The sequence below is a fragment of the Jonesia quinghaiensis DSM 15701 genome (assembly GCF_000423205.1).
Taxonomy (GTDB): Bacteria; Actinomycetota; Actinomycetes; order Actinomycetales; family Cellulomonadaceae; genus Jonesia; species Jonesia quinghaiensis.
Genome location: NZ_AUHN01000006.1, coordinates 1 through 57,671 on the forward strand (window position 1 = coordinate 1; position 57,671 = coordinate 57,671).

A 57,671-nucleotide genomic window follows, 5' to 3' on the forward strand; every position below is an offset into this window, starting at 1 on the left:
TGAAGGCACCCACCAGACCAGTGGGTTGATAGGCCGGATGTGGAAGCGAGGACTAACGACTCGTGGAGCTGACCGGTACTAATACGCCAACCACTAACACACACACAAAACACGCAAGAACCCTGCTCATAAACACGTCCACTACCCGGTCCACAAACCACAACCCCAAACCACACCACACTCTTCCAGACACACGTGCTTAAGGTTTCGACGATTTTGCGGCTGTCACAGCGGCAGGGAAACGCCCGGTCCCATCCCGAACCCGGAAGCTAAGCCTGCCAGCGCCGATGGTACTGCACCCGACAGGGTGTGGGAGAGTAGGACACAGCCGCAACCACACATCATGCAGGGCCCCGAACACCACACGTGTTCGGGGCCCTCACCATTACCCCCACGGTAGACAGGCACACAGTCATGTGCGCGACACCCAAGCCACGGCCACAGACCACTCCCGGGGAACCAAGAACCACAGGCAAGAACGTTGGTAACTGCCAGACGAGACACCGCTACGCGAGGCAACCACGCAATGGCGTAGTGATTCCCTAGAATGACAGCATGACCTCTTCACGCCGGTACTCCAGCAGGCCACAATCTCGTGACGCTGATCGGCAAGGATCAACCACGACTCAAACTAAAACCAGTGGTGACGCGAATCTATTCTGGGGTCGAGGAGTCCTGGCAGGAGTGCAGGCCTTCCTCTTTACAACTCTGTTAGTGATTATCCCTGTAGTTGCTACCGCAACAATATCGACCACCTTGATCGATCAAGACTCTGACCTTGGTTCAGCAAGCCTTGCAGGCCTACGAGTCTGGTTACTTGCCCATGGATATGCGATCACATTGTCAGGTGTTGAGATCACCTTGATTCCACTAGGCATAACCTTAGCGGCGCTCCTCGCAGCGCGCGCCTCAGCGCGTCGCACAGCGAATAGACACTGGCGTACGGGCCTGGCCTTCACCATGACGTACTTAGTTCTCACGCTTATCCCCGCCGTGACACTAGGCGCTAGCGTGCCCACTTTCCTGCGTGGAACCGTGATGACGCTCCTATTTGCCGCCGGAGCATGGATGTTAGGAACACACCGGTCTCACACGCCGTTGATCTTGCCACAGCGACTCACCGAAATGATCCGATCAATCCCCTGGTGGATAAGGCACGCATGCCGCAGCGGAGCAATCATGATGGCAGGCGTAACGGTGGTGAGCTCGCTGATCGTTGCAGTATGGCTATTCGTCGGGCGCGACCCCATGGCACAAGTGCTCACACAGTGGTCGCTCGATGCACCTAGTGGCGCTGCCCTGGGATTAGCGCAGGCAGTATTCGTCCCCACACTTATTGCCTGGGCTGGAGCGTGGGTAACAGGTGGGGCATTCACTATCGGAGACTACGTCCACTACTCTCAACACGATGTCACACTAGGACCACTCCCAGCTTTCCCGATGCTGGCATCAATTCCCAGTGACGTCATGACACCAACGACGACGTGGGGGTTGGCAAGCATCGTGGCGCTCTTTGCTGCGTGGACAGGGTGGCGTGCAGTCTCACGACTGAAATCTGCACGTCTCAGTACTATCGTGAGTATGCCGCTGGTAGCAGGGGCAGTTTCGCTCTTCCTCGCAGCAGCGGGGATTGTTCTCACGTCAGGTGCAGTTGGCCCAGGCGCTTTGCACCATGTTGGTATCGTTTTATGGCCTTCACTGGGTGCTTTAGCTCTTGTCTTGATCCCGGCTCACCTTGTGGGAGGTGTAGCTGGCGCACGACTTATTCGTCGTCACCTCAATGTACTGAGCGGGAGAAAAACCCGGCAGGAAAGTACAACATCGACTGAGGAAGCTACACCGGTCTCACCGAGAACGCCCCAAAGTTCAGAATGAACTAGGGGGCACTAAAGCGACCGTAAAGCTCTGTGAGAGCGTCTCGGTACTCAGTTTCGCAAGAATTTTCAGCTTGGACAGTGAGCGCCTGTCGGTGGCACTCCTGATAGTCCATTTCGATGTCCCATCGTGTAACTGTCAACGCGACGGAAATCCCGAGAAACATTGTTAAACCAACCCCCAGCAACAAGGCGAAGCGCTGAAATGTTGACACCTTCCACCGGGTAGCCAGTCTGACCGTTCTAACACCCGCAAATACTCCCCACACGGCAAATCCCACGGCAGCCATCCTCAAGGGAAGCGGCAGCATGGTGGAAATGAGTGTCGCGAACATGAGGGTCGCGGTGAGGTACATCGATGAACTCAATGTTCGGTGCTGCTCAGGAGTGAGTTGTGGAACCTCAGGTGCTGGCTTCTGCGATGGAGGTGGTTGGTTGTCCTCCCCCTTTGTGCTGTTTTTCTCATGGTTTTCGTTGCCGGTCGGTGCACTGAACGGGTTCTTCATGCCACTATTGTTCCTCACCTGGTGGACCTCACGGGACACTAGCCCTCAGCGAAGGTCCGATATCCTCAAGATGCCTCTTCAACAACGACCTGCCAGGAGTGACTATGGTCCACCGTGCCCAGCCGCCCGCGCCTCACACACCGCACACTGACAACCAAAGGGCGAGCATCGTTGTCCTTGCGTCCGGGGGAGGAACCAACTTTCAGGCGCTTCTGAAAGCCCACAATGCACCCGGGTATGGGGCGCGTGTTACTGCCTTGGTGACAGACAATCCCACAGCTGGGGCGATCGCTATTGCCCGAGAACATGGCATCGCCACTGCGGTTGTTAGCCCACGAGACTTCACCGATCGCGCTGAGTGGAATGATGCCCTCACACAAACGGTCGCGGCTTTTTCTCCGGACTACGTTTTGTCGGCTGGTTTTATGCGCATCCTTGGCCCAACTTTCCTCGCGGCGTTCCCTCACAGAGTGTTAAATACCCACCCAGCGCTCCTTCCCGCCTTCCCTGGAGCCCATGGTGTAGCAGACGCACTGGCCTACGGCGTGAAAATTACTGGTTGCACGCTACACGTTGTTGATGAAGGTACCGACACCGGCCCCATCATTGCGCAGGCAAGTGTCCCCGTGTTGCCCCGTGACACTGAAAATGAACTCCATGAACGGATCAAACACGAAGAACGATTCTTAGTGGTGGAGTGGATGTCGCGGATCGGTCGTCATGGATTGCGCGTGGATGGGCGATCAGTGACCTTGGGTGACGGTTACTGACCGGGTACACTGAACATGGCTGCGACTGGCGAGGGTGGATGACCACCGGGGAGTAGCCGCACTAACCTCACGTAGCGCCGTCCGCCTGGGTGCGAGGATCGAAATACCACCGCCATTGTGTCGTCTCACCGACACTGCCCGTGAATTCGACAAGCTACGTTCGGAGATGCTGTGTCTGCTACATCCACCCCATCGACCCCTTTGCCCTCAGAGTCTCAACACCCCATCCGTCGGGCACTGATTTCCGTGTACGACAAAACAGGACTCGCACAGTTTGCAGCGCAACTCCACGAACGCGGCGTTGAGATTGTGTCAACTGGTTCAACCGCTTCAACTATTGCTGGTGCAGGCATCCCAGTTACCGCCGTTGAGCAACTCACAGGTTTCCCCGAGTGCCTTGAAGGGCGTGTAAAGACGCTCCATCCACGAGTCCACGCGGGCATTCTTGCTGATTCGCGGAAAAAGGACCACCGTGACCAACTTGCAGAACTGGGCATTGAGCCATTTGATCTCGTGGTGGTTAACTTGTACCCCTTCAGTGCGACAGTGGCATTGGGGGCGACCCCTGATGAATGCGTTGAACAAATCGACATTGGCGGTCCGTCAATGGTTCGGGCTGCAGCAAAAAACCACCCCACAGTGTCGGTGGTTGTGGATCCGAACAGTTACGATGACGTGGTTTCAGCGGTAGACGCTGGAGGGTTCACGTTTGGACAACGTAAGCGTCTTGCAGCGGGGGCGTTTGCGCACACTGCTGCATATGATGTCGCTGTGTCTTCCTGGTTTGCTGCCCAGTATGCACCAGACGAACAGGCCGCAGAGGCGGGTGGCTTCCCAGATGTTGCTGGAGCGACATGGCAACGTGCTCAGACTTTGCGTTACGGGGAGAACCCGCACCAACCAGCTGCCCTTTTCCACAGTGTTGACGGCGGTGGGGTCGCTGGTGCTGAACAACTGCACGGTAAAGAAATGAGTTACAACAACTACGTTGATGCCGATGCTGCTTGGCGTGCCGCATTTGACCACGATGAACCAGCAGTGGCAATTATCAAACACGCTAACCCATGCGGTATCGCTGTCGGGGCAGACATTGCCACCGCACACTTGCGTGCCCATGAGTGCGACCCAGTGTCGGCATTTGGTGGCGTCATTGCGGCGAACCGTGCGATCAGTGCCGAGGCAGCCGAGCGTATCTCAACGATCTTTACTGAGGTCGTCATTGCTCCGGCTTATGAAGATGGTGCAGTGGAGATTCTCACGAAGAAGAAGAACATTCGCGTGTTGACGGCTCAGCCGCCTGTTGCCGGAACTCTGGAGGTCCGGCCTGTTTCTGGTGGAGTGCTTATGCAACATCGTGATGACATTGATGCTGTTGGTGACGCCGCTGAACAGTGGACGTTAGCTGCTGGCTCTGGTGTTGATAGCGCAGTTCTCGCTGACCTTGAGTTTGCGTGGCGTGCTGTGCGGGCGGTGAAGTCGAACGCGATTCTCCTGGCCCGCGATGGGGCGTCAGTTGGGATCGGGATGGGGCAGGTTAATCGTGTTGATTCATGCCGCCTTGCGGTGGAGCGGGCGGGAGAGGAGCGGGCGCGCGGGGCAGTCGCAGCGTCTGATGCATTTTTCCCGTTTGCCGATGGCTTGCAGGTGCTTCTCGATGCGGGGGTGACTGCCGTTGTTCAGCCGGGTGGTTCTGTGCGTGATGAAGAAGTGATCGCTGCCGCTGAGGCCGCAGGAATCAGCATGTATTTCACGGAGACTCGCCATTTCGCCCACTGAGCAGGGGAAATGGTGAACGCTTTGGGCTACCCCGGATTGACAATAGGGTAGTCTAGGACAGTGGTGTCTCTGCCCGGTGCGCGAGGGCAGAGACACCTTTGTCATTGGTGAGTGCAACATTCTTTAGTGGAATTGTTGGATCGGCGAAGGCTCGCGGGTCAATTGATATGGGCCCATTCCGGAATATTCGGCGGGCAGCTGAGGTGTCACGTGGTGAGTTAACAATCATGAGCGCTGTTGCAGCTCCGTTCGGTGAGAGCCAAGCTGCGAGCCACGACGTTGGGCTAATCTCCCGGAAAATAACCTCATTGGCTAGATGTGGGACCCCAAACACATCGACGTGGTGCGCTCCTTGAGTGGAGAACACATGCGGCGTGGTAGATGCAGGCTGGGCGATGCCTAAGACATCGTGGGCGATACGCTCTGGGTCAGTGAGCGCAATGTTCCAGTGGCCTGGCATGATGTCTCCCCACGTGTTGTCATACCGGATGGCGCAGTCGCCAACAGCGTAGAGCCCAGCGAGGGTGTGCCCATGTTGATGGACGGCGCCGGTTGGGGTTGTGGTCAGTAATCCGTCTTCACGGGTGATGACAGGGCTGGAACCTTCTGGTGGTGTGGCGAGCCAGTGTGTTGCCGGGCGAACACCCACGGCGGTGATGACGACGTCGGCGGTTACCGTGTTGGTGGTGCCAGCCTGGGTGTAGGTGACACATGTGCGGGTTGTGGCTGGCTGTTTGTTGACGCTGGTCACGATGGTGTTGCACTGGAGTGTTACGTCGGGGTGTAGTGCACCTATTCGTTGCCCCACCGTTGGACCGAGTTGCCGCCACAGGGGGGAGGGGCCAGATTCCAGGACCGTTACCTGGTGTCCGTGGTGAGTAAGGTGACCAGCTAGTTCAAGTCCAATCCATCCTGCACCAATGATGACGATCGATGCCCCCTGTGAGGGTGCGTTGGTAGCAATGTGGTGAGAGTTGCTGACTTGCAGGTCGGCACTGGCATTCGTAATAGCGCTACGCAGACGTTCGGCGTCGTCCAGCGTGCGCATTGTGTGGACGTTTTCCCAACCGTTCGGCACGGTGGGCGTAGACCCAGTAGCGATGACGCAATGTGTTGCCGTAATAACGTGTCCGGTGTTGGTGGTGACTGCCCAACGGTCTGTGGCGTCAGTGTGTTGCGTGGGAGAGGTTGCCGGTGAGGTATCACGAGTGGTGATGGGCACTATTGTCTGAGCTGTTGTCCCTCGAAAAACATGATCAGCCACAGTTTCCACCGTGATGCCTAGTTCTTCTGAGAGCCATGCCGGTTGCTCCCGTGTGAGGAGTTCTTTGGACAACGGAGGCCTGTCATACGGCGGACTAGATTCTTGCGAAACGACGGTGATGACGCCTTGATGCCCAGCATGACGTAGTGCGGCTGCGGTGCGGATGGCAGCTAGGCCACCACCAATGATGACAACGGATTCACGCTCCATGGTTCGACTATATGACCCACCGTGGTGCCCTGGGGGACAGCATGACCCTCAGGTGATGAATGCCACCAATCGCGGAGGGGTGTGCATGCCATAATGAAGGAGAAACGTTATTCCGGGGTCGGTGTAAGTCCGAACCGGCGGTTATAGCCCGCGACCCTGACACAGGTCACCGTGTCAGGTTGAATCAGTGAAATTCTGATGCCGACAGTTAAAGTCTGGATGGGAGGAATAGCGTCGCTGCAGCGTACGCTGCAGCGACTGCGTGGACCGCTGAGTATCGGCGTATGCCGTTGCGCTGCTGGCGCCATGCAGTGAACGCTCGCTTTCGCGCACCCACGGGGTGTGTCGTTTAACGATGCGTTCGCTGAACCTCCCATCACCCCTCTTGTGGGTGTGGGGAGGGAACGATGGACACGCAGACCGTCCTTGATCGAGCGTGTGAACACGCGGCACTGGGGCCACGGGGTGCGAACCCGCTCGTTGGTGCCGTGCTCGTCGAGCATTCAACTGGGCGCAACGCCACGGGGTATCACCGAGGCCGTGGAACAGCCCACGCTGAAGTTGATGCGATCCGCAACGCGCAAGCGGCGAACCTCGAACTGGCACAGTGCACCCTCTATGTCACTCTCGAACCATGCGCCCACCACGGCGTGACACCCCCCTGCACCCAAGCAATTCTTCAGGTGGGCATCCGACACGTCGTGTACGCGGTACCCGACCCAACCCCCACTGCGTCAGGTGGAGCGCACACCCTGCGTACGGCAGGCGTTGACGTCACGCATGTGCCGCATCGGCCCTCCCAAGTACTTAACGACCGGTGGTTGGTTGCACAACACGGTGGACGCCCATTCATCACAGCGAAAATAGCGCAAAGCCTCGATGGGTATGTCGCCGCTGCCGATGGCACGTCCCAGTGGATTACTGGTGATGCTGCCCGCGCCCACGCCCACACACTGCGCCACACAGTGGACGCTATTGCGGTTGGAACCGGAACACTACTGCACGATGACCCCACCCTCACCGCACGGGCAACCTCCGATGGTCCGCAGCCTCTGCGTGTCCACATTGGCCTCACCCCCACCCCGGACACAGCGAAGGTGCGCGGCGATGGAAACTTCCTTCACCTGATGACGCGTAACCCCACTGAAGTCGCACACACACTAGCAACCCGCGGAATCCGGCATCTACTCATCGAAGGCGGACCGACTCTCATCGGTGCGTTCCTCCAAGCGAACCTCGTCGACGTACTTCAGGTCTACACAGCGCCACTCCTGCTCGGAGCAGGTACCTCCAGCGCGAACCTGCCACAAGTCACCACACTTGCTCACGGCCTGCGGCTCACCCCAGATCCAACAACCCAACCGCAATGGCTTGGCACAGACCTACTTACCCACTACATCCCCAGTGCTCACGTGCAGTCCACCTCGCACAACACCACAGCAGCGCATGCATCAGGAGAATCCCATGTTTAGCGGCATCATCAGTGAACTCGGAACCATTGAGGAAGTGCACCTGCACAACGACAGTGCAACCCTCACCTTGAGCGCCACCCACACGTTAGAAGGGTTGCCGCCAGGGGGATCACTTGCCGTCAATGGTGTGTGCCTCACCGCTGTGCATGACGTGAACGCGCCGGGTGTTTTCACTGCAGAACTCATGGGAGAAACACTGCAACGCACAAACCTTGGTGCCGTGCGCCCCGGCGACACGGTCAACCTCGAACGGTGTGTCACAGCTGCCACCCACCTTGACGGGCACATCGTCCAAGGGCACATCGACACCACCGGCCACGTGACCCACCGCACCGACCACGAAGAATGGACCACCCTGCGAGTATCACTACACCCGCAGTACGCGCCGCTCGTGGCTGAAAAGGGATCCATCGCCCTCAACGGGGTGTCACTGACGATCACCGCAGTAAGCGACCCAGGAGAAAGCCAACCCTGGTGCGAAGTAGGCCTCATCCCTACCACCATGGCCCAAACAAACTTGGGGCGAGCATCCACCGGAACTGTGCTGAACATTGAAGTAGATGTCCTCGCGAAATACACCCAACGCCTTCTCGCTTTCGCTCCGAGCGCCCACCAGGAGAACGCATCATGACCTTGCAACTGCACCCCATTGACCTAGCCATCAGTCACATGAAGCGTGGCGGAATGGTCATCGTTGTCGACGACGCAGACCGTGAAAACGAAGCTGACCTCATCATGGCCGCACAAGACGCCACCAGCGAAGACATCGCTTTCATGGTGCGACACACATCAGGAATGCTCTGCGCACCAATGACCGCTGAGCGGGCGGAACACCTTGACCTCCCACCCATGGTGATGAACAACCAAGACCCCAAACAAACGGCCTACACCATCACCTGCGACGCCACCCATGGCACCACAACAGGGATCAGCGCAGCAGACCGCGCCGTGACACTACGTGTCCTCGCTGACCCAGCCACCAACCGCACAGACCTCAACCGACCAGGTCACGTCCTCCCACTCATCGCGGCACCAGATGGTGTCATGACACGCCGCGGCCACACCGAAGCTGCGGTCGACCTATGCCTGCTCGCCGACAAACACCCCGTAGGGGTCATCGCAGAACTCGTCAAAGACACCGGAGACATGATGCGCGGTGAGGACCTCATGGAGTTCTCCCGCACCCACGACCTCCCCATCATCTCCATCGCTGACCTCGTCACCTGGAGAGCCGCAACAAACCTGCTCGCCAACACCAACGCAGTGCCCCAACAAACACCACCCATCACCCTGCCCACCCCCAGAGGCAACTACACCGTGCACGCCTGGCGGTTCACCACAAACCACGGCGAAACCGTTGAACACCTCACCCTGTCCACATGGACCCCGGCCATGCACACCACCCCAGCAGTAAGAGTCCACTCAGAATGCCTCACCGGAGACGTCTTCGGCTCATCACGCTGTGACTGCGGTGACCAACTAGCCGGAGCGCTGCACTACATCAACACAGTGCCAGGCATCGTGGTGTACATGCGCGGACACGAAGGCCGAGGCATCGGCCTATTCGACAAAATTCGTGCCTACCACCTCCAAGACCAGGGATACGACACCGTCGACGCCAACACTGCACTGGGGTTCGCACCCGACCAACGCACCTGGGAACACGCGGCCGCCATGCTCTCAGCTCTCGGAGCACACGACATCAACCTCCTCACCAACAACCCCGCAAAACGAACCGGGCTCGAACTACACGGCATGACCGTGAGCACAACAACAAGCATCGAACAGCCCCCAACACCCCACAACGAAACCTACCTGCGCACCAAAAAAATGCGCATGGACCACCAACTCAACAACGTCTAAGGAGACAACTCTCATGGCTGGACACGGAGCCCCCGACGCACACCTCACCCCCGTAACTCACACCATGCGCGTCGCAATCATCGCTGCCCAATGGCACGAACAACTCATGACTCAACTCGTAGACTCAGCAACTCGCGCCGCTACCGATGCACACGTGGAGTACACCGTGGTCCGCGTTCCCGGGACATTTGAGTTGCCCGTCGCTGCTGCTACGCTCGCAGACACTTATGACGCACTAGTGGTGCTTGGTGTGGTCATTCGGGGCGGAACGCCTCACTTTGACTACGTGTGCCAAGGCGTGACCCAAGGTATTACGACGGTGTCTGTGACCACGCGAACCCCCATTGGATTTGGTGTGTTGACTTGTGACACGGAAGAGCAAGCTATTGCGCGTGCTGGCGGCCCAGGGGCAGTGGAAGATAAAGGCTACGAGGCAGCATCAGCGGCGATCATGACCTGGCAAGAGTTGCGTAAAGTAGGGGTATGACTTCCACGCCGCCACCGGTTGACACCTCAAAAGAACTTTCGAGTCTCCGTACTGCTCTGATGTGGGTGGTCTTGGGGCTGGTTGCGGTGTGCACGCTCATCATTGCTTTGGTGAGCGCGCGCACTGGTGTTTATGCCATGTCTGGTTTGATCGGCCTCATCGGGTGTGCGCGTTTGGTGTTACCAGGTGCGCCTTTTGGTATCTCTGCACGTAGCCGCCTGTTTGATGTGGCGTGGTGCTGGGGTATCGCTGGCTCGTTGGCGTTTTTGGCGACCTCCTCGTCGGCGATGCAGTCGCTATAGCAACTGCTCTGGATGTGTGCGTGAGTGTCCGCGGACAGAAAGTATCTTGATATCAAGAAATCGGCTAAAGTGGGGACGGCAGATGTGAACCCCAGACCAAGGAGAGTTGCTCGCATGGGCAAGATCAAGGTTGTTAATCCGGTCGTCGAACTCGATGGTGACGAGATGACCCGCATCATCTGGCAGTTCATCAAGGACCGCCTCATCCACCCTTACCTCGACATTGATCTTAAGTACTACGATCTGTCGATCCAGCACCGTGATGCCACTGATGACCAAGTCACCGTGGACGCAGCCAACGCCATTAAGCAGTACAACGTCGGTGTGAAGTGCGCGACTATCACTCCTGATGAAGCCCGTGTTGAGGAATTCGGCTTGAAGAAGATGTGGGTTTCCCCTAACGGGACAATCCGTAACATTCTTGGTGGTGTGGTCTTCCGTGAACCCATCATTATTTCCAACATTCCACGGCTCGTCCCTGGGTGGAACAAGCCCATCATCATTGGCCGTCACGCACACGGCGACCAGTACAAGTCCACCAACTTCAAGGTTCCTGGTCCGGGAAAAATCACCATGACCTTTGAGCCAGCCGACGGCTCAGCGCCTCAGCAGTTTGAGGTAGTCACCATGCCTGAAGAGGGCGGCGTGGCGATGGGAATGTACAACTTCAACGAGTCCATCAAGGACTTCGCCCGGGCATCCTTCGCGTACGGGTTGCAGCGCAACTTCCCCGTGTATCTGTCCACAAAGAACACGATCCTTAAGGCCTACGACGGCCAGTTCAAGGACCTGTTCCAAGAGGTCTTCGACGCTGAGTACAAAGATCAGTTTGATGCCGCAGGCCTGACCTACGAGCACCGCCTCATCGATGACATGGTTGCTTCAGCCATGAAGTGGGAAGGCGGCTACGTCTGGGCATGCAAAAACTACGACGGCGACGTCCAATCTGACACCGTGGCACAGGGCTTCGGTTCCCTGGGTCTCATGACATCAGTACTGATGACCCCAGACGGCAAAACTGTCGAAGCAGAAGCAGCCCACGGCACAGTGACACGTCACTACCGCCAGCACCAGCAGGGCAAGCCAACGTCCACCAACCCCATTGCGTCAATCTTCGCGTGGACACGTGGTCTAATGCACCGCGGAAAGTTGGACAACACACCTGAGGTCATCGAGTTCGCTAAGACACTCGAAGATGTCGTCATCACAACCGTTGAGTCTGGCAAAATGACGAAGGACCTCGCTTTGCTCATTTCTAAGGAGCAAGAGTTCCTCACCACGGAAGAGTTCCTCGCAGCTATTGACGAGAACCTTTCAGCACGCCTCGGAGCATAAGCTCACCCGCACGCAATCATGTGAATGGAGGGCACCCGCCACATGGCGGGTGCCCTCTTGGTGTGTCAAGATGCGGGCCGCGTCATAGATCTGATGAGCTCAGGGAGCAACCGGGCTATCAATGATCCATGACGTGGTGATGGATCCGTGGCACTCGGCGACTGTGTGGGTTCCCGGCCAGCGTCAATGATGTCGTTGCGGGTTGAGCGCGCGGACAGTGCAACGATGAGTTCCACCAAGTCGGTTAACGAGCACACTGGGACAAGATTGAACGACTCCATAATGGCGTGGAGTATGTCGACCAACGCCGCATAGAACTGCGTTGAATCTTCTGCGAGGCTGCCAGCTGATTCGGGAAACCTGATCTCGTAGGTCGCAAATTCGTTCCACAGAAGGTAGCGCTCGCGGTCGCGGGGGAGTACCTGGAGCAGTATTTCTACCGCGCCGTCGATGGCGTTGGAGTGCGTTGGGCTCCAGGTGCTGAGCACGTTTTCGACGTTTTCTAGCATGCCGTGCCATTCGAGGCGCGCTACTTCAAAGACGAAGTGGTCCATGTCGGTGAAGTTTGAATAAAACGCACCTCGGGTGAAACCTGCTTGCGAGGTGATGTCACCTACGGATGTTCCGGCAACGCCTCTATTAGCGATGAGTTCACGCCCTGCGGTAAGCAGGGCGGTCTGGGTGCTCGCGCGTCGGTCGGTGGGGGTGGAATGGCGCAGTTGGCGCACGGTGGCACGACGTGCAGAGAGATGCGCGGACATGCTGGTTGCTAGTGCTTGCCGGGCACTGTGGTTTCCTGTCTGCTCCATCACATCAGGATACAGGTGTGTCTTCATATGTTGCCCACGACGGATACAGGTGTGTATCGTTTTGTTGAGTAGTTCGATACATACCTGTATCGAAGTGTGTTGTTGGACGATGCACGCACGCATCGAGAGATGGAAGTACCACCATGAGCGCACCCAACGCGCCGCGCCGTATGCCGCACATGACACGCAGCACCACAATGAACTTCGTCATTTTGGCCATCATCGCGTGTATCCCACTGATGTACGCCGGGCTCCTCAGCTTTGCCTACCAAGACCCAGTGGAAAACGTCTCGGACATGAAAGCGGCAGTCGTGAACCTCGACTCTGCATACACAACCACGCTGTCCACGGGCGACACCGAAACATTTGACCTGGGCGCTGAACTGGAAAACACCCTGACAGATCCAGCAGACGGCGAAGATGTTGGATTCACCTGGAAGCCCATGACTGAAGACGAGGCGAAAAAAGCCCTGACTAGTGAAGACATCAGGGCGTACATGGTCATCCCAGAGAACTTCTCCGCAACAGCCGGGACCTTGGGAACGCCGCAGGCAGCAACCACACAACCGGTGAAACTCGACATCGTGACTGATGACTCCGTCAACTACCTGACCGGGACCATGGCGCGCACCGTAGCAGTGACTCTCCAAGATCGGTTATCAGCCCAAGCCGCTGACCAGTACATCAACACGGTGCTGGTGTCGATGACAAGTGTCCACGATGGTTTCAGTGAAGCGGCAGACGGGTCCAACACTCTTGCTGAAGGGGCCACAGATCTCCACGAGGGACTAGTAACGCTCGATGACGCACTGACCAGTGCACACGACGGTGCTGGCGAACTCGCAAACGGTGCCGGTGAACTCGCAAACGGCGCTGGTGATCTTGCGGCAGGAACTGGTGACCTGTCACAGGGCGCAACACGACTCTCTGGGGGCGTGGGCCAACTACACGCAGCCATTCCTGAACTCGCTGATGGTGCATCACAACTAGCAGGCGGGGTGGACAGTGCACACGACGGTGCAACTGCACTTGCCTCAGGTGCAACAACACTGCAAGACGGGGTAGGGCAGTACACCAAAGGCGTAGACAAACTCGCGGACGGTATCGCTACTCTCGCTGGTTCAGCAGACGGTTTACGCGACGGAGCTCAAGGCATCGACAAAGGAGCTGCGTCACTGAATAAAAAGTTAGGACAATATGCCGACGCCAGCGGCCAGTTCTCAGGGAAAGTAACGCAACTATCTGCTGGGCAAGAAAAACTCGCAACAAGCGCATCAGCGCTCAACAATGCTGTGGGCGAACTCGCTGCACAGTGCACCGCAGCAGGCGGTGCAGCCCAGTTCTGCGCATCTCTCGACGAGGTCGCTCAGCAACACAACAACCTCGCTGATTCAGCCTCAACTCTGTCAACGAACAGCGCCGCCCTCAGTGGTGCCGCACAAGAACTCACAACATCAGCTGGGCAACTCGCTGAAGGATCAGCGGGATTAGCTACCGGGGCCAGCCAACTGTCGACAAGCATCGGGAAAATCTCTGATACCGCAGCAGATAAAACGGTGCTTGGAGCATTGAACTCAGCACAACAAGGAGCCGAAAAACTTAGCGACCAGTCCGGTGCACTACGCAAAGGTGTGAAGTCCCTCAGCGCAGGCGCAACCAGCCTGAGCGAAGGCACAAACACGCTGGCAACAGGTGCCCAAGCGTTAACCTCTGGACTCCCCACACTGACCGATTCAGTGGGTCAACTCGACACCGGCGCTCGACACCTCGCCGCAGGTGCCAACAAAGCAGCCACAGGCGCCCAACAACTTGCAACAGGTGCTGGTGTACTCGCTGACGGGGCAAACACCCTCAATGGCGGTCTCGGCGAAATAGGGGAGGGAGCCAACGATGCGACGAACGGCGCGGAACAACTCGCAGACGGGTCAACAAACCTCTGGGAAGCATTAAGTGACGGCGCCGAGCAGGTCCCAACATACACAGAACCCGAACAGCAGAGCATTGCAGAAACAGCATCAGCGATCGCCGATGTTTCCCCTGTGCGCCTCAACGCAGTCCACAACGCTGGTGCCGGGTTCGCCCCCATGTTTATGGCACTTTCCCTATGGATTGGTGGAATCGCTCTCTTCCTCGTCATGCCAGCACTTGACCGCCGACACTCCACTACAGAGAAATGGTGGATGAGCGCTACCCGTCCCATGGCCATTGCAGCTGTGGTTGGCGTCGTCCAGGCAACACTAGCCATGGTGCTCGTGAATACCCTTGTTGAACTGAACGCAGAAAACCTGTGGGGGCTTATAGCAATCGCAGTGCTGTCATCCTTGACGTTCATCGCTGTGAACCAAGCGTGCGTTGCACTGCTCAGCTACCGAGGCAGGTTCGTCTCCCTCGTGCTGCTCATTGTGCAGATTACGGCGATGGGTGGAACGTTCCCCGTTGAAACCGCACCACAGTTCTTCCAAGACGTTCATGCACACCTGCCAATGACGTGGACCCAGTACGCCATCCGCGCGATGATCGCCGGCGAAGGTGTAGACGGAGCTATCACCCAGTGCCTACTCCACTTGGCTCTGTGGTTCAGTGTGGCTATTGCGCTGGTGTTTGTGAGTGCGTGGGTGCGTGCCGGGCGTCGTCCTCTAGCCCATGACAACGCAAACCTCGCCGACACACTTGACAGCGAAAATGCACCGTTTGGCACCGATGGTTTAGAGGTCGAGGACACCAACGACATCGATGAAGCAGTCGACACGCTAGTAGGTAGCGGGTCAGGGCGCCACGCCTGACCATAGACCAGCGTGTCCGATAGAGCGCAGAGTGCGCTGTGACACATAGGATGGGTGGAAGGCCGTAAGTCCCACCCATTCTAGGAGTAGCAGCGTGGCAACACCTCAGAACGTGACCATTACAGGAGGCGCAGGCCAGATCGGTTATGCCTTGGCTTTTCGGATCGCCAACGGAGAAGTTTTTGGCCCCGACGTGCCAGTAGCAATCAGGCTCCTTGAAATCCCCTCAGCGACACAAGCCGCTGAGGGGGTTGCCATGGAACTAGACGACTGTGCTTTCCCGCTATTGACCTCAGTGAACGTCTATGACGACACAACCGCGGCATTTGACGGCGTGAATGCCGCATTCCTTGTCGGAGCGAAACCGCGTAGCCAAGGAATGGAACGAGCGGACCTACTCACCGCCAATGCCGGAATCTTCGTCCCGCAAGGCAACGCCCTCAATGAGGGAGCCGCACATGATGTCCGTGTACTGGTAGTGGGCAACCCCGCAAACACCAACGCATGGATCACTGCGACAAACGCCCCAGACATCCCCCGAGACCGGTTCACTGCAATGACTCGTCTTGACCACACCCGAGCGCTTGCCCAACTAGCAGCCAAACTACATGTACCCACCGCCGACATCACGCGAGTAACAATCTGGGGAAACCACTCCGCCAAGCAATACCCCGATGTCAGCCACGCCCTCGTTGGGGACCGCAGTGTTACTGACCTGCTCAATGATGACCACTGGGTACAAGGAGAGTTCATCGACACCGTCGCCAAACGTGGGGCTGCCATCATTGCTGCTCGTGGTGCGTCCTCAGCGGCATCTGCCGCCAATGCGGCAGTGTGGCACATGCGTGATTGGGTACAAGGAACACCAGCAGGGGATTGGACCTCCGTGGCTCTGCCATCAGACGGTTCATACAACGTGCCAGACGGCTTAGTGTCGTCATTCCCCGCGGTGAGCATCGATGGGACATGGCAGATCGTTCCAGGGCTCGACATCACCGAATTTTCCCGAGAAAAAATCGCCCTATCAGTCGAAGAACTCCTCAGCGAACAACAAGCAGTGTCAGCGCTCGGCATCGGGTGACAGGCTGATAAATCAACAGGTAAAAGTGCCACGGCACACTGACGTGATCAGGAAGACTGGCTCCCGGTGATTTACCGGTAAAGTAGCGTGCTGTGCACACACCCCCACGCCGTAAGAGCCTTGTTTGGCATGTCGATTTTCGCCAACTATGGATCGCTGATGCGCTCAGCCAAGTAGGAGCCCAACTCACAGCTCTCGCACTACCAATTTACGCCGTGCAGTATCTCGGCGCCTCAGAGCTAGAGATGGGTTATCTCTCTTCCTCGCAAACAATCGCGTTCCTCATCCTTGGGTTGCCCGCCGGGGTGTGGGTTGACCGAATGCTTAAACGCTCAGTACTCATCTGGTCAGATGTTCTGCGAGCGTTAGTTCTTGGCGCTGTCGTCGCCTTCGCAGTAACAGGCAACGGCTCTATGGCGATGCTGTATATAGCTGGTGTCATCCTGTCAGTGGCGACCGTGTTCTTTGACATCGCTCACCTGTCGTACCTTCCAGGGTTAGTGGGCCTCAAACACATCTCGGAAGGGAACACGAAACTTCAAGCAACCTACTCCATCGCCGCAGTTGCAGTGCCTGCGGTTGGCGGGTTGCTCCTTCGGGTTGTTTCAGCACCATTGCTTATCGCCGTCAACGTGGTGACTTATGTTGTGTCAGTGGTTTTCCTTGGGCGGATTCGCCACCGTGAACAACTTCCAGACCGTAGCCAACAGCTTCCGCTGTTGCCTGCAATCCGTGAAGGGCTCACATTCATTGTGACCACCCCACTATTGAACCGCTTGGTGTTTGTCACAGCGGTTAGTGCCTTTTTCTCCACTATGGGCTGGGCGATGGTCACCTTCTATGTCCTGACCACGTTGGATTTGGGAGAAGGCGCGTTGGGGGTCATCATGTCCGCTTCAGCGGTGGGAGGAATCCTTGGTGCAATCTTCGCCCGCATGGCTACCGTGTGGATTGGTGAGGGGCGAATCATTGCGTTGTCTGCGCTCGCAAGCCCGATCATGTTCGCGGGGATCCCTTTGGCTTGGCACCTGCGACACGAGTTGAACCCACAAATCACCTTGATTGTTGCGGGTTTCTTGATGCAAATTTCGGTGACTCTCTTCAACGTCGCCCAGGTGAGTTTCCGCCAGCGTCTGTGCCCGCCACACCTGTTGGGACGGATGAATGCATCGTTTCGTTTTATTGTCTGGGGAACGATGCCGTTCGCCGGAGTTGTTGGCGGAATGATTGCACATCAGTTTGGTGTGGTCACGATGTTGTGGGTGGTTGTTATTGGTGAAATAGCGGCTGCGCTGCCCTTGGTGTTTTCCCGTTTTATGACGTTGCGTGAACTGCCTTCGACTGTGGTGGAGACGGTGGAAGACACCACGGACCCCACCACAGACGAGCGTTAGGAATCTAGCGGAAAACGACCGTTTTGTGGCCGTTCACGAGTACCCGATGCTGTGCGTGCCATGCCACTGCACGTGACAGGACGCGTCGCTCGACGTCTTGGCCCAGTGCGATGAATTCGTTGATGCTCATCTCATGGTCTACGCGTTCGATGTCTTGTTCGATGATGGGGCCTTCGTCGAGATCTGCGGTGACGTAGTGCGAGGTTGCACCAATGAGTTTGACACCGCGGTCGTGGGCGCGGTGGTAGGGCCGGGCGCCTTTGAAGGACGGTAAGAATGAGTGGTGAATGTTGATGACTCGCCCTTGTAGTTCACGGCACAGGCGATCGGAGAGGATCTGCATGTAGCGGGCGAGGACGACGAGCTCGGCCCGGGTTTCGTGCACGAGGTTGAGTAGTTCGTCCTCGGCCTGTTGTTTACTCTCTGCCGTGACGGGAATGTGGTGGAATGGCACACCGTAGAACGCTGCGAGGTCTTCTAAGTTGCGGTGGTTACCAACAACAGCGACGACCTCAATGGGGGAGCGCCCAGCACGCTGTTGAAAGAGGAGGTCATTGAGCGCGTGTGCAGCGGTTGAGACCATGATGATGGTGCGCACTTTGCGTCCAACGACGTCGAGGCTCCAGGTCCACTCAAAACGTGTGGCCAGTGGCTCGAGTGCGGTGGTGAGTTCCTCACGGCTTGCGGATGTCTCAACTTGAACCCGCATGAAAAAGAGATTTGTGTCTGGGTCCCCGAATTGTTTGGACTCGGTGATGTTTCCCCCGTGTTCCGCGATGGCCCCGGCAACTGCGTGGACGATTCCGGGGCGGTCAGGGCAAGACAGGGTCAGGACCCAGTGTTCTGAGGCAGGTTGGTGTGTCACACGTCCAGAGTACTTCGCTCTGCGTGGACAGTGGCGCAAACGTCCACAAAGTCTGACACGATAGGGGCATGAGTGAGAACGACATCACAATCGCACTGGTCGACATTGAGCACGCTGGTGAGCTACTCACGTTGCGTCGCGCAGCTTTTGTTACTGAAGCGCAAACCTATGGCGACCCAAATATTCCGCCCTTGACGCAAACACTTGGTGAGCTGAAAGAGGACCTGCGCCGCGAGGACGTTGTCACTCTTGGGGCGTGGCGTGGGCACCGACTTGTCGGGTCAGTGCGTGTGGAGCTTGAAGATGGTAAAGCTACGTTGGGCCGACTCGCGGTGGCCCCCGATCTCCAGGGGCGCGGTATTGGCACTCAGATGATGTTCGCTGTTCTGCCGCATCTCCCTGAGGAGACCACCGAGATCTGGGTGTTTACTGGTAAAGACTCGAAGCACAATTTGGCCATGTACCAAGCTCAAGGCTACGAGCACCAGCACGATCAAGTTGCCGGTGACCTCACGTATGCATACCTCCGGAAGATTCTCGGCGACCAATAACCTCCTGCGGTACCCCGTCCTTAAACCACCTGAGAGAAGACGCCATGTCGTTGCTCTCAGGTGGTTTATGCGTTATTGGAGTCCGCTGAGTGAATCCGTTGCCCCGGTGATGAGTGCTACGAGTTGCTCGTAGGACACGTCAGCGGTGTGGAATGTCCCAATGTTTTTCCCAAGGCGTAGCACAACGATTCGGTCGGCAACGGCTCGCACTTCGGCGAGGTTGTGGCTGACTAATACGACTCCCAGGCCTCGTTCGCGCAGGGATTCGATGAGATTCAAGACTTCAGCCGATTGGCTCACTGACAACGCTGAAGTGGGTTCATCGAGGAGGATAACTTTGGGGTTTCCCAACATGGTGCGAGCAATTGCAACGGATTGTTTTTGCCCCCCTGATAGTTGGGCAACGGGGGTGCGGATGCTTGGCATTCGGGCTTTGAGTTTGCGGAAGAGTGATGTGGCTTGTTCTTCCATCTCGTGTTCGTGGAGCAAGCCACTTGTGGTGAGTTCGCGGCCCAGAAACAAATTGTTGACGATGGTGAGGTTGTCAGATAACGCGAGATCTTGGAAGACCGTTGCGATCCCAATGCTTTGCGCGGTGCTCGGAGAGTTGATCATGACATGTTCACCATCGAACGCGACATAACCTTCATCAGGTTGATACACGCCTGCCAGTACCTTGACCAACGTTGATTTGCCAGAACCGTTGTCCCCAACGAGAGCGACAACTTCGCCGGGGAAAACGTCGAGGTCGACATGGGTTAACGCATGGACAGCGTTGAAACGTTTTGTCACATTCCGCAGTGAAATGATCGGCTTGGCCCGGTCGCGGGGAGTGGGACCGGATACAGCGTTGTTCACTGGTCCTCCGTGGGATCTGGTGTGTGTGTCAGCGGTGAGGGGCGTTGTTGTGTGGAATAGCCGTGAAGGAGATCGCTACGCTCCAGCGCGTAAGCGATCGTCCCGATGATCTCAGCGTCCCCAGCGAGGCTACCAGGGACAATGTGGATGGATTCTGCTGTGCTAGGTAGGGCGAATCGTTCGATTGTTTCACGGAGGGGGTCGAGCAGGATCGCCCCTGTTTTGGCGAGGTCACCGCCCACTACCACCCGTTCGGGGTTGAAGACATTGCAAAGGTTCGCGGCTGCGAGCCCAATCGCACGCCCAGCATCGGCGATTGCGCGCATGCAGCCTAAGTCGCCATCACCGGCGTAACGCATCATGTCTTTCAGTGTCATCACACCGTGACTGACTCGAAGTGCTTCGAGTAGCACATTGCCACCGGCAACTGTTTCTAAGCAACCACGGTTTCCACAGCGACAAATTTGGCCGTCAGGGTCTGATGTGGTGTGCCCAAATTCGCCAGCGGAACCATTCGCTCCCCAAAACAGTTCCCCGCCAATGATTAAACCAGCGCCGATGCGTTGACCAACTTGGATGTACAAGGTGTGTTGCGCCCCTTGGGCAGCGCCATGGCGTAGCTCGCCCAGTGCACCCATGTTTGATGAGTTAGCGACGTAAACGGGTTTGTTGATGCGTTCAGCCATCACCTCCGAGACCGCGACGTTGTCCCAACCACGCAATATTCCAGGCGAACTAATCAACCCATTTGCTCGTTGCACAGGGGCTGGAAGCGCTACAGCAACACTCAATAATTCGCTGGATTCAGCATCGAATGTTTCAAGCATGTCGGCAATGAGGAGAGCTGCCCTATCCAACCCAGCATCTGCTCTGTGGTCTGTCCCCAACGGAAGCTGATGGTCGGCAAGTATGGTGCCTGCACTATCCGCCAAAGCGACCCGCATATGACGTAACCCGAACTGGACACCGCCAACCATTCCCGGTGTCCGAGCCAACGTGACGTGCTGTGCTCGCCGACCACTGCGTGTACTAGGAGCAGTCTGGACCACGCCAAGGGTGGTGAGTTCTTTCACGATGTTTGACACGGAGGCAGCCGACAAGCCAGTAGCACCGGCGAGCTCAACCTGAGTTAGCCCGCCGAATTGTCTGATGGCTTCGACAATCCGCGCGCGATTGGATTCGCGAAGCGAAGACTGCGACCCCGGTGTCGGCGGCTTTGCATTCACACTGTGAACTCTAGCGAAGGTCAGGGCACTGCGGATACTCATCGCCGTCTTCGTGCGCGTGTCGTGGGGCTCCTTCACCGTTCGCACACAGAAAACGTGTTCCACGTGAGCGGTGCCACTGTGTCGCGATCGGCCCCAATCCGCTAGACTCACAGAAGTGTCGCAACTGGCGTTTCCGCCCATGCTGTTCCAGCGTGGGTGAGTGGTGGGTCACCACCGGGGAGTGACACATATGCTTCGACCAAGGGTCGTCCGCCTGGGCCCGGTCACCACACGGCGTGTGCGAGACCGGAAGCCTGTCTGTCTCCTGTGATCTCACGCGCCTCGTCAGTACTCGTAGCGTCGCGGCCCAGCCGCGAGGAGAAGGAGAATCATGTCTATCACTGGTGATTCCGTGATGAACCAGGGCTTGGCGCAGGTCGACCCTGAGATTGCTGCTGTACTCGATGGTGAACTGGCGCGTCAGCGTGGGACCCTCGAGATGATCGCGTCAGAGAACTTTGTCCCCCGGGCAGTACTGCAGGCGCAGGGCTCAGTTCTTACGAACAAATATGCTGAAGGCTACCCAGGTAAGCGCTACTACGGCGGCTGTGAACAAGTTGATGTCGCAGAGAGCCTAGCCATTGAACGCGCAAAGTCGCTGTTCGGAGCTCAGCACGCCAACGTTCAACCACACGCCGGAGCGCAAGCAAACGCCGCCGTGTTGCACGCATTGATCAACGCCGGTGACAAAATCATGGGCTTGAATCTCGCCCATGGTGGCCACCTTACCCACGGCATGAAAATCAATTTCTCCGGCAAGCTCTACCAGGTAGCAGCATACGGAGTAGAAGAATCCACCTCGCGCATCGACATGGATAAAGTACGTGAACAAGCACTTGCCGAGCGCCCAGATGTTTTGATTGCGGGATGGTCCGCTTACCCCCGTCACATTGACTTTGCTGCTTTCCGATCCATCGCGGACGAGGTTGGCGCAAAGTTGTGGACGGACATGGCGCACTTTGCGGGTTTGGTGGCAGCTGATCTTCACCCCAGCCCAGTACCCCACTCCGATGTGGTGTCTTCGACAGTTCACAAGACCATCGGTGGCCCGCGTTCTGGTTTCATTCTTTCTCGTGATGAGTGGGCGAAGAAAATTGATTCCGCAGTGTTCCCTGGCCAACAGGGTGGGCCGCTCATGCACGTGATTGCTGCGAAGGCTGTGGCCTTCAAAATTGCTGGTTCGCCTGAGTTTATTGAGCGCCAAGAACGCGTGTTGCGCGGTGCGAAGATCATCGCTGAGCGCCTGACGCACGCAGATGTTTCCCAAGCAGGGGTCTCTGTTCTTACGGGTGGCACGGATGTTCACTTGGTTCTTGTTGATCTGCGCCACTCTGAACTTGATGGGCAGCAGGCTGAAGACCTCCTGCACACCGTGGGCATTACTGTGAACCGCAACGCAGTGCCATTTGACCCTCGTCCACCACGCGTCACCTCTGGGTTGCGTATTGGAACCCCAGCGTTGGCAGCACGAGGATTTGGTGACGCCGAATTTGCTGAGGTGGCAGAAATCATCGCAGCAGCACTCACCGCTGGGCAGGCCGCTGATGTGGACGCCTTGCGTGCCCGTGTTGACCGCCTTGCTGAGAGCTTCCCGCTATACCCAGAACTTCACCAGTACTGAGGGGCCCGCCATGACGGCAAAAATACTTGATGGAAAAGCAGCTGCCGCACAAATCAAAGAGCAACTCCGTGAACGCGTTGCTCGGCTGAGTGAGCACGGAGTGACACCAGGCTTGGGTACCTTGCTTGTAGGTAACGATCCAGGCTCAACGTGGTACGTGGCTGGAAAACACAAAGACTGCGCAGAAGTAGGAATCGCTTCGATTCGCGAGGATCTTCCTGCGGATGCCACGGAGTCAGACATCATTGCTGCAGTTGAGCGGCTCAACGCTGATCCAGCCTGTACCGGGTACATCGTGCAATTGCCATTACCAGCGGGAATTGACACGAACCGTGTGTTGGAACTGATTAACCCAGAAAAGGATGCTGATGGCTTGCATCCAACAAACCTTGGTCGGTTAGTGCTCCGGGTTGCGGAGGACGTCAGTTCACCGTTGCCGTGCACCCCCGCAGGGATTATCGATCTCATCGAACGCCATGGTGTTTCATTGGCAGGTAAACACGTTGTTGTTGTTGGGCGTGGTACCACCGTTGGCCGGTCAATAGGTTTGCTCCTCACGCGTAAAGCGGTGAATGCAACGGTGACACTGACTCACACCGGAACAACGAACCTCCCCGACCTGTTGCGGCAGGCGGATGTGGTAATCGCTGCGGCTGGAGTCCCTGACATTGTCACTGCACGTGATGTGAAACCTGGAGCAGTATTGATCGATGTTGGTGTTTCTCGCCGAATCGACCCAGACACCGGCAAATCGGTTGTTGTCGGTGATGTTGCGGCTGATGCCCGAGAAGTTGCGGGGTGGATATCACCAAATCCAGGCGGCGTTGGTCCGATGACTCGAGCGTTCCTGTTGGAAAACGTTGTGGCAACTGCTGAACGGCAAAACGGCATCACATTGTGACGTTTAGCACCCGAGAGGCCATGATGGCCCCTGCGCGCTTGCGCAGGGGCCATTTGTATTCGCCCTTGTCACAGCGGCGTTTCGACCGTGTTGCTAACCCTTGTATTCGGTCACATGCGGGGCATGCTAGCCGACTGTGAGGTGTGTGACCAGTGCCACATGATGGGGACTTCAGCCTAGTGAAACCTACCCGGCTTACGGTGAGACGTGAGTGCTCAAAGTTCGTAGATTGTGTGGTGAAGCGCTTGACGAGAGCGGTTCAATGGCGTGACCGTTCGGAACTCGATGGCTAGCGAAAATTCGTATGAACTTCGTAAAGGGTTCATATCTTCGTTGGCGCAGCGTCGCGCCCCATCAGTAAGTTCCACACCATAGCCCCACGCCCGCGAGGGGAATCCAACAGCACACATCGTGCACAGCAAGGGAACAATATGATGCACACACACCGTGCGCGCCGCAGAACGACGGCGACACTGCTCACCGGGGCGCTAGCAATAGCACCTCTGGTTTGGGCCCCCACCGCACTTGCAGCCAACGAGCAGATCACTCCCATTGCACAAATCCAAGGCACCGGGTCAGCCACACCACTAGCCGGTAAAAGTGTGACAACACGAGGAGTTGTTACAGCGGCATACCCAACAGGCGGATTCCGTGGATTTGTTATCCAAACTCCAGGGACTGGTGAAACTGTCCCCGAGGCGTCACACGCAGTTTTTGTTTACGCCAACTCCACCAACCTGCCAACACTGGGACAATACGTTGAGGTCACAGGCACTGCAGGAGAGTACAACGGGCTCACACAACTATCCCAACCCACCTGGACTGCCCTCGACGACGATGTCGAGGCACCAACACCTCTTGATATCGCGTGGCCAGAAACAAATGACGAGCGCGAGCAGCTGGAATCCATGCTGTATCAACCATCCAGCTATGACTTCACTGTCAGCAACACTTACTCCACCAACCAGTATGGTGAAGTAGGACTTGCCTTCGGTGACACCCCACTGCGTCAACCCACGGATGTGGCACGCCCAGGAAGCGATAAAGCGGCTGCCATTCAAGCCGAAAACATCGCGAAATCTGTTGTGCTAGACGACGGTGCAACCACAAACTTCTTCAGCACAAAGGCAGCAACTCCCCCCTACATCTCGCTCGACGAACCGTTTAGAGTGGGCGCGCCAGTCGTCTTTGATGAACCCGTCGTTGTTGACTATCGCAACAACTTGTGGAAGCTCAACCCCACTGCGCAGGCACTACCTGGTGAGGAACCGGCATCAGCGAAAAACACGCGCACAGCTGGGCCAGACGCCAAAAGCTTGGGCGACGCTGACCTCACTGTCGCATCGTTTAATGTGTTGAACTACTTCACAACAACCGGGGAAGATTGGGCCGCGCAAGGAAACACCTGCACAGCGTACTCAGACCGAGCTGGTACAAAAATTACCGTCAAATCTTGCTCAAACAACGGGCCCCGCGGTGCTTGGAATGATCAAAGTCTGACGCGCCAGCAAGACAAAATCGTGGCAGCGATCAACACACTTGACTCAGCTGTTGTGGGGTTGCTGGAAATCGAAAACTCCGCAGCGTTGGGGGAAGAACCCGACGAAGCAACAGCCACACTTGTCGCTGCGTTAAACGCAGCTGCCGGCGAAGAGCGGTGGGACTACATTCGGTCCTCAACAGACCTGCCACCAGTGAACCAACAAGACGCCATCACTAATGCAGTGATCTACCAGCCCGCACTCGTCAGCCCACTTGGTGACTCACGCGCACTGGGTGATCAATCCGGTGACGGACAGCCGTTCAGCAACGCTCGTGAACCGCTTGGACAGGCATTTACGCCAACAGATGATGGCGACCCCTTCTTCTTTGTGGTCAACCACTTCAAATCCAAGGGGTCAGCCGGACCACTACCCGGTGACACAGACCAAGGAGACGGGCAAGGGTCATCGAACGCCTCACGGGTTGCTCAAGCAACCGCATTGCGCGACTGGGTTGAGTCAACGATCACCTCTCTGTCAGCCGACACTGAACAAGACATCACCGACGTCGCCCTCACCGGTGACTTCAACTCCTACACTCAAGAAGACCCCATGCAGGTTTTCTATGAGGCGGGCTACACCAACTCAACACCTGAACTCAACGATGGAGAATACAGTTACTCATTCTCCGGACTAGCCGGGTCGCTTGACCACGTGTTGTTCAACGAGTCGTTCGCTGACCGCATCACCGGTGCGGACATCTGGAACATAAACTCCGGGGAATCCATTGCTCTGGAATACTCTCGGTACAACTATCACGGCACCGTGTTCTACGCTCCAGATGCCTACCGTTCATCAGACCACGACCCGGTTATTATCGGACTGAAAAATTCACGAGGTGGATCTGATCAGAAGTCAGTAGACATCAACCTCCTTGATATCAATGACTTCCACGGCCGGATCGACAACAACACCGTGAAATTTGCCGGGACGGTAGAAGCGGCACGCGCCGAATACCCCGACTCGACCCTGTTCCTTTCCGCAGGAGACAACATCGGTGCTTCCGTGTTTGCTTCAGCAGTGCAGGACGACAAACCCACCCTTGATGTTTTGAACGCACTGGAGCTTGCGACCTCAGCAGTAGGAAACCACGAATTCGATGTGTCCTACGAGCACCTGACAACAACAGTTGAAGACTGGTCAGACTTTGACTACCTTGGCGCAAATGTCTACACCGCAGGCACTACGGAGCCTGCACTGAAAGAATATGCAGTCTTTGATGTATCTGGTGTCAGCGTAGGGGTTATCGGTGCTATCACCGAAGAAACACCATCACTGGTCACCCCTGGTGGCATCGAAGCGATCGAGTTCGGCGACCCCGTCGAAGCAGTCAACCGCGTCGCTGAACAACTCACTGATGGCGATGACAGCAACGGCGAAGCAGATGTCCTTGTTGCGCTTTACCACGAAGGAGCAGGAGCAGGAACACCAGATGGCTCAGACCTTCCAGAAGAGATAGCAGCAGGCGGTGTGTTCGCTGACATCGCAACCAACACATCCCCAGAAGTCGCTGCGATCTTCACCGGGCACACTCACAAGCAGTACGCGTGGTTGGGCGACAACGGAGACAAAGCACAACGTCCGATTATTCAGACTGGATCCTATGGTGAGCACATCGGACAAGCGGTACTGACAGTCGACACCACCACGGGCGAAGTCACCGAAGCGACTGCAAAAAACATTGCCCGCTCCACAGTCGCCGACAATGAACTCATTGCGGCCTACCCACGGGTCGCCGAGGTGTCAAGCATCGTGACACAGGCACTCGAGTACGCCAAAGAGGTTGGTTCTCAACCAGTTGGCTCTGTCACCGCCGACATCACCACGGCATACACCGATGGAGAGTATGTTGACGGCGTATACACTGGCGGATCCCGTGACGATCGTGCCTCAGCGTCCACTTTGGGAACTGTTGTTGCAAACTCACTGCGTGACTCGCTGTCCACCCCAGAGCGTGGAGGCGCTGACTTTGGTGTGGTGAACCCAGGCGGCCTGCGGGCAGACCTGCTCTACGGCGATGACGGTGTCATCACCTACGCTGAAGCGAACGCGGTCCTGCCGTTTGTCAATAACTTGTGGACAACCACGTTCACAGGCGCACAAGTCAAGACCATGCTTGAGCAGCAATGGCAACGCACATCAGCAGGTGACGTGCCAAGCCGCCCCTACCTGCAACTAGGGCTGTCAGACAACGTCACCTATACCTTTGACGCATCACGCGACGAAGGGGACCGCATCACCTCTATCAGGATCAATGATGAAGAACTCGACCCTGCCCGCGAGTACGTTGTAGGGACCTTCTCCTTCTTGGCGCAAGGTGGAGATAACTTCCACGTGTTCACGGAAGGTCAAGACACCAGAGACTCTGGACTGATTGACCGGGAAGCGTGGATTGCCTACCTAGAAGACAACAAAGAGCTGTCCCCAAGTTTCGCGCGCCAAGGTGTTTCCGTCAGTTCTCTGCCGGGAGAACTGACACCAGGTGAAACAGTGACCACAACACTGTCACGTCTCAACATGACAAGCCTCGGCTCACCGGTGAACACGACATTGGCAGTCACATTTGATGGAGGCTCCCTCAACGAGCCAGTGACGGCAGGGGACGTTGACGTCACAACGGATGGCCAAGGAACAGCGAACGTCACCCTTGAGGTGCCCGATGCTGCTGCTGGTGCCACAGTGATGCGGTTTGTCGCTGACCCCAGCGGAACCACAGTGACTCTGCCAGTGACCGTGGCAGAAGGAACCGCACCAGAACCCGAGTTCTCTACCCGAACTACCTTCACTGCGGGTACATCAATTGCTGGAGCCGACACAAAAATCAAGGTGAAGGTCACTGCAACCGCACCAAAAGGTAGCAAGGGCTCAAGCAAAAAACCCGGAAAGCCATTCGGAACCGTCACCTTCATGGAAGGTGACACAAAACTCGGAACGGCACGTGTGAAGAATGGCAAAGTCACCACCAGCATCGTTCTCGATGCCGGACGCCATGCAGTCACGGCAACCTTCACCCCAGACGACACAGAACGCTACGGAGAATCAACGTCAAAGGTCGTGAAAATTAAGACCTCAAAGGCGCGTAGTGATGTGCAAACAAAGCTCGACACAACGCGGGTGACGCTGCCGGACACAGCTACCGTCAGCATTAAGGTCATCGCAAAGAAGCAGGCAGCTGCCCCGGAAGGGGCGGTCATGATCTACAGCGGACGTGACCAAATCGCTGAAGGAGTGCTCGTGCCTGGGAAAAAATCAACCAGTACGGTGGACATCGAACTAGTTGATCTACCAGCCGGGACATACCGTGACCTTGTTGCGGTATACCCAGGCAATGACAACACGTCACGCTCGACGGAAACCATCCGAACCTTAACGGTTCGTTCGGCACGGTAGTGTCTCCACCCCTTAAGGGGGCATGACACCATCGTGTGACAAGAACGTGCGGCGGCAACGGTAGTTTCGTTGCCGCCGCACGTTCTTCGTTATCGGGGTAGGTACAGTGCAGAATGACGTGCGTTTGCCCGTCATCGTCTGTCTAAGACATGATGGCCACATGCTTACCATCGCAACAGTGAACGTCAACGGAATTCGAGCGGCTTGGCGTAAAGGCATGCCGCAGTGGTTGGATGCAACACAACCTGATCTCCTGCTATTGCAGGAAGTCCGTGCAACGGATGACATCATCAAAGATCTGTTTGGCCCAACCTGGACAGTTATGCACCAAGCCTGTGACATTAAAGGACGTGCCGGTGTTGCGATCGCAACGCGCCTACCTGTGCAAGCAGTGCGCATCGGACTAGGAGCGGGGGAGCCAGAAGTCCCCGTGGATACAGGGCGGTGGATTGAAGCAGATATTTCCCTCGCCAACGGCGAAACCTTGACCGCAGTGTCTGCATATATCCACTCGGGCACAGCAGGAACCCCAAAAATGGATGAAAAGTATGCCTACCTTGAACGAGTCACAGCCCGCCTCGCTGACATTCGGGCAAGCGGTGCCTACGGGTTAGTTGGTGGTGACATCAACATCGCTCACACGAACAACGACATCAAAAACTGGCGTGGAAACAAAAAATCCGCCGGGTTCTTACCCGAGGAGCGCGCCTACCTCGACCAGTGGTTCGATGCAGGTTGGCATGACACCCACCGCGAACTCGTGGGTGAGCAAGAAGGTCCCTACACCTGGTGGTCAAACCGCGGGCAAGCCTTCGACAATGATTCAGGGTGGCGGATTGACTACCACCTCACCACCCCCGAGCTATTTGCTCTAGCCTCTCACGCACGGGTGGATCGGGCAGCGTCGTATGACGCGAGGTGGTCAGACCACGCCCCCCTGCTCATCGATTACGACCTCACAACGGCGTAACGTTCAGGCGCATCCCTGACAATCCTCGTTCCCGATGCGCAAGGCCCCTGGCGATGTCCCGCAGTGCGACAGCTGCGGGAACATCGGGGTGGGCGAGAACGACGGGGACACCATTATCTCCATCTTCGCGCAGGTTGACGTCAAGTGGAATGTGCCCCAGTAGCGGGACATCACTTCCGCTGAGCGCGGTCAGTGAGTCGGCAACTTGTTGCCCCCCACCGCTGCCAAAGAGTTCCAAACGTGTGCCATCTGGCTGCTCTAGCCACGCCATGTTTTCGATGACACCAACAAGGCGCTGGCGTGTCTGCAGTGCGATGGAACCAGCACGTTCAGCTACTTCAGAAGCAGCGAGTTGTGGGGTGGTGACGGTGAGAATTTCACTGTGGGGGAGTAGCTGAGCCACTGAAATCGCAATGTCACCGGTTCCCGGCGGAAGGTCAAGCAAAAGCACGTCAAGGTCTCCCCAATACACATCAGTGAGGAACTGCTCTAGCGCTCGGTGAAGCATCGGCCCGCGCCACACAACCGGTTGCCCCGCTGGGACAAACATGCCAATGGAAACAACCTTGACCTCGTGGGCGATAGGCGGCAGCAGCATGGAATCCACTTTGGTGGGAAGCCCGCGTGCACCCAGAAGGCGCGGGATAGAAAAACCGTAGATGTCGGCGTCAATGACACCAACCTTGACCCCGTCGGCGGCCAGCGCAGCCGCAAGATTAGCAGTGACTGTGGATTTCCCAACCCCGCCCTTACCAGAGGCGATAGCGTACACCTTGGTCAACGAGCCCGGCTGAGTAAAGGGGATAACTGGAGTTGCTGAACCACGCAGGAGAATACGCAACTCTTCACGTTGCTGCTGGGTCATAGCGCCCAACTCCACTGCAACCGAATGCACGCCTTCAACCTGGCTGACCGCGTCAACAATCCGAGACTCAATGGTTGACTTCATGGGGCAGCCCTCAGTGGTGAGGTCAATGCCAATCACTGCATGGTACCCCTGTTCTTGTTCAACAAGTTCCACCGAGCGCACCATGTTCAACTCGGTAATGGGGCGCCGGATTTCGGGGTCAATGACGTTTTTCAGAGCGTGATGGATCTGGGCGGTGAGGTCGGAACGTTGCGTGGTCGACATGTGCCCCAGTCTAGTCAGAGACTGTCAGGTGTTTGTAGGTGGATTGTCCTGCGAAGATGCATCCCCCGTGCCATTGCCTGCTGACTCGGCTGCTGTACGCTGCAGTTCCTCGAACAGGCCTCGAAGTTCCGAGCGAACAAAATCACGGGTAGCGACCTCACCCATCGCGATGCGTAGTGACGCCATCTCCCGAGCCAAATATTCGGTGTCAGCAAGGTTGCGTTCCGCGCGTTGCCGGTCCTGCTCAGCTGAGACCCGGTCACGATCGGCTTGACGGTTTTGGGCAAGCAAAATCAAGGGAGCGGAATACGAGGCTTGAATGGAGAGCATCAATGTGAGGGCGGTGAACCCATTTGCTGCCTTATCGAACCGGAGATCTTGAGGACCGATTGTGTTCCACAGGAGCCAAATCACACAAAACAGTGTCATGTAAAGAAGGAACTTTGGGGTCCCCATAAATCTGGCGATCGTTTCTGCGACTTGCCCGAAAGAGTCTTCATTCCCGCGAGTCTTTGGGCGAGACCACAATGTCCGTCTCACTTCACGGGGGGTGTCGAGGCGTTCAGCCATGGATGTCGCCCTCCTTTTCGTCGGTCAATGTGGTGTGTGGGCGCTCACGCCAATCGTCGGGGAGCATGTGGTCAAGAATGTCATCAACGGACACCACGCCCAGTAGTCGACGTTCACTGTCGAGCACAGGCAGTGCCATCGCGTTGTAGGCGGCGAAGAGGCGAGCGACATGACCTAAGCGGGCATCTGTTGTGACGTGTTCGATGTCCGTATCTAAAACGGAACCCACAGGTGAGTGCGGAGGCTCACGCAGCAGACGTTGGAAGTGCGCGACCCCTAAGAACCTGCCGGTGGGAGTCTCCAAGGGGGGACGGACGACAAAAACTGTCGACGCGAGAGCAGGGTGAAGGTCGCGGCGTCTAATGTGCGCCAGTGCAAGGGCAATAGGGGTTTCGGGAGCAAGAATGACCGGTTCAGTGGTCATCATCCCGCCAGCAGTGTTCTCGTCGTATGACAACAACCGGCGCACGTCTTTTGCCTCTTCGGGCTCCATGGCTTCCAGGAGCTCCGCGGCTTGATCGTCGGGGAGTTCGTGAAGGAGGTCTGCGGCATCGTCTGGTTGCATGACTTCGAGAACGTCCGCGGCGCGTTCAGTTTCTAATGCTGACAGGATGGCAACCTGGTCGTCTTCGGGAAGTTCCTCAAGCACGTCAGCAAGTCGTTCGTTATCCAGAGCCGCGGCGACTTCGAGTCGACGCACATCTCCAAGTTCATGGAGTAGATCAGCGAGGTCGGCTGGCTTCATGTCAGCGTGCGCGGCGAGCAACGATGCGGCACCCTGTTCAACGCTGGTGTATTCCAACCCCTGCACGGCACTGACGTCAACAATGAACGTTTCACCGCGTCGCCGTAGTAAGCCACCTTGACGTCCGACTCCACGACGGACGAACACCCGAGAGATGTTCCAGTCGCCGGTCCGGGTCTTCTCTAGGGCGACATCTTCAATGAGCGCCTCGCCCGAACCGTCTTTGAGGGTGACTCTGCGGTCGAGGAGTTCGCCTAGCACCAAAGTTTCGGTGGCGCGTTGCTCGAATCGACGCATATTGAGTAGCCCAGTAGATATCACTTGGCCAGCGTCAATAGACGTGATGCGAGTTAAGGGGAGGAATACGCGCCGCTTACCGGGCACTTCCACCACCAGGCCTACAGCGCGGGGAGCGCGTGTGAGCCGCAGCAGGACAACAACGTCACGAACTCGCCCAACCTGATCCCCCAAGGGGTCAAAGACGGGAGTGCCGGCAAGTTTGGCGACGAAGACTTGAGTACTGATGCTGCTCACGTACTTAAGGGTACGCAAGATCTGCTGTTCGTACCTGCGCATCCACGTTCCTGTGATGAACCGTGGTGTGGATCGCACAGGAGTGTGAAGAGAGTACGCCGTCAGCAAACAAGGAGAGGTGCCCTACGTCTTCTCAGGACTTTCCCACTGAGGTGGGGAAGAATAGTGCCATGAGCATGATGAAGCCCGCAGCACCTCCGAAGGTTCCCACCATGCCGCGTGGAGAACCCATCGCGGTGTACTCGACTTACCTCAAAGCGCAGAAAGCGGTTGACGCTCTCTCGGATGCCGGGTTCGCAGTACAGCACGTCACCATTGTTGGCCATGACCTGCACATGGTGGAACGAGTTACTGGGCGTTTGACCTACCCGCGTGTAGCTGCCGCAGGGTTTGCCTCCGGTGCATGGTTCGGTTTATTTGTCGGGTTGCTCTTGTCGCTGTTCTCCCCGAACGGTAATAGCTTCGCAATCTTTGCTGCGATTGTTATCGGTGGAGCATTTGGCCTGTTGTTCTCAGTGTTGTCCTATGCGCTCACTGGGGGTAAACGGGACTTCACATCACAGAGTCAAATCGTGGCAGCGCGCTACGTGTTGCTGTGCTCAGGTGAAGTGTCAGGAAAAGCGCTGAACATCTTGCGGGAAAAACAAGTCACCGGTGACGTTGCTGGGCCCGGTGGCGCCGCAGCGATAAGCGTGCCGATGCCCGTTGCACACCAACAAGCACCACCCATGGGAACTGCATCGCCACACGTCGGCAACACTGAGCCAGGAGTTCCGGGAAACGATCACTCTGCGACGTCACCCTCAGCACCAGCAGACAACGCAGCTCCTGCGGGCCCACCGCGTACCTACGGTGAGGCAATCGATGCTGCTCGCCGTCAAGAAGCAGTTCGCCAAGCAGCCGCGCACCACACTGGAACTGCTACAGTTCCGCACGCAGAATCCGCACCGCGAGGCGGCGAAACATCGGGCGACCAATCGGACACGCCAGAAGCCGAACAGGACGCCCCACACGGAGCAAACAGCACACCGCCGCAGGCCGATGACACGCAACACAATGCGGCGGCCAGTGAGAACAAAAAGGAAAACCCTTTCCGCGCTCCCTAACCGCCGCATGGTGGCGATGACAAGCTGTAGCGATCAGGCTAAGACAGCAGGCTAGCCATCCACTCTTCGACATCCTCAGGTGTTCGCGGGAGCGCGGCACTGAGATTCTCATTGCCGTCCGCAGTCACCAGAACATCATCTTCAATACGCACCCCAATGCCGCGGTATTCCGCGGGGACAGTCAAGTCGTCAGCCTTGAAGTACAAGCCTGGTTCAATGGTGAAGACCATCCCAGGTTCCAGTACCCCGTCGACGTACATGTCACGGCGAGCCTGAGCGCAGTCATGGACATCAAGACCGAGGTGGTGGCTGGTGCCGTGCACCATCCACCGACGGTGCTGCTGTCCCTCAGGGGTGAGAGACTCTTCAGCTGACACAGGGAGAAGCCCCCACTGCTCAAGGCGCGCAGCGATAACGCGCATCGCGGCGGCGTGAACATCAGAGAACCGTGCCCCAGGAACAGCAGCCACAAACGCTGCATCCGCTGCGTCAAGAACAGCCTGGTATACCTTGCGCTGAGTGTCCGTGAACGTACCGTCAACAGGAAGGGTGCGGGTGACATCGGCGGTGTACAGGGATTCCACCTCTACCCCCGCATCGATGAGCACCAACTCGCCGGCGCGTACTGCACCGTCATTGGTAATCCAGTGCAGTGTCGTTGCGTGCTCGCCTGAGGCGGCAATTGTCTCGTACCCCACGGTGTTGCCTTCAAGGCGCGCATGCGCCCCAAAAACCGTTTCGATAACCCGTTCACCACGCTGGTGCTTCACCGCACGCGGGAGGTTGCGAACAACCTCGTGGAAACCTTCAATGGACTGGTTGACCGCTTCGCGAAGTTCTGCGATTTCCCACTCGTCTTTCACCAGACGAATTTCGGAAAGCGCCTCGAGCAGCTCAGCATCAAGGTCTGCGGTCGATTCACCGGCAAGCCCAGCCTGCTCTCGCAGCATCTCGACTAGTGACTCAACACCGGCGTCTACCTCCGGAATAATCCGCAAGGACACGTGTCCTTCGCCAAGGTCTTTCGCCAAAACATCGGACAACGTATCAATGTGAACAGCGCGAATGCCCGTCACCTTCGTCACATCATCCAACGTTGGACGGGCGCCTACCCAAAACTCACCGTAGCGGGCGTCAGCATAAAACTCTTCCGAATCACGATCTGCCAACGGGCGCACAAACAGTAGTGCTTCGTGCCCGGCAGAAGCGCCATCGAAGCCTACCTGTGGGTCAAGAACAAGCACAGCGTCTGGCTCTTGATCCGTACCAAACCCAGTCAGATGCGCAAAAGCGCTGTGTGGTCGGAAGCGGTAGTCGGTGTCATTCGAGCGGACTTTCAACGCGCCAGCAGGGATCACAAGGCGTTCACCAGGGAAACGAGCACTCACGGCTTCACGGCGTGCCGGGGTGTATGCGGCGAAGGGGCCAGGGACCGCGCCAAGGTCACTGCGGGGTGCCCACCCCGATGTCATAAACTCTTTGAACTTTTCAGAATTGGGGCGGTGTGAACGGTTGTTCACACGGTCCTTGATGTCTGACTCTGCAGGATCGGCGGATTGCGCCGGGGAATTGTCCGTAACCATACTTCCCAGTCTCTCACTGAGCACGCCTCATCGCCCAGCCCGTCAAGACACGAGGTGGCGAGCCGTATATTGGAAGGATGCGTATCGACCTTCACACCCACTCCACTGTCTCTGACGGAACGACAAGCCCTGCGCAGGTTGTTGCTCAAGCAGCCGCTGAAGGACTGGACGTCATTGCTTTGACAGACCACGACTCGACACTGGGATGGGAAGAAGCAACGAGCGAAGCACGCGCACAGGACATCATCTTGGTTCCTGGAGCTGAAATATCCGCCCGATGCGGCGGCATATCCGTGCATGTTCTGTCTTATTTGCACGACCCAGACAACCCGGCGATGAGAGAACACGAACGGCGAGTCCAAGAAGCCCGCCGCGATCGAGCCCGCATCATGGTTGATCGACTTGCTCAAGACCACCCCATCACATGGGACGACGTTATTGAGCAAACCAAACCTGGAACGACCATTGGGCGCCCGCATCTGGCTGATGCACTTGTTCGCGCGGGAATCGTTACGGACCGCAGTGAAGCGTTCGATACGTTGCTATGGACCGGAAGTCCCTATTACGTGCATCACTATGCTCCTGAAGCGGTGACTGCCGTTGAGATGATCTGTGCTGCTGGGGGAGTGGCAGTTTTTGCGCACCCTGGGGCCAGTGCACGAGGCGCCGTTGTCGCTGATACCGTGATCGAGGATATGATCTCAGCTGGACTGCATGGGTTGGAGATCCACCATCGTGATAACCCACCCCATGAGCGCACCCGCCTGACCGGCATTGCGCAACGTCACGGAGTATTGGTGACGGGGTCTAGCGACTTCCACGGGGACGGCAAACCTAACCGTCTTGGAGAGAACACCACCACCCTTGAGGTGTTCCAGAGCATTGAGGAGCTGGGCGTGACGCCAGTGGTACGACCGTGAGCGACTTCATGGACATTCGCCTCTTCATTGAGGTTTACGTGACGCTCTTTGTCATTATGGACCCGCCAGGAACTGTTCCAATCTTTTTGGGGCTCACCGGTTCGATGACCGCGAAACAGCGGGCTGGTGCTGCACGCACCGCGATTTTTGTCGCCGCCGGTGTGATCTTGGCGTTTGCTGCTTTTGGCCAGCAACTCCTTACCTACATGCACATATCCATCCCTGCGTTACAAGCATCGGGTGGGCTTTTGCTCCTCCTCATTGCGATGCAACTCCTCACCGGAAAAATGGAGGAAGCCGCTGAGAGCCCAGCAAACAAAAACGTCAACGTGGCGCTGGTTCCGTTAGGTACTCCGCTTCTTGCTGGCCCGGGCGCCATCGTTGCTTCGATGCTCTTTGTGCAGCGTGCCAGCGACGCCACCGATTGGCTTGCTCTAGCACTTGGGTTCCTTGCGATTTGCATCACGCTGTGGGCGTCGATGCGGTTCGCCGGAGTTATTCACAAGCTGTTGGGCGAATCAGGAACAATTTTGGTGACGCGTATTGCAGGGCTTTTGCTTGCGGCGATCGCGGTTCAACTTATTGCCGATGCCGTGATCGCGTTCGTGCGCGGGGCGATGGCAACGTAACACACCAATAGCGTGGTAGGTGGGGAGAAGTCCCGCTGTTAAGTCTGATGCTCTCGCGACATAGTCTGTTCAAGAGCATCTGCTGATAGGGAGGCCCGCCAATGCCCCACCTCACCGCGAAACACACTCGAATAGTTGCTGCCGTCATGTGCGCCGTTCTCATTGGGTCGGTGGTTGTGTGGCATGCGATGGCCCGTTCAGCAGTTGGGCAGATGTCTATTTCCGCGGATTACACACGCTACGACTCTCTTGAAGATGCCCATGATGCTTCTGACGTGATTGTGGTAGCAAGCGTTGTGGATTCTCGGGTTGAACTGCTCCCACCTGGCGCGGTGAAGGCCTCTCGCGGGAGTACTGGACGCGGCGTGTCAACATCAGCTGACACCGGGGCTCGTCTTGTCGCAACAGTGCACCGGGTGCAGGTGTCTGACGTAGTCCATGGAAGCACCGTTCGTGGCGGCGACATCATTGAGGTGAGCCAGATCGGTGGGTTCCACAATGGGGTGACCTATCAGGACGCCAGCACCACGCTCCTGACAGAACTTGGTCACCAAGTGGTGCTCCTGTTGGAAACCACCAGCGAGGATATGTACACCCCGATCAACCCCATTGAAGGGGTTTTTGAGGAACGTGGCGGCCTACTTGTTCCGGTGAATGAATCAGTGGCCCCGGATTTTCGGGGAATGACTGTCGATTTCCTTTCCCACCACCTTTGCGTTGCAGCGTTTGGTTGTAGAGCGAAAACGCTAGGTTATTCCTGTGCGGCCTTTTGTTCAGTGCCAGCAACCTGAGTGTTGTCAGATCCGTTTGAACGACGACGCCGTTGGCGGTTACGGCGGGGACGTTCGCCACCTGACTTCTCCGCGGCGGGGGTGCGAACGTCAACAGCACCTTGGGAGTCACCGTCACTGTTTGCGGTCACCGGTGACGCAACAACAGTTGATGCTGCATTGTCCTCGCTTGCCCGGCGGCGGGTGCGGGGGCGCCGAGGTGATCGCTCTGCTGAGTCGTCAGATGAACCACGGGAAGATTCATCGCGTGGTGGGCGACGATTGCCGCCTACCTGGGCGGGGCGCGCCCCTTTGTCCTCACGGCGTGGCGTTGGTGTGCGTTTTCCGGTTTCACCAACGTCTTCAAGGTCTTCGGCTGCGAGTCCAGCTCGGGTACGCATGCCCTGAGGTAGCCGTCCCTTGGTTCCTTCAGGGATGTCAAGGTCTGTGAAGAGGTGTGGTGAACTGGAATATGTCTCGAGGGGCTCAGGGATGCCGAGCTCAAGAGCTTTGTTGATGAGGGTCCACACGTGCAAGTCATCCCAGTCAACAAAGGTGACTGCTGTTCCCTTGTTGCCTGCGCGACCAGTGCGGCCGGTTCGGTGCAGATACACCTTGGCATCTTCAGGAACCTGGTAGTTGATGACGTGGGTGACGTTCTCGACGTCAATGCCACGCGCTGCTACGTCGGTTGCGACGAGGATGTCGACCTTCCCGTTGCGGAAAGCGCGTAGTGCTTGTTCGCGGGCGCCTTGTCCAAGGTCACCGTGCAGAGCGCCTGCAGCAAATCCGCGTTCCGTGAGTTCTTCAGCGACCTTCGCAGCTGTGCGTTTGGTGCGAGTAAAGATGACTGAGAGTCCGCGGCCACGGGATTGCAGGATCCGAGCGATCATCTCCATTTTGTCCATGGGGTGAGCGCGGAAAACAACCTGTTTGATGTTCTTCACGGTGGACCCGGCGTCTTCTGGGTCCTGAGCGCGAATGTGGGTTGGTTGTGTCATGTAGCGGCGTGCCATTGCCACCACGGCGCCTGGCATTGTTGCTGAGAACAGCATCATTTGGCGCACGGCTGGTGTCTGGGCAAGGATTTTCTCAACGTCAGGGAGGAACCCAAGGTCAAGCATTTCGTCGGCTTCGTCAAGCACAATGACCTGGGCCCGCATCAGTGTGAGGTGACGTTGTTTGAGCATGTCGATCATGCGCCCTGGGGTGCCAACAATGACCTCAGCTCCACGTTTCAGTGACTCAATTTGTGGCTCATAGGCGCGCCCGCCATAGAGCTGAACAATACGGACGGAACGTTTTGTGGAGGCGATTTCGAGGTCTTTGGCGACCTGTACTGCTAACTCACGGGTTGGGACAATCACCAACGCCTGTGGTTTGCCGGGGGCTGGAAGTTCGTCAAAGCCTGGCTCATCTGGGGCAATAACTTTGTTGAGCAGGGGAAGTCCGAAGCCCAGTGTTTTACCGGTTCCAGTTTTCGCCTGACCGATGATGTCATGCCCAGATAGGGCAACAGGCAAGGTGAGTGCCTGAATGGGGAAGGGGGAGACGATGCCTGCTATGGCGAGCGCCTCAACGATGTCGGGGCGGATATTGAAATCCGCGAAACTTTTTTCGATCTCAGTGTGAGAGGACGTGGTCACTTTGCCTCGTGTCGTGCGTCAGGGCGGTGCCGCGCGGCCGAAAATGACCTGCCGATGCTTCGGCTCGTCGATCAGACCGGGCACTGCGCCGGTGGTGGCAGCCGAACGTGTATGTGCAGGCCGCAGGTGGTGGCAGGCGCTGTGGCCCGCTACATCGCTGATTTTTCAGCTGGCATCACCCGTGGCAGTACTGTCAAGTGTCGTGACGAACGGGCAACCTATGTACAGGGCAAGTGTAACGCCGTGTGTATGGAAATGTTTGTATTGGTGATCTGCGGCACGTTGCCGAGGGGTTGGTGACACGCGAAACCGTGGCTTGACGGCGTTGGGGTGGGGTTCACGCCGTTATCCTTAAAAGGTGTCTTATGAGCCAGCAACCACAGCGACCGACCGCGGGGACAGTGATGTCACCGAACTTCTCGGTCTCTTGGCCTATACCCAGTTGTCAGCAGCCCTGCGTCATGCGCAAGATGCAGCGTTGACCACCCACCTGTCACGGCGTCTTGCGTGCGCTGAATTATCAGCACAATCTCATGCGCACTTCACCATGATCTGTGAGCACATTGATCATATTGGTGGGGACTCGTTGAATCTTCTACGTCGGTACAACGGTGCTTTTGATGAGTATGAACAGCGCACTGCTGCTGATTCATGGCATGAGCGAATTGTGAAGGGGTACGTGGGGCATACGGTTGCCATTGATTTTTGCCGTATTGCCATTGTTGCTGCCCCAGCGGCCACTCGCACGTTTGTTGAGACGCTGCTGACAGATATTCATGCCCAAGATGTTGCCGTTGACATTTTGCGCGCGAAGACCCAAGAAGATGCCACTTTCGCGTCGCGGTTGGCGCTGTGGGCACGTCGGATCGTGGGTGAAGCGTTGAACCAGGTTCAATCCATTGTGACCAGAGAACCGGCACTTGCGCGTCTGGTGACTAAAGGGGCGGAGCAGGCTGGCTTCCTTGCTCAGCCTGATAGTGAGATGGACGCTAACCGTCAAGAAATGTCCTGGTTGTATTCCCAGCTCACTGCTGAGCACTCTCGGCGGATGGATCGAGTGGGTTTGGCTGCCTAAGTCGGGCATGTCATGGCAGATTTCTGCCTTCATGATGCATGAGGGGTGAACATGGTGATGCCCGCCCCTCATGGCGAGGGGCGGGCATCACTATGGCTTGGGGGCTACCGCTTAGAACTGTGCGAAGCCGACCTTGCGCTTGTCGGTGTCACCGAACTCAACGTAGGCAATGGATGCCCCAGGGATGATGACTGTGCGTCCCTTGGTGGTGGTCAGTGACAGGGGAGCTCCGTCGCGTAGCGCGTCCGAGACCTGTGCAGTGAGGTCAGCGGTCTTGAGGTCAGTTTCAAAAGTAACCTCACGGGTGAGGTTCTGAATACCGATCGTTACCTGCATCGTTGTCTGCTTTCTGTTCCGGGGCCAGGCTGCGTGAGCTTGCGCTAGTGGCCGCTCACTTATGACACACATCTTAGGTCGCGTGTGCCTGTGGTGGCGCCCTTCAGGGGGTTTTGCCCTCACGGCGTAACATTCCTTGAATTCCATACCAGGCGAACCTGGCGAGCAGGTCAACGTGAGCGTCCCGATCAAGGTAGGGGGTAGCGGTGTGTAATGCATCAACTGCTGCGTGGCGGGCTAAGGCGGTGGCGCATCGTGCAACGGTGAAAGCGTCAGCCTCGCTGAGGTCTGTGAGGTCGCGCAAGCGGCGGGCCACGAGATGGGCGATAACAGTGTTGGGTTCTTCGACTCGTTCGCGTACTGTGTCGTCGCGGGTGACATCAGATTCAAAGAGTAGCGATGCCGCCATGCCCGTTTCTGAGGCAAAAATGACGTAGGCCCCCATGATGGAACTGACGACCTGGAGACCCAATGTTTGGGCGGCGGGAGACAGCGGAGAAGATTCATCAACGACGTAGGGGGCACTAGGTGTGTCGTGATGGTGCAACGCAGCCTCAACGGCTTGCACGAGGGCGTGGGAACGTTCGTCAATGATCGCGAGATAGAGATCAAGTTTTGATGGGAAATGCCGGTACAAGATGGGTTTTGACACGGCAGCTGCTTCAGCGATGTCGTCCATGCTGATGTGGTGGAATCCGTGGGCTGCAAACATTGCCTGCGCATGCACAAGGAGTTGGGCGCGGCGGTCCTGTTTGCTCATCCGCCTGCGGTGGGGTTGCGCAGGATTGATGCTCACCAGACCACAGTACGGTGATTCCACATGAGAAGACATAGGCTCCTGCATCGTGGACAAGGTGTGGGATGGTTCCATAGATGTCACAGGCGCATGGTTCCATGAAGGCGTGCACATTGACCTCGACCCCACCCAGTATGAGGCGCAACAAGCTTTCTTGGACAACAACACCCCCATTGTGGTCATTGGCGCCCCCGGGACAGGTAAAACCCGACTCATCACCGCCTGCGCTTTAGCTGCGCTACGCCAAGGCGTAGCGCCAGAGAAAGTTTTGGTCCTCACTGCAAGCCGTGAATCAGCGGGGCGGCTGCGCAATGTCATCACGCAGCAAGCGAACACTGCTATCCGAGGCACCATAGCGCGCACGGCACCAGCATTAGCGTTCTCTATCCTGAGTTCCTACGCCGCAGCGCAGCGCCGCCCTGCGCCACGGCTCATCACCGGACCAGAACAAGACACCATTTTGGCCACGATTCTTGGGGGACACGCCGATGGGCTTGTTCCTGCGGCAGGCTGGCCAGCAAGCATCCCAGAAGACGCAGTGACCTTACGAGGCTTCCGGGACGAGCTTCGTGACCTTTTCATGCGTGTCAGCGAGCACGGCCTGACCGCTAGTGAACTGCGTGAACTGGGAAAACGCAACCAACGTCAAGAGTGGGTCGCAGCCGCAACCATTCTGGAGGAATACCAATGGGTTACCCGGCTATCGGCCGCAACACCAGATATCGGTGAACGGTATGACCCGGCAGGCATCGTCGCTGCCGGTGCTCACACGTTAGCAACGTGGGACGGACCCAACCGGCCGACTTTCGATGCCGTTCTCGTTGACGACTACCACGAAGCAACTGCCGCAACCGTGGCGTTGGTCAGTCAGCTCCACGCCGATGGCGCTAAAATCCTGCTGGCCGGAGACCCCGACCTCACCGGACAGGGCTTCCGTGGGGCTTCCCCGCGCTACCTAGCCCATGCCACAACAACAGACAACAGCCCGGGCAGCTTTGGCGCCACACGAATCATCCTGCCAACCGTGTGGCGGGGCAACACCGAATTGCGCACAGCAGTGACAAGAGTGACGCAAAGTATCGCCAGTGCTGGGGTGGTAGCGCACCGGACAGCACAAACAGCCGATGCGCCCCAACCACTGTCAGCATCACAAGACAAACCATCCGTGCGTGGGTGCGTCATACCCTCCCGCCATGTGGAAGAAGCATTCATTGCCCGCACACTGCGTGCATGGCACCTCTACGACCACAAACCGTGGGCTGATATGGCAATCATTGCTCGCTCAGCCGGAGAGCTGCACCGACTACGCCGCGCCTTGGATGCTGCCTCAATTCCCGTAGCAGTCCTTGGTACAGACGTTGCGCTACGCGACGAACCAGCAGTACGCGCCTTGCTTGACGTGATCTATACAGCTGCCGGCGAGGAACTAACCATCGACCGTGCACTGTCCCTCATCACCAGCGTGTACACCGGTGCTGACAGCATCCAACTACGGCGACTGCGCAGAGCTCTCCGCGCTGACGAGCTTACCGAAGGCGGCGAAAGAACCTCAGATGAGCTGATCCTTGAGGTCCTCAACAACGCGCACACTATGGCACCACAGACCGCTCCTACTCGCCTCGGGAACCTGCGCCACAATCGCGAACTCGCCCCGCTAGGCATAATCTCCACCATGATTGCTGCGGCACGCCAAGCAATGGACATCGAGCACTCCGATGCCCAAACCGTGCTGTGGGCAACCTGGGACGCTGCAGCCGTCGCAGACACATGGCGAGCCATTGCACTGTCGGACTCTCCCGCAGCACCGCGGGCACACCAAGACCTCGATGCAGTCATGGCACTCTTTAGAGCGGCAGAAACCCACGTAGACCGCATGCCTGACGCGCGCATCGTACCGTTTGCGACCTTCATTGACTCCCAAGACCTCCCCGCAGACTCACTGGCAATCCGGCAAAACCCACGCGATGTCGTCTCACTGGTCACCCCACAAGGCGCAGCTGGCAGAGAATGGGACAACGTCATCGTCACTGCGCTGCAAGACGGCACGTGGCCTAACCTCACGCTACGAGACACCCTGCTTGGTTCCCTCCACCTTGTGGACGTGCTCAATGGGCGTGACGGCACAACCGACCTGTCCACCGCCCGGCGGGACGTACTGTACGACGAACTCCGCTCCTTCACTGCAGCGATTTCTCGGGCGAAAAGCACCCTCGTGCTCACCGCCGTTCATGATGACACCATCATGCCCTCACCCTTTTTGCACCTCGTGGACCCTGAGCCTGACACACCAGACCTCACGCAGGCAGGTGCCCCACTAGACACCCGTGGGTTAGTGACAATGATCCGCAGCGAACTATACGACGCTTTGAGCAGCGATAACACTGAGAAAGCGCATCAAGCTGCGCACCTCCTAGCGCGCCTCAACACCCGAAAAGCCGGCGCCGCGAATCCGGCCACCTGGTATCAAGCGCACGCTATATCCACCGAAGAAGACCTCTTCGTTTCCCACGACCTCGTACCCGTATCACCATCACGAGTAGACGCTGCTGCAACCTGCTCACTGCGCTGGGCACTAGAAACCTCCGGTGGGCAACCAGCCTCTGGTCTCAGCCAAAACATCGGGAACATCATTCACGACATCGCAGCACACGCACCGTGGGGAACCCACCAGGAATACCGTGAAATGCTCAACGAACGATGGTCCCAACTACGCCTCTCCGACGGGTGGCCAGCCCGCCGGCTACGCGCCCACGCAGAGCACATGCTCGAAAAACTCGCTGCCTACACTCAAAAAACCCGCCACGACGTCACGAAAATCCTTGTCGAACACCCCTTTGATCTCACCATTGCAGGCGCACGACTACGGGGCTCCATCGACCGGGTTGAGATCCTCCACGACGGCCGTGCCCGCATCGTTGACCTCAAAACAGGAACGTCAGTACCTAGCCAACAAGACACCGAAGCTAACCCCCAACTCGGCATCTACCAACTAGCAGTTCTCAACGGCGCGGTCCCAGAAGTCACCACAACCTCAGGTGCACACCTGCTCTACATCGCGAACAACACCAAAACCCCATCACTACGTAACCAAGCACCCGTCGACAACCCCGACGACAACTGGGCAACCGAACTCATCGCCGACACCGTCACCACTCTTCGCTCCCACGAATTCACCGCACAACGCAACACCATGTGTGACCACTGTCCCGTCCGATTCACCTGCCCACTGCGCCCCGAGGGAAGGCACCTGACATGACACAACCCCCAACACCAACCCTCAGCGCACACGACATATCCCAGCTCCTCAACCAACCACCACCCACCCCAGAGCAAGCGGCAATCATCGAAAGTCCACTGGAATCGCTCCTGGTCATAGCTGGCGCAGGCTCCGGGAAAACCGAAACAATGTCTGCCCGAGTCGTATGGCTCATAGCAAACGGGCTCGTTGAACCCCAAAAAATCCTCGGCCTCACCTTCACCCGGAAAGCCGCAGGAGAACTTGCCGAACGTATCCGCACCCGGCTCACTCAACTCGCCCACGCCACTGGCCGGGAAAACACCCACGCACTCGACGTCCTCGACCGCCCAACTATTTCGACATACAACTCATACGCGGCAAGCATCGTCACCGAACACGGTCTGCGCATCGGACGAGAACCTGGCGCACGGCTCCTCAGCGAAGCCAGTTCATGGGCCATGGCCTCAGCAATTGTCGAGAGATGGCACAGTGATTTAGACACCGAAAACGCTGTCACCACCATCACTGAGGCAGTACTACAACTCGCCGGTGAAACAGCCGAGCACCTGCTGACTATTGACGAAGCGCGCGCAGCCCTCGACCACCTCATCGAACCCCTCCAAGACCTACCGGTCCGCGGGCGCGCCATGAAATCGGACGTCCTCAAACTCGGGCGGACACTGGCACTCCGACGCCAAATCCTGGACCTCGTTGAGGAATACCACACCACCAAGCGCCGCACAGACTCCATGGACTTCTCCGACCAAGTCGCCCTCGCCGCCCAACTCGCCATGACCCACCCCATTGTTGGCGCAGGAGAGCGAGAACGATTTTCCGTCGTCCTCCTCGACGAATACCAAGACACGTCCTACGCCCAAATTCAGCTCCTCAAAGCACTCTTTGGCCGCGAACACCCCGTGACCGCTGTAGGCGACCCCAACCAATCGATCTACGGGTGGCGAGGAGCAAGCGCCTCAGGGCTCGCCCGGTTCCCCACAGACTTCCCCACAACCGGAGGGCGGCGCGCAGCAATCGCCAACCTGACAACATCGTGGCGCAATGATGTAGCAATACTTGATGCCGCGAACGTCACCGCAGCACCCTTAGCGCACGACTCAGTCATCGACATTTCGCCCCTACAACCCCGCCCCGGCGCAGGGCACGGGACAGTCACCGTTGGATACTCACTGACCGCCCATGACGAAGCAGACGCTATTGCGCAGTACCTTAAAGAACACTTCGTCCCAGGCGCCACCACCGCAGCGGTCCTCTGCCGAGCACGAAAACAATTCGCCCTCCTCGAGGAACGACTACGTGCGGCAGGCCTACCAGTTGAAGTTGTCGGACTCGGAGGACTACTCAACACCCCCGAAATCGTCGATATCGTGTCACTACTAGAAGTCGTCCACGACCCATCCCGCGGCGACTCCCTCATGCGGTTACTGACCGGGCCACGCTTCCACCTCGGTGCAATGGACCTCTACACGTTAGGTGTATATGCCCGCCACCTCGCGAGAAACGCAGGAAGGAACAACGCACACGGCGCAACCGAAGCCGCTGAAGAACGTTCCATCATCGACGCCCTAGCCCAACTGCCCGCTGCGAGTTGGACAGCGTCAAGCGGAGAAAGTTTCAGTGCCGCCGGCCACGCCCGCCTCGTGTCTCTGTCACAACTCATTGACCAGCTACGGCGCCAGACATACCTTCCACTTCCCGACCTCGTGGATACGGTGGAGCGGGCACTAGGCTTGGACGTCGAAGTTGCCCTGAAAGCGCGCCAACAGCGCTCGCAGCATGGGGCTATTGACCCGATCGATCCCTGGGGGCGCGCACACCTTGATGCCTTTCGATCAGTGGTCTCAGACTTTGCCGCTCACGCTGTGCACCCCACGTTGGGTGCAGTGTTGGCGTGGTTACACGATGCGCGAGTACGTGAACGCGGACTTGATCGTCCAACGGGACATAGCAACCCGCACGCCGTGCAGCTCATTACAGTGCACGCCTCTAAAGGGCTCGAATGGGACATCGTTGCTGTCCCAGGGTTGAGCGATGGCGTCTTTCCTTCAACAGCAGCGACGAAAGAAAGCGGCCCGAGAGATTCGGGATGGATCAGTTCGCTGGGCACTTTACCCTTTTCGATGCGTGGAGATGCACGCGACTTACCGGAACTTGATATCAGCGCAGCCGACGACGACGCAGATTTGCTCGCACTTATTGACGATTTTAAGAGTCGTTGCGGGGAATACCAGGTTGCTGAAGAACGACGCCTCGCCTATGTTGCTTTCACTCGGGCACGGGCTGCACTGTTTGTTTCGGGGGCCTGGTGGCGGTCGGGAAAAAACCCACAACCCCCTTCCCCTTTCCTGACAGAATTGTTGAACCACACAGGCGTGGCTCACGCCGATGTGGTGACAGACCCGGGGACAGAGAATCCCGCACCCCAAGAATCAGAAACAGCTCTCTGGCCGTTGCAAGCAGTGGATGACATTGTTGCGCGCAGTGCAGAACTTGTCGCCCACCATTCGCAGGTTCTCGCAGCGCACAGCGCTGATTCTGAGGAACGGGATAGTAAGCCGCTTATTTCTGCTGAAGGTATTGACCTCACAAGCCTTGCGGAACTGTTAGAAGCAGAGCAGCAACAACGAACGGGGGATAGCCCAACGTTCCCCGATCATTTGTCGGTGTCAGCTCTTGTTGAACTCTCAGCAGATGCCTCTGCCTATCTCATGCAGTATCGCCGCCCGGTCCCGCGACGACCATCAATCCAGTCCCGGCGAGGAACCACGTTTCATTTATGGGTTGAGCAGTTTTACGGGACAACTGCGCTGTTCGATATGGAGGACCTCAGCGAGTTTGATGCTGAGGCTAGTGAAGAAGATCTCTCCTTGGATGCACTACAAGCAACGTTTGAAGCGTCCATGTGGGCTACCCGCACCCCGCGCGAGTTGGAAGCAAACATCGATGTGGTGCTAGCAGGGACCGTGGTGAGAGCGCGCATTGACGCTGTTTTTGATGACCCGGCAACAGGCGGTGTGGTCGTTGTTGACTGGAAAACAGGTAGGGCACCTCAGGATGCAACCCAGCGCCGACATCGTGAAGTGCAACTTGCTGTGTACCGCCTTGCCTGGGCGACGTGGTCAGGTATGCCGCTGGAGAAAGTCTCAGCCGCGTTTTACTACGTAGCTGAAGATCTCACTGTGACCCCTGAGGTGCTGATGAGTAAAGAAGACATCGAAGGCCTTATTCGTTCGGCAGCTGGTGGGCCAATATCTGGGTGACCCTCCCTGAAGCGCTCCTGGGCTGCTTAGGTGTTCGTCTCAGGTGAGCGGTCGGGGCGAGGTGCCTTCACCTGGGAGAATGCCACGGTTGGAGTGTCAGCGTAGGGCTGTGGGGGGCGCCGGTGAGTGTAGTCCGGAATCACCAGGTCTGTGAGTGTAGCCCAGGCGTCGTCTGTCGGGGCGGTGTCTGATGTTGGGGCTTCAGCAGATGAGGCTGGTGTGAAGAACAGCGGTATGCCACCGGTTTCGGCGATGGGTGCTCGCCGTGGGTCTTGAGGTGCATCAACCGTTGGTGTTGCGCCTGTCGGGATAGCATTGTGGCCCGTAGCGGGCGATACCCCTGGGGTGATGGGGCCAGTGTCGCCAATGATGCGTTGTTTGCCGCGTTGAGGCACGGTAGAAGCTCCTTGGGTGACAGTGAATCGTTCATCGCCATCGAGAGCTACTTCAAGGTCGTAGAGCATTTCTTTTGCGTCAGCAATGACATCGTTGGCTCCGGTGCGAACACCGTGCAGCAGCCATTGTGCGAGGGCGAATTCGCTGGAGAAAGCCGCTCGGTCCATAAGGTGACGGTCTGCGCTCTCTGCGACGCGTAGGTTGTAAGCCTCGATGATCGATTCGAGGCAATCTGCAGGGGCCGCGGCGGTGAGCCAGGCGAGATCGTCGGCGGGGTCTCCACCTGTTACTGCGTCCCAATCAACGAGGCCTGAGACTTGCCCGTGCGCCATGATGACGCTGTCTTGCGATAGCTGAGTGTGCGTCACTACTGGTCTGAAGTGCCATAGGGCAACATTTTCTAGGGCTGATTCCCACCGGCGGAGAAGGGTGGGGGAGACCATGCCAGTTGCGGCGGCTTCGTCAAGTTCTGCTAGCCGACGTTCTCTGTGTTCTTGAGCGGTGTAGACCGGTAGGTTGCAGTCTTCGATGATGTTGAGCGGGAGTGAGTGTACCGCCGCTATTGCTCGCCCGAGTGACGCTGCAGCCCCTGGTCCAGGGCGCATGCGCTCAAGGACGAGGGGGTTGCCGCTGACACGTGGGTAGACAACAGCGCGTCCACCGTCAATGAGCGGCGCAGACCCTGCGATGCGTGGCACAACAAATGGCAGTTCACCGGAGTCAACGCTTGCGGCGATGCGGCTGAGGAAAGCTACTTCAGCTTCGAGTTTCGCCCCTGCTGCGGAATCTTGGGGGATGCGCACCACCCATTGTCGGGTCTCGGAGTCAACGGCAACAGCAGCGAGATACCCATCTGCTGCGCGGATGGGGAAGGCGTGCCAGACGTCAAGGCCTGGTACGGCCACTGTTGCAAGGGCCGCGAGAGAAAGGGGTGAAGAGCGCACACACCTAGGGTAATGGCAATGGTGATTCCTGCACGGTAGCGCCGGGCGGGCAGTGCGTTATTGGGTGGGATCTTCTTGTGTTGCCGAGGCTAGTTGTGCTTTGACGTCCTGTAGTGATGGGTTAGTCAGGGCGCTTCCGTCGGGGAAAACGAGGGTTGGTACCACACGGTTGCCGCCGTTGACAGCTTCAACGTATTCGGCGGTTCCGGGGACCTCTTCAACGTTTATTTCTTCGTAGCCGATGCCAGCAGAGTCAAGTTGTGTTTTCAACCGGCGGCAGTAACCACACCATGTTGTTGAATACATGATGACGTTGCCGGGTTGAGGGATGTGCGGTGCTGATGTCACGGTGTCTCCTTGTAGGACTGGCGTGTCGCAGATGGGCGGGTGCGGGGATCCGCGGACTGTGGCATGCACAACGTCGTGTTGCTTGTGCATATTCCCAGTGTGTCACTTGCACCTGACACAATGGGGTCGATGTCCAGTGATCCTCAAGAAATTCTCGATGCCCTCGACCCGGACCAGCGCGAGGTCGCCATGGCCTTAACTGGGCCGGTGTGTGTGCTGGCTGGCGCTGGGACGGGGAAAACTCGCGCCATCACTCACCGCATAGCGTACGGGGTACGCACTGGCATGTATGTGCCTACTTCTGTGCTCGCTGTGACATTTACTGCGCGCGCGGCGGGGGAGATGCGTGTCCGGTTGCGGGACCTTGGGGTTCAGGGGGTGCAGGCCCGGACGTTCCACGCTGCAGCGTTGAAGCAGCTGGGCTATTTTTGGCCGAAGGTTGTGGGAGGGCCGCCTCCGCAGATTGTCGAGTACAAAGCTCGAATTGTTGCTCAGGCAGCTACTCGTTTGGGGCTAGAGGCGGACCGTGTGACCGTGCGAGACCTTGCCTCGGAGGTGGAGTGGAGCAAGGTATCAATGGTCAGCGCGGCTGATTATGAAAAGGCTGCGACAGCTATTGGACGCCCAGCCCCAGCGGGTTTTGACCACAAAACAATCGCACGGCTGCTTGATAGTTATGAGGAAGTCAAAGAGCTTGGTGGGGTCATTGACTTTGAAGATGTTCTTCTCTTGTTGGGAGGTATTCTTCAGGACCGCACCGATGTTGCCCGTCAGGTGCGCGACCAGTATCGCCGGTTTGTGGTGGATGAGTATCAGGACGTGTCACCGTTACAGCAGTTTGTCCTTGACCAGTGGCTGGGTGATCGACGTGAGTTATGTGTTGTTGGTGATCCAAGCCAGACGATTTACTCGTTCACCGGGGCAACCCCGCATCATCTTTTGAGTTTTGGGCAGCGGTACCGGGATGCCACAACGATTCGGCTGATCCGCGATTATCGGTCCACTCCGCAGATCGTCACGATGGCGAATCGGTTGTTGACCACCGCATCGGACAAACACCGTTTCCCTGTGCTTGATTTGCAGTCTCAGCGTGAGTCTGGTGCGGAAGTGTCTTGTGTGGTTTTCGCTGACGATGCGCGTGAAGCTGCCGGAATATCTGAACGGATCGCACGGGTCATTGCTCAGGGCGTAGCACCGCGCGATATCGCAGTGCTATATCGCACCAACTCTCAGTCTCAGGCGTTTGAGGAGGCTTTGGCCGCTGTTGGTGTGAGTTTCCAGGTGCGCGGTGGGGAACGGTTCTTCTCGCGTAAAGATGTGAGATCAGCACTTCTTATGTTGAAAGGTGCTGCTCGCTCAGCACCTGATGATGTCTCACCAGCACAGGCAATTGAGGATGTTTTGCGCACAGCAGGGTGGTCCTCTACTGCGCCGCAGGCCCGTGGTGCAGCACGTGAACGTTGGGAAGCGTTGAATGCTGTGTGGGAGTTGACGCAAAGCTTGGGTGAGCAAGGCTTGGGATTGACGGAAATAGTTGGTGAACTTGATGAGCGTGCTCGCCATCAACATGCACCAACTGTTGACTCAGTGACGTTAGCGTCACTGCACGCCGCGAAGGGCTTGGAGTGGTCGCATGTGTACTTGGCCGGGTTGAGCGAAGGGCTTATGCCAATTTCCTTGGCTCAGACGCCAGAGGCGGTCGCTGAAGAACGGCGGTTGCTGTATGTCGGGATCACCCGAGCTCAACATCAGTTGACGTTGTCGTATTCGCAGTCGCGTTCTGGAACTGGGCGAACCGCACGGCAAGTGAGTCGTTTTCTCGCCCCATTGTGGACAGGCCCACGCGATACTTCTCAGAAGCCTCAGCGGGGTGTGAGTGATCAGCGCGTCCCGCGTCCTCGTCGTGGAGAGATGCATGGAGAACTATTTGTGGAGTTACGGTCGTGGCGGAGCCAGTGGGCTGCGCAACACGATGTCGAAGACCACATGGTTGTCCCGACTACGGTGTTGCGCGCTTTAGCCACTCAACGCCCCGCAACGTGGGAGGCTTTTGTATCGACTCGTGGGGTCGGGCAAGAGCGTGCTGTGGCGTGGGGGGAGGAGGCTTTCGACATCATCCGAAAGTATGGACCTTCGTGATGGTGAAAAAAGTTCGTAAAAAAAGTTGCCTTGCTCACGAGCGGGCACATAATGTTGATTCTGTCAGTGAAAACGCGGCGTAGCGCGAAAGCGTGAGCCCTCAGCGATGGGAGGTGGAACGAAGTGAAAAACATGAATCTAGCGGCTATTGGATTGCCGCTCAACGATCAACGCTTCCGTTCCGGCTTCGATATGACCCATCGCTGGGAGCGTCCACAGGGTTTAACTTCTGTGGCTCCGCGGACTGACATCGGCTTACACAGGTAGCGACAGGGATTGTCGTTTCACTGAGCTAAACCTGCTTTCGAGCAGATGTCATCACCGCGGAGGCCCACAGGGATCCGCGGTTTCGTGTTTTGTGCACACTTTCTTGGTTGTCAGGTCAAGGCAACCAGACTGGCGCGTATCCCTCAACATTCAGATCATTTGGGATATAACTGGAGGAAATTGTGCGATTAGCGGCGATGCTCGATGTCATGGAGACTGGAGCAACTGCCATCGTTTCACTTGGTCAGCACACTACTGCGCGTGTATCTACGCCGGGAGCTGCACCACTGACACACGATGAGAAAGGGGTCTTCAACGACCTCGTCCAAGCTCTCGTTCCTTGCCGTAACGACGACCCAGAACTGTGGTTCGCTGAGCAAGCAGGCGCCATTGAGCAGGCCAAAGCACTGTGCCAGCAGTGTCCTTTGGTTGCAGCTTGCCTACAAGGAGCGCTCGACCGTGAAGAACCATGGGGAGTATGGGGCGGCGAAGTTTTTGTCGACGGGGCCATTGTCGCCCGCAAGCGTGGCCGCGGGCGGCCACGTAAATCAGAGGCTGCGTGACATGAGCCTCACATCACCTGTACGCGCTAACCAGAACACGGCGCCGGCCGTTATCGCCGGCGCCGTGTCGCTTTTTCTCGGCACTTTCAGGGGCAAGTCCCTGCCTGTGTTACCCACATGATGAACGGCAGGCGCACAGTGTCACAGCGGGGTATCTCCTTGGCACCAACAACTTTCTTGCGCTGACCATGGCACCTCAACTACCCGCCGCGATGCGTTGAAAACATGCACCACATGGTGTGTCGTCGCTGGCTGCAAACCATCAAGGTAGCTCACAACGTCGTGAGCGGTTATGGCACAAGCAATCCGCGATGTCGTCACAGACAACGCCGCGTCAGTGGCATCGTCATGCAAGCCGGCGTCGTGTGTAATGTTCCCACCTAAAGACTGGACGCAGCAGTCTAAACACCCGGTGACACCCGGAATGATGAGCGGCCCGATAGTGACTCCACGATCAGTTTCCCGCACAGGTATATGCGTTAGACCTTGAGCCCACAACACTGCTGCAGACAACATGTCGATGTCTTGTCCGGCCTGGACAAGCGTGATGTCAGCAGGCGTATTCTCTCCACGAATCGTTGCGCGATGTTCCTGCCGGAGAAATTGAGCTGCACCGGCAGCACGGCTGAGCTGAGGCGGGAAAATCTTTGAGAGCGATTCTGCGTTGAGCGGCGGGCGAGGATCATCAATAATGAATTGCTCAACCCCCAACGTCCTGCATTCAGCGAGGATAGCCACCGTGAGGGGAGTGACTCCCCGGACTGCGATGACAGCGCGTTGCCGCTTGCGCTTGAGGGCAGGGTCGGGGTTACCACGATGAGCCAAGATGTCAGGGGGCGCAGGCGCTGAGTCACTGGCCAATGAACCGGGTGTGGTTAGGTGATGTGACACTGAACCTAGTGTGAGGACCCCAGCATCATGAAGGGAAGCAATGATACTCCTGGCTTCATCTGGAGGTTCAATTCTCTGGTCGCCGGTAGCAAGATTCTGTAACCACTGCTCTGTGGAATGATCAAGGCCATCAAAGGACAAAGCAGCGCCATTTTCTGTATAGAAGTGTGCTGTGCCATGAGTGGGGAAAGTCAGGGTCGCTTCGGGTGCAAGATGCATGTTCTAAGCCTGTCAGGCAGGCCGCGTAAGTCTGGAGTTATCCACAGGTCCGCAGTATTATGCGCGAGAGGTGAGTCCAACAGAGTTTCGTTGCTCACATTTCCCAGACTTTTTCGCTATGGTGTGAGTATGTCAGAACGGGCTCGCCAGGCGCCCGCCAAGGTGGCGGGCTCACAGGTGAGCCCTGAACCCACTATGGATACTGCTGGGCGCGTCGAAGTGCGCCGGTCAGCACGCCGTAAATCGACGGTAAGCGCTTACCGAGAAGGAGACACCACCGTTGTCTCCATCCCCGCCCGATTCACCGCCCGCCAAGAGCGTGAATGGGTAACAAAGATGGTTGCCCGGCTCGACGACAAAGAAGCACGCCGCCGCCCCAGCGATACCGAACTCATGGCTCGTGCCCAGGAACTCAGTGCCCAATACCTTGACGGAAAAGCTCAACCAACGTCAGTTCGGTGGGTAGACAATCAAGAACGCCGTTGGGGATCTTGCACAATGCCAGAGGCCAGCATCAGGATCTCCCGAAGAGTGCGAGGCCTACCGGCGTGGGTGATCGACTACGTGCTGCTCCACGAACTCGGACACATTATTGTCCCAACCCACGGCCCAGAATTTTGGGAACTCATGGCCAGATACCCGCGAACTGACAGAGCACAAGGCTTCCTAGAGGGGCTATCGTTTGCTCAGGACACAGCGCACTCACCAGACGAATAACAACCAACGGAGCGTTCCTCACCGTGTGTAATGCGGTGAGGAACGCTCCGTTGGTTGTTGTCGCATGGATTTGTTAACGATCTGATGGGCTTTCAGACGAGGGAGCGTCACCCTGATCATCATCAGGAGCATCATCGGAGTGAGAATCAGAAGAGGACTCGCCAGCGTTCCGCTCCGCTTCACTGAAAATCTCAGCTAACGCCGCATCAAGATCACTCATCGATTCACTGGTGTTCTCACGGCCCGATAAGAACCCTGCAGGGTCATCAAGATCCACAGCAGTGGGTAGTAAGTCGGGGTGTTCCCACACGTTCTCACGCTCGTCCAACCCACGGTCACGGGTGATTGCAGCCCATAACGCTGCCGCATCACGCAAACGCCGCGGGCGCAGTTCCAGCCCAATGAGCGCAGCGAAAGTTTGCTCAGCAGGCCCACCTGCCGCGCGCCTACGCCGGATCATCTCACTCAGTGCAATAGTTCCCGGCAGGTGAGGAAGAGCTGCCGCTGTGACAACCTCATCAACCCATCCTTCAATGAGTGCAAGAGTTGTTTCCAAACGGCCAAGGGTTTCCTGCTGCTCTGGTGTGGACTGAATGCTAAACACCCCAGAACCAAGAGCTTCCTGCAAAGCCTCAGTGTTCGTTGGATCAATATCCCGCATTGAACCTTCCAACGCATCCATATCAATCGTGATGCCACGCGCATAAGCATTGATCAGGCCATACACATGGGATTGCAACCACGGCACGTGAGCAAACAACCTAGCATGCGCACTCTCACGCAACGCTAAGAACAAACGAACTTCATCAACTGGAACATCCAGTCCTTCAGCAAAATGCTCAATATTTGCAGGCAACAGCGCAGTCACACGTTCAGACGTCAACGGAACACCGATATCGCCCGTACCAAAAACCTCACGAGACAACGTCCCTGCCGCAGTACCAACCTGCATACCAAACACCGCGGCACCAATCTGATGCATCAACTTCTCCGGAGTGAAGCCACCTTCCCCCAACAAACCGCTCATCGAATCAGGCATCCCTGGAACTCCAGAGATTTGGAAAGCAATCGGATCAGACTGGCCATCAGAGGTGTCCGGTAAAGAATCCTTCAAAATCTTCGCCAACGCATCGGCCACAGAACGTGCAATCGGCTCAGCAAGCGACTGCCACGCAGGTAGCGTCAACTCCACCCACTGAGAACGATCCAGGGCCTTCGCCTGGGACCCTGAGGGGCCAAACGACGTCGCAGCATCAAGCCATAACTCAGCAACACTCAACGCCTGCGTCACAGCCCGCTCCTGTGCGGGAACAATAGAGGGATCACCCTGGGAACGCGCAGCCTGCCGCGCAACATCATGGGCAACATCAGAATTCACCGCGCCACCAGAAGAGTTCTCCAACATGCGGCGCACTTGATCAAGCAAAGGCGCCAACGCTGCTGGATCCTGCGGCAAACCGGACAACGGCATCGACGAGGGATCAATACCCCGCTCGCGCATCTCGCGAATAACATCATCAGCCTGATCGCCTAGGAAAGACCGTAACATCTCTTCCCACTGCGCCGATGGATTGTCGTCGGGGGTGCCGGGATTTCCGGGAGGGTTAGAACTCATGGGGTCTCCAAGGACGCAGATGACGGACAATGCCTAGACTTAACCGTAGCGACTTTTCTTCACCAGCGGGGGGCCAACACGTTGCCTGACCAAACAGTTCACTCACAGCGCACGACTGACCACACTCATACGGTCATCGGCGTTGTCGGTGATGCGCCAACCGCACGGGCCGTCCGCAACGCACTCAACGCCACCGCCATCGCAGAACACGTCATGACAGCCCACCGGTTCGCCGGATTCGATGCAGTGGTAGTCGCGGCATACTCCGCAGACTTCGGTACACGCCAACTCCGCGACGCCGAAACCCGAGCCCATGACCTGCGAGATCGCGCTTTCCGTGACGTTTACGACGCAGCTGTGTGCGGCGTCGAAAGAATCGTTATTTTGTCCTCAGCAATGATGTACGGCACGTCACTACACCACCCCAGTACGCCCCCAGACACAACCCGCCACCCCGTACTGCCACCCCAACAACGCACAGACACTCGCTACGAAGACACCTCACCCATTGCCCCACCCGTCACCGGATTCGCCGGAGACATCGCGATATACGAAGAAGCCTTCACCCAAGCATATGAATCACTGCCTCAGGGCATTGCGCGACCTCGGGTGACAATATTGCGCCCCGCAGCACTTGCCGGTGGTGACACAGATACTTTGGTGACCCGCCACTTCGAAGCCCCTCGACTGCTGGTGATTAAAGGAGTGCCACGCCGCTGGCAGTTCTGCCACGTTGATGACCTCGCAGCGGCAGTCAGCGCTGCAGTAGAGCACCGCCTGGATGGAGCACTAACAGTCGGCGCTGTGACGCGAGATGCTCAGGGGCACCACCCCGATGAAGCAACCAGCAGCGACGTTGCGCGCCGCTCTGGACATCGGCTCATCGAATTATCTGAGGCTGCCGCATTTGGAACAGCAGAACGCCTCCACCGAGTTGGTGTGCTCCCGGCTCCCTCCAGTGATCTTTCCTTTGCGGTGTACCCGTGGGTTGTGTACCCGCAACGGCTTCTCGATGTTGGGTGGCGTCCGCGCTACACGACACTTGATTGCGTTGACACCATTACCGCTCAGGTGCGTGGCCGGTTGGGGGTGGGTGGTCGCCGGTTTGCCGGGCGAGATGCGGCTGCCTTGGGTGCAGCGGGAGCTGCTGTAGCAGCTTTGGCGACCGCTGCGATCTGGAAGCAAGCCAGAGGTGGACGGTAGGCAGTAGGCGGGACATTGTGGGCAGGTATCTCGGTATGCGCACAGGAAACACCCAGTCAGGTGGGATAGAACGGTGGGGTGAGTCAGAACCAGCCAGATGCCCGCCCCACCTCCCGCCGC

General features: G+C 57.4%; 46 protein-coding genes, 1 rRNA gene and 3 riboswitches (1 of these 50 running past the window's edge). Of the genes, 30 read left to right on the plus strand and 17 right to left on the minus strand.

What is annotated here, in order from left to right; genetic code table 11:
* Positions 1 to 217 precede the first annotated feature (217 nt).
* Positions 218 to 334: ribosomal RNA gene (gene rrf, locus G538_RS0105435) — 5S ribosomal RNA — on the plus strand.
* A gap of 221 nt (positions 335 to 555) precedes the next feature.
* Positions 556 to 1,875 (plus strand): cell division protein PerM, encoded by a 1,320-nt coding sequence (locus tag G538_RS0105440; protein ID WP_157544309.1) that lies wholly within the window; start codon positions 556 to 558, stop codon positions 1,873 to 1,875.
* A 1-nt stretch (position 1,876) separates the two neighbouring features.
* On the opposite strand, the gene G538_RS0105445 is transcribed toward G538_RS0105440, so the two are convergent.
* Positions 1,877 to 2,380 carry a hypothetical protein gene (locus G538_RS0105445; protein WP_029068527.1) on the minus strand — a complete coding sequence of 168 codons (504 nt, stop codon included), beginning with the start codon at positions 2,378 to 2,380 and terminating at the stop codon, positions 1,877 to 1,879.
* Between the two features lie 104 nt (positions 2,381 to 2,484).
* On the opposite strand from G538_RS0105445, the gene purN reads away from it, so the two are divergent.
* Complete coding sequence (purN, locus tag G538_RS0105450; RefSeq protein WP_029068528.1) at positions 2,485 to 3,150, plus strand: phosphoribosylglycinamide formyltransferase; 666 nt, start codon at positions 2,485 to 2,487, stop codon at positions 3,148 to 3,150.
* An 11-nt stretch (positions 3,151 to 3,161) separates the two neighbouring features.
* Positions 3,162 to 3,248, plus strand: a riboswitch (ZMP/ZTP riboswitch).
* Between the two features lie 73 nt (positions 3,249 to 3,321).
* Positions 3,322 to 4,926, plus strand: a complete 1,605-nt coding sequence (purH, locus tag G538_RS0105455) for a bifunctional phosphoribosylaminoimidazolecarboxamide formyltransferase/IMP cyclohydrolase (RefSeq protein ID WP_084618120.1) — start codon at positions 3,322 to 3,324, stop codon at positions 4,924 to 4,926.
* 52 nt (positions 4,927 to 4,978) lie between these two features.
* Here purH and G538_RS0105460 read toward each other — a convergent pair whose 3' ends face one another.
* Complete coding sequence (locus tag G538_RS0105460; RefSeq protein ID WP_029068530.1) at positions 4,979 to 6,400, minus strand: NAD(P)/FAD-dependent oxidoreductase; 1,422 nt, start codon at positions 6,398 to 6,400, stop codon at positions 4,979 to 4,981.
* A 104-nt stretch (positions 6,401 to 6,504) separates the two neighbouring features.
* Positions 6,505 to 6,635: riboswitch (FMN riboswitch) on the plus strand.
* 172 nt (positions 6,636 to 6,807) lie between these two features.
* Here G538_RS0105460 and ribD point away from each other — a divergent pair.
* The 6 genes from ribD to G538_RS0105490 all read left to right on the plus strand — a co-directional run bounded on the left by ribD (position 6,808) and on the right by G538_RS0105490 (position 11,859).
* Positions 6,808 to 7,872 (plus strand): bifunctional diaminohydroxyphosphoribosylaminopyrimidine deaminase/5-amino-6-(5-phosphoribosylamino)uracil reductase RibD, encoded by a 1,065-nt coding sequence (ribD, locus tag G538_RS15235; RefSeq protein ID WP_051196610.1) that lies wholly within the window; start codon positions 6,808 to 6,810, stop codon positions 7,870 to 7,872.
* The gene (locus tag G538_RS0105470) at positions 7,865 to 8,503 is read left to right on the plus strand and encodes a riboflavin synthase (RefSeq protein ID WP_029068531.1); all 639 of its coding nucleotides are present in this window, start codon (positions 7,865 to 7,867) and stop codon (positions 8,501 to 8,503) included. Before ribD ends, G538_RS0105470 begins: the two co-directional genes overlap by 8 nt.
* On the plus strand, positions 8,500 to 9,735 hold the full coding sequence (gene ribB, locus G538_RS0105475; RefSeq protein ID WP_029068532.1) for a 3,4-dihydroxy-2-butanone-4-phosphate synthase: 1,236 nt from the start codon (positions 8,500 to 8,502) through the stop codon (positions 9,733 to 9,735). Before G538_RS0105470 ends, ribB begins: the two co-directional genes overlap by 4 nt.
* 13 nt (positions 9,736 to 9,748) lie before the next feature.
* Positions 9,749 to 10,222, plus strand: a complete 474-nt coding sequence (gene ribH, locus G538_RS0105480) for a 6,7-dimethyl-8-ribityllumazine synthase (protein WP_029068533.1) — start codon at positions 9,749 to 9,751, stop codon at positions 10,220 to 10,222.
* Positions 10,219 to 10,524: a DUF3017 domain-containing protein gene (locus G538_RS15240; RefSeq protein ID WP_051196611.1), complete on the plus strand. Its 306-nt coding sequence runs from the start codon at positions 10,219 to 10,221 to the stop codon at positions 10,522 to 10,524. The genes ribH and G538_RS15240 overlap by 4 nt, the downstream gene beginning before the upstream one ends.
* Positions 10,525 to 10,638: 114 nt before the next feature.
* Positions 10,639 to 11,859, plus strand: coding sequence for an NADP-dependent isocitrate dehydrogenase (locus G538_RS0105490; protein ID WP_029068534.1), 1,221 nt, complete (start codon positions 10,639 to 10,641; stop codon positions 11,857 to 11,859).
* Between the two features lie 65 nt (positions 11,860 to 11,924).
* On the opposite strand, the gene G538_RS0105495 is transcribed toward G538_RS0105490, so the two are convergent.
* Positions 11,925 to 12,668 (minus strand): TetR/AcrR family transcriptional regulator, encoded by a 744-nt coding sequence (locus G538_RS0105495; RefSeq protein WP_169514100.1) that lies wholly within the window; start codon positions 12,666 to 12,668, stop codon positions 11,925 to 11,927.
* Positions 12,669 to 12,811: 143 nt separating this feature from the next.
* Between G538_RS0105495 and G538_RS0105500 the strand changes: the two genes are divergently transcribed.
* The 3 genes from G538_RS0105500 to G538_RS0105510 all read left to right on the plus strand — a co-directional run bounded on the left by G538_RS0105500 (position 12,812) and on the right by G538_RS0105510 (position 17,926).
* Positions 12,812 to 15,451, plus strand: a complete 2,640-nt coding sequence (locus G538_RS0105500; RefSeq protein WP_029068536.1) for a YhgE/Pip domain-containing protein — start codon at positions 12,812 to 12,814, stop codon at positions 15,449 to 15,451.
* Positions 15,452 to 15,545: 94 nt separating this feature from the next.
* A complete protein-coding gene (locus G538_RS0105505) occupies positions 15,546 to 16,532 on the plus strand; it encodes a malate dehydrogenase (RefSeq protein WP_029068537.1) in 987 nt (328 codons plus the stop codon).
* Between the two features lie 92 nt (positions 16,533 to 16,624).
* Complete coding sequence (locus G538_RS0105510) at positions 16,625 to 17,926, plus strand: MFS transporter (protein WP_029068538.1); 1,302 nt, start codon at positions 16,625 to 16,627, stop codon at positions 17,924 to 17,926.
* A 4-nt stretch (positions 17,927 to 17,930) separates the two neighbouring features.
* Here G538_RS0105510 and purU read toward each other — a convergent pair whose 3' ends face one another.
* The gene (gene purU / locus G538_RS0105515) at positions 17,931 to 18,791 is read right to left on the minus strand and encodes a formyltetrahydrofolate deformylase (protein ID WP_029068539.1); all 861 of its coding nucleotides are present in this window, start codon (positions 18,789 to 18,791) and stop codon (positions 17,931 to 17,933) included.
* A gap of 68 nt (positions 18,792 to 18,859) precedes the next feature.
* Here purU and G538_RS0105520 point away from each other — a divergent pair, with 68 nt between their 5' ends.
* Entirely contained in the window at positions 18,860 to 19,342 is a 483-nt protein-coding gene (locus tag G538_RS0105520; RefSeq protein WP_029068540.1) for a GNAT family N-acetyltransferase, read from the plus strand.
* A gap of 72 nt (positions 19,343 to 19,414) precedes the next feature.
* On the opposite strand, the gene G538_RS0105525 is transcribed toward G538_RS0105520, so the two are convergent.
* The gene (locus tag G538_RS0105525; protein WP_425402178.1) at positions 19,415 to 20,134 is read right to left on the minus strand and encodes an ATP-binding cassette domain-containing protein; all 720 of its coding nucleotides are present in this window, start codon (positions 20,132 to 20,134) and stop codon (positions 19,415 to 19,417) included.
* 62 nt (positions 20,135 to 20,196) lie between these two features.
* Positions 20,197 to 21,426 (minus strand): ROK family transcriptional regulator, encoded by a 1,230-nt coding sequence (locus tag G538_RS0105530; protein ID WP_029068542.1) that lies wholly within the window; start codon positions 21,424 to 21,426, stop codon positions 20,197 to 20,199.
* Between the two features lie 152 nt (positions 21,427 to 21,578).
* A riboswitch (ZMP/ZTP riboswitch) is annotated at positions 21,579 to 21,695 on the plus strand.
* Positions 21,696 to 21,799: 104 nt separating this feature from the next.
* Here G538_RS0105530 and glyA point away from each other — a divergent pair.
* From glyA to G538_RS0105550, 4 genes are all read left to right on the plus strand, one after another.
* Positions 21,800 to 23,089 (plus strand): serine hydroxymethyltransferase, encoded by a 1,290-nt coding sequence (gene glyA / locus G538_RS0105535; protein WP_029068543.1) that lies wholly within the window; start codon positions 21,800 to 21,802, stop codon positions 23,087 to 23,089.
* Between the two features lie 10 nt (positions 23,090 to 23,099).
* Positions 23,100 to 23,990 (plus strand): bifunctional methylenetetrahydrofolate dehydrogenase/methenyltetrahydrofolate cyclohydrolase, encoded by an 891-nt coding sequence (locus G538_RS0105540; protein WP_029068544.1) that lies wholly within the window; start codon positions 23,100 to 23,102, stop codon positions 23,988 to 23,990.
* A gap of 431 nt (positions 23,991 to 24,421) precedes the next feature.
* The gene (locus G538_RS15245) at positions 24,422 to 28,921 is read left to right on the plus strand and encodes an ExeM/NucH family extracellular endonuclease (protein ID WP_035833436.1); all 4,500 of its coding nucleotides are present in this window, start codon (positions 24,422 to 24,424) and stop codon (positions 28,919 to 28,921) included.
* A 160-nt stretch (positions 28,922 to 29,081) separates the two neighbouring features.
* Complete coding sequence (locus G538_RS0105550) at positions 29,082 to 29,891, plus strand: exodeoxyribonuclease III (protein ID WP_029068545.1); 810 nt, start codon at positions 29,082 to 29,084, stop codon at positions 29,889 to 29,891.
* On the opposite strand, the gene G538_RS0105555 is transcribed toward G538_RS0105550, so the two are convergent.
* From G538_RS0105555 to G538_RS0105565, 3 genes are read right to left on the minus strand one after another with little or no spacing between them, the layout of a single operon-like run.
* Positions 29,878 to 31,023, minus strand: a complete 1,146-nt coding sequence (locus G538_RS0105555) for an Mrp/NBP35 family ATP-binding protein (protein WP_029068546.1) — start codon at positions 31,021 to 31,023, stop codon at positions 29,878 to 29,880. The genes G538_RS0105550 and G538_RS0105555 overlap by 14 nt on opposite strands.
* Before the next feature lie 24 nt (positions 31,024 to 31,047).
* Entirely contained in the window at positions 31,048 to 31,593 is a 546-nt protein-coding gene (locus tag G538_RS0105560; RefSeq protein WP_029068547.1) for a DUF1003 domain-containing protein, read from the minus strand.
* On the minus strand, positions 31,586 to 32,872 hold the full coding sequence (locus tag G538_RS0105565; protein WP_029068548.1) for a magnesium transporter MgtE N-terminal domain-containing protein: 1,287 nt from the start codon (positions 32,870 to 32,872) through the stop codon (positions 31,586 to 31,588). The genes G538_RS0105560 and G538_RS0105565 overlap by 8 nt, the downstream gene beginning before the upstream one ends.
* Before the next feature lie 170 nt (positions 32,873 to 33,042).
* On the opposite strand from G538_RS0105565, the gene G538_RS18205 reads away from it, so the two are divergent.
* The gene (locus G538_RS18205) at positions 33,043 to 33,978 is read left to right on the plus strand and encodes a YflT domain-containing protein (RefSeq protein WP_211218588.1); all 936 of its coding nucleotides are present in this window, start codon (positions 33,043 to 33,045) and stop codon (positions 33,976 to 33,978) included.
* A gap of 38 nt (positions 33,979 to 34,016) precedes the next feature.
* On the opposite strand, the gene G538_RS0105575 is transcribed toward G538_RS18205, so the two are convergent.
* Positions 34,017 to 35,561: an aminopeptidase P family protein gene (locus G538_RS0105575; RefSeq protein ID WP_029068549.1), complete on the minus strand. Its 1,545-nt coding sequence runs from the start codon at positions 35,559 to 35,561 to the stop codon at positions 34,017 to 34,019.
* A gap of 77 nt (positions 35,562 to 35,638) precedes the next feature.
* Here G538_RS0105575 and G538_RS0105580 point away from each other — a divergent pair, with 77 nt between their 5' ends.
* From G538_RS0105580 to G538_RS0105590, 3 genes are all read left to right on the plus strand, one after another.
* Positions 35,639 to 36,481, plus strand: a complete 843-nt coding sequence (locus G538_RS0105580; protein WP_029068550.1) for a PHP domain-containing protein — start codon at positions 35,639 to 35,641, stop codon at positions 36,479 to 36,481.
* Positions 36,478 to 37,110, plus strand: coding sequence for a MarC family protein (locus G538_RS0105585; protein ID WP_029068551.1), 633 nt, complete (start codon positions 36,478 to 36,480; stop codon positions 37,108 to 37,110). The genes G538_RS0105580 and G538_RS0105585 overlap by 4 nt, the downstream gene beginning before the upstream one ends.
* 101 nt (positions 37,111 to 37,211) lie before the next feature.
* A complete protein-coding gene (locus tag G538_RS0105590; protein ID WP_029068552.1) occupies positions 37,212 to 37,901 on the plus strand; it encodes a hypothetical protein in 690 nt (229 codons plus the stop codon).
* On the opposite strand, the gene G538_RS15255 is transcribed toward G538_RS0105590, so the two are convergent.
* Positions 37,862 to 39,526, minus strand: a complete 1,665-nt coding sequence (locus G538_RS15255) for a DEAD/DEAH box helicase (protein ID WP_084618123.1) — start codon at positions 39,524 to 39,526, stop codon at positions 37,862 to 37,864. The genes G538_RS0105590 and G538_RS15255 overlap by 40 nt on opposite strands.
* Positions 39,527 to 39,884: 358 nt before the next feature.
* Here G538_RS15255 and G538_RS0105600 point away from each other — a divergent pair, with 358 nt between their 5' ends.
* Positions 39,885 to 40,601 carry a ferritin-like fold-containing protein gene (locus G538_RS0105600; RefSeq protein ID WP_029068553.1) on the plus strand — a complete coding sequence of 239 codons (717 nt, stop codon included), beginning with the start codon at positions 39,885 to 39,887 and terminating at the stop codon, positions 40,599 to 40,601.
* Between the two features lie 111 nt (positions 40,602 to 40,712).
* Here the strand turns inward: G538_RS0105600 and G538_RS0105605 are convergent, their stop codons facing one another.
* Both G538_RS0105605 and G538_RS0105610 read right to left on the minus strand, forming a co-directional pair.
* The gene (locus G538_RS0105605) at positions 40,713 to 40,937 is read right to left on the minus strand and encodes a DUF3107 domain-containing protein (protein ID WP_029068554.1); all 225 of its coding nucleotides are present in this window, start codon (positions 40,935 to 40,937) and stop codon (positions 40,713 to 40,715) included.
* A gap of 103 nt (positions 40,938 to 41,040) precedes the next feature.
* Entirely contained in the window at positions 41,041 to 41,733 is a 693-nt protein-coding gene (locus G538_RS0105610; RefSeq protein ID WP_169514101.1) for a TetR/AcrR family transcriptional regulator, read from the minus strand.
* Between the two features lie 49 nt (positions 41,734 to 41,782).
* Between G538_RS0105610 and G538_RS0105615 the strand changes: the two genes are divergently transcribed.
* Together G538_RS0105615 and G538_RS15260 are read left to right on the plus strand one after the other, a co-directional pair.
* Entirely contained in the window at positions 41,783 to 44,989 is a 3,207-nt protein-coding gene (locus G538_RS0105615; RefSeq protein ID WP_051196615.1) for an ATP-dependent DNA helicase, read from the plus strand.
* Positions 44,986 to 48,249 (plus strand): ATP-dependent DNA helicase, encoded by a 3,264-nt coding sequence (locus G538_RS15260; RefSeq protein ID WP_035833439.1) that lies wholly within the window; start codon positions 44,986 to 44,988, stop codon positions 48,247 to 48,249. The genes G538_RS0105615 and G538_RS15260 overlap by 4 nt, the downstream gene beginning before the upstream one ends.
* A 26-nt stretch (positions 48,250 to 48,275) precedes the next feature.
* Here G538_RS15260 and G538_RS15265 read toward each other — a convergent pair whose 3' ends face one another.
* Together G538_RS15265 and G538_RS0105630 are read right to left on the minus strand one after the other, a co-directional pair.
* On the minus strand, positions 48,276 to 49,589 hold the full coding sequence (locus G538_RS15265) for a phosphotransferase (RefSeq protein WP_084618125.1): 1,314 nt from the start codon (positions 49,587 to 49,589) through the stop codon (positions 48,276 to 48,278).
* 57 nt (positions 49,590 to 49,646) lie between these two features.
* Entirely contained in the window at positions 49,647 to 49,895 is a 249-nt protein-coding gene (locus G538_RS0105630) for a mycoredoxin (RefSeq protein WP_035833603.1), read from the minus strand.
* A 171-nt stretch (positions 49,896 to 50,066) separates the two neighbouring features.
* Between G538_RS0105630 and G538_RS15270 the strand changes: the two genes are divergently transcribed.
* Entirely contained in the window at positions 50,067 to 52,076 is a 2,010-nt protein-coding gene (locus G538_RS15270; protein ID WP_035833606.1) for an ATP-dependent helicase, read from the plus strand.
* A gap of 476 nt (positions 52,077 to 52,552) precedes the next feature.
* The gene (locus tag G538_RS0105640) at positions 52,553 to 52,906 is read left to right on the plus strand and encodes a WhiB family transcriptional regulator (protein ID WP_084618199.1); all 354 of its coding nucleotides are present in this window, start codon (positions 52,553 to 52,555) and stop codon (positions 52,904 to 52,906) included.
* Positions 52,907 to 53,047: 141 nt separating this feature from the next.
* On the opposite strand, the gene G538_RS18140 is transcribed toward G538_RS0105640, so the two are convergent.
* Positions 53,048 to 54,016, minus strand: a complete 969-nt coding sequence (locus tag G538_RS18140) for a hypothetical protein (RefSeq protein ID WP_029068559.1) — start codon at positions 54,014 to 54,016, stop codon at positions 53,048 to 53,050.
* Between the two features lie 177 nt (positions 54,017 to 54,193).
* Here G538_RS18140 and G538_RS0105650 point away from each other — a divergent pair, with 177 nt between their 5' ends.
* Positions 54,194 to 54,733: a M48 metallopeptidase family protein gene (locus G538_RS0105650; RefSeq protein WP_425402179.1), complete on the plus strand. Its 540-nt coding sequence runs from the start codon at positions 54,194 to 54,196 to the stop codon at positions 54,731 to 54,733.
* 73 nt (positions 54,734 to 54,806) lie between these two features.
* Here G538_RS0105650 and G538_RS0105655 read toward each other — a convergent pair whose 3' ends face one another.
* Positions 54,807 to 56,348, minus strand: a complete 1,542-nt coding sequence (locus G538_RS0105655; protein WP_029068561.1) for a zinc-dependent metalloprotease — start codon at positions 56,346 to 56,348, stop codon at positions 54,807 to 54,809.
* An 81-nt stretch (positions 56,349 to 56,429) separates the two neighbouring features.
* On the opposite strand from G538_RS0105655, the gene G538_RS15275 reads away from it, so the two are divergent.
* The gene (locus G538_RS15275) at positions 56,430 to 57,551 is read left to right on the plus strand and encodes a Rossmann-fold NAD(P)-binding domain-containing protein (RefSeq protein ID WP_051196617.1); all 1,122 of its coding nucleotides are present in this window, start codon (positions 56,430 to 56,432) and stop codon (positions 57,549 to 57,551) included.
* Positions 57,552 to 57,629: 78 nt separating this feature from the next.
* Positions 57,630 to 57,671 carry the start of a YlbL family protein gene (locus G538_RS0105665; RefSeq protein WP_029068562.1) on the plus strand. 1,035 nt of this gene lie beyond the right edge of the window, so 42 of the gene's 1,077 nt are visible here — the first part of the coding sequence; its start codon is at positions 57,630 to 57,632; its stop codon lies off the right edge, out of view.

Coding starts and splice junctions, on each gene's coding strand:
- G538_RS18140 (WP_029068559.1), bottom strand. CDS start 54,016: ATGCATCTTGCACCCGAAGCGACCCTGACTTTCCCCACTCATGGCACA.
- G538_RS0105520 (WP_029068540.1), top strand. CDS start 18,860: ATGAGTGAGAACGACATCACAATCGCACTGGTCGACATTGAGCACGCT.
- purN (WP_029068528.1), top strand. CDS start 2,485: ATGGTCCACCGTGCCCAGCCGCCCGCGCCTCACACACCGCACACTGAC.
- G538_RS0105500 (WP_029068536.1), top strand. CDS start 12,812: ATGAGCGCACCCAACGCGCCGCGCCGTATGCCGCACATGACACGCAGC.
- G538_RS15260 (WP_035833439.1), top strand. CDS start 44,986: ATGACACAACCCCCAACACCAACCCTCAGCGCACACGACATATCCCAG.
- G538_RS0105560 (WP_029068547.1), bottom strand. CDS start 31,593: ATGGCTGAACGCCTCGACACCCCCCGTGAAGTGAGACGGACATTGTGG.
- ribB (WP_029068532.1), top strand. CDS start 8,500: ATGACCTTGCAACTGCACCCCATTGACCTAGCCATCAGTCACATGAAG.
- G538_RS0105470 (WP_029068531.1), top strand. CDS start 7,865: ATGTTTAGCGGCATCATCAGTGAACTCGGAACCATTGAGGAAGTGCAC.
- G538_RS0105575 (WP_029068549.1), bottom strand. CDS start 35,561: ATGGTTACGGACAATTCCCCGGCGCAATCCGCCGATCCTGCAGAGTCA.
- G538_RS0105440 (WP_157544309.1), top strand. CDS start 556: ATGACCTCTTCACGCCGGTACTCCAGCAGGCCACAATCTCGTGACGCT.
- G538_RS15270 (WP_035833606.1), top strand. CDS start 50,067: ATGTCCAGTGATCCTCAAGAAATTCTCGATGCCCTCGACCCGGACCAG.
- G538_RS0105555 (WP_029068546.1), bottom strand. CDS start 31,023: ATGTCGACCACGCAACGTTCCGACCTCACCGCCCAGATCCATCACGCT.
- G538_RS0105460 (WP_029068530.1), bottom strand. CDS start 6,400: ATGGAGCGTGAATCCGTTGTCATCATTGGTGGTGGCCTAGCTGCCATC.
- G538_RS0105490 (WP_029068534.1), top strand. CDS start 10,639: ATGGGCAAGATCAAGGTTGTTAATCCGGTCGTCGAACTCGATGGTGAC.
- G538_RS18205 (WP_211218588.1), top strand. CDS start 33,043: ATGAGCATGATGAAGCCCGCAGCACCTCCGAAGGTTCCCACCATGCCG.
- G538_RS0105640 (WP_084618199.1), top strand. CDS start 52,553: ATGGAGACTGGAGCAACTGCCATCGTTTCACTTGGTCAGCACACTACT.
- ribD (WP_051196610.1), top strand. CDS start 6,808: ATGGACACGCAGACCGTCCTTGATCGAGCGTGTGAACACGCGGCACTG.
- G538_RS0105495 (WP_169514100.1), bottom strand. CDS start 12,668: ATGGAGCAGACAGGAAACCACAGTGCCCGGCAAGCACTAGCAACCAGC.
- G538_RS0105605 (WP_029068554.1), bottom strand. CDS start 40,937: ATGCAGGTAACGATCGGTATTCAGAACCTCACCCGTGAGGTTACTTTT.
- G538_RS15245 (WP_035833436.1), top strand. CDS start 24,422: ATGATGCACACACACCGTGCGCGCCGCAGAACGACGGCGACACTGCTC.
- G538_RS0105580 (WP_029068550.1), top strand. CDS start 35,639: ATGCGTATCGACCTTCACACCCACTCCACTGTCTCTGACGGAACGACA.
- G538_RS0105590 (WP_029068552.1), top strand. CDS start 37,212: ATGCCCCACCTCACCGCGAAACACACTCGAATAGTTGCTGCCGTCATG.
- ribH (WP_029068533.1), top strand. CDS start 9,749: ATGGCTGGACACGGAGCCCCCGACGCACACCTCACCCCCGTAACTCAC.
- glyA (WP_029068543.1), top strand. CDS start 21,800: ATGTCTATCACTGGTGATTCCGTGATGAACCAGGGCTTGGCGCAGGTC.
- G538_RS0105445 (WP_029068527.1), bottom strand. CDS start 2,380: ATGAAGAACCCGTTCAGTGCACCGACCGGCAACGAAAACCATGAGAAA.
- G538_RS0105655 (WP_029068561.1), bottom strand. CDS start 56,348: ATGAGTTCTAACCCTCCCGGAAATCCCGGCACCCCCGACGACAATCCA.
- G538_RS0105550 (WP_029068545.1), top strand. CDS start 29,082: ATGCTTACCATCGCAACAGTGAACGTCAACGGAATTCGAGCGGCTTGG.
- G538_RS0105630 (WP_035833603.1), bottom strand. CDS start 49,895: ATGTATTCAACAACATGGTGTGGTTACTGCCGCCGGTTGAAAACACAA.
- G538_RS15240 (WP_051196611.1), top strand. CDS start 10,219: ATGACTTCCACGCCGCCACCGGTTGACACCTCAAAAGAACTTTCGAGT.
- G538_RS0105540 (WP_029068544.1), top strand. CDS start 23,100: ATGACGGCAAAAATACTTGATGGAAAAGCAGCTGCCGCACAAATCAAA.